Annotated in this window: 57 protein-coding genes; 33 read left to right on the top strand and 24 right to left on the bottom strand. The window is 72.0% G+C overall.

The window, feature by feature from the left end; genetic code table 11:
• Window positions 1–64 precede the first annotated feature (64 nt).
• The gene (locus C8K30_RS17630) at window positions 65–1,057 is read left to right on the top strand and encodes an AraC family transcriptional regulator (protein WP_108494195.1); all 993 of its coding nucleotides are present in this window, start codon (window positions 65–67) and stop codon (window positions 1,055–1,057) included.
• On the opposite strand, the gene C8K30_RS17625 is transcribed toward C8K30_RS17630, so the two are convergent.
• Window positions 1,035–2,240 (bottom strand): erythromycin esterase family protein, encoded by a 1,206-nt coding sequence (locus C8K30_RS17625; RefSeq protein ID WP_108494194.1) that lies wholly within the window; start codon window positions 2,238–2,240, stop codon window positions 1,035–1,037. The genes C8K30_RS17630 and C8K30_RS17625 overlap by 23 nt on opposite strands.
• Window positions 2,241–2,298: 58 nt before the next feature.
• Here C8K30_RS17625 and C8K30_RS17620 point away from each other — a divergent pair, with 58 nt between their 5' ends.
• The gene (locus tag C8K30_RS17620) at window positions 2,299–3,057 is read left to right on the top strand and encodes a TioE family transcriptional regulator (RefSeq protein WP_108494193.1); all 759 of its coding nucleotides are present in this window, start codon (window positions 2,299–2,301) and stop codon (window positions 3,055–3,057) included.
• A gap of 10 nt (window positions 3,058–3,067) precedes the next feature.
• On the opposite strand, the gene C8K30_RS17615 is transcribed toward C8K30_RS17620, so the two are convergent.
• The 4 genes from C8K30_RS17615 to C8K30_RS17600 all read right to left on the bottom strand — a co-directional run bounded on the left by C8K30_RS17615 (window position 3,068) and on the right by C8K30_RS17600 (window position 7,829).
• Window positions 3,068–4,243 (bottom strand): RNA polymerase sigma factor, encoded by a 1,176-nt coding sequence (locus tag C8K30_RS17615; protein ID WP_108494192.1) that lies wholly within the window; start codon window positions 4,241–4,243, stop codon window positions 3,068–3,070.
• A 59-nt stretch (window positions 4,244–4,302) separates the two neighbouring features.
• Window positions 4,303–4,719 (bottom strand): YciI family protein, encoded by a 417-nt coding sequence (locus C8K30_RS17610; RefSeq protein WP_108494191.1) that lies wholly within the window; start codon window positions 4,717–4,719, stop codon window positions 4,303–4,305.
• Between the two features lie 159 nt (window positions 4,720–4,878).
• On the bottom strand, window positions 4,879–6,459 hold the full coding sequence (locus tag C8K30_RS17605; protein ID WP_108494190.1) for a tyrosine-type recombinase/integrase: 1,581 nt from the start codon (window positions 6,457–6,459) through the stop codon (window positions 4,879–4,881).
• Window positions 6,460–6,575: 116 nt separating this feature from the next.
• Entirely contained in the window at window positions 6,576–7,829 is a 1,254-nt protein-coding gene (locus C8K30_RS17600; RefSeq protein ID WP_108494189.1) for an MFS transporter, read from the bottom strand.
• A gap of 170 nt (window positions 7,830–7,999) precedes the next feature.
• Between C8K30_RS17600 and C8K30_RS17595 the strand changes: the two genes are divergently transcribed.
• Window positions 8,000–8,902: a winged helix-turn-helix transcriptional regulator gene (locus tag C8K30_RS17595; protein WP_108494349.1), complete on the top strand. Its 903-nt coding sequence runs from the start codon at window positions 8,000–8,002 to the stop codon at window positions 8,900–8,902.
• 34 nt (window positions 8,903–8,936) lie between these two features.
• Here C8K30_RS17595 and C8K30_RS17590 read toward each other — a convergent pair whose 3' ends face one another.
• Entirely contained in the window at window positions 8,937–9,632 is a 696-nt protein-coding gene (locus C8K30_RS17590) for a LysE family translocator (protein ID WP_108494348.1), read from the bottom strand.
• 109 nt (window positions 9,633–9,741) lie between these two features.
• Between C8K30_RS17590 and galE the strand changes: the two genes are divergently transcribed.
• Window positions 9,742–10,764, top strand: a complete 1,023-nt coding sequence (gene galE / locus C8K30_RS17585; protein WP_108494188.1) for a UDP-glucose 4-epimerase GalE — start codon at window positions 9,742–9,744, stop codon at window positions 10,762–10,764.
• Window positions 10,765–10,766: 2 nt separating this feature from the next.
• Here galE and C8K30_RS17580 read toward each other — a convergent pair whose 3' ends face one another.
• Window positions 10,767–12,110: a hypothetical protein gene (locus C8K30_RS17580; protein WP_108494187.1), complete on the bottom strand. Its 1,344-nt coding sequence runs from the start codon at window positions 12,108–12,110 to the stop codon at window positions 10,767–10,769.
• Window positions 12,111–12,318: 208 nt separating this feature from the next.
• Here C8K30_RS17580 and C8K30_RS17575 point away from each other — a divergent pair, with 208 nt between their 5' ends.
• Together C8K30_RS17575 and C8K30_RS17570 are read left to right on the top strand one after the other, a co-directional pair.
• Window positions 12,319–12,654 carry a hypothetical protein gene (locus C8K30_RS17575; RefSeq protein ID WP_108494186.1) on the top strand — a complete coding sequence of 112 codons (336 nt, stop codon included), beginning with the start codon at window positions 12,319–12,321 and terminating at the stop codon, window positions 12,652–12,654.
• A gap of 79 nt (window positions 12,655–12,733) precedes the next feature.
• The gene (locus tag C8K30_RS17570; protein ID WP_108494185.1) at window positions 12,734–13,690 is read left to right on the top strand and encodes a ribonuclease Z; all 957 of its coding nucleotides are present in this window, start codon (window positions 12,734–12,736) and stop codon (window positions 13,688–13,690) included.
• Window positions 13,691–13,793: 103 nt separating this feature from the next.
• On the opposite strand, the gene C8K30_RS30370 is transcribed toward C8K30_RS17570, so the two are convergent.
• Window positions 13,794–13,991, bottom strand: a complete 198-nt coding sequence (locus tag C8K30_RS30370) for a hypothetical protein (RefSeq protein WP_146197515.1) — start codon at window positions 13,989–13,991, stop codon at window positions 13,794–13,796.
• On the opposite strand from C8K30_RS30370, the gene C8K30_RS17565 reads away from it, so the two are divergent.
• Together C8K30_RS17565 and C8K30_RS17560 are read left to right on the top strand one after the other, a co-directional pair.
• A complete protein-coding gene (locus C8K30_RS17565; RefSeq protein ID WP_146197514.1) occupies window positions 13,992–15,053 on the top strand; it encodes a MerR family transcriptional regulator in 1,062 nt (353 codons plus the stop codon).
• 103 nt (window positions 15,054–15,156) lie between these two features.
• The gene (locus C8K30_RS17560) at window positions 15,157–15,909 is read left to right on the top strand and encodes a tyrosine-protein phosphatase (RefSeq protein ID WP_158281040.1); all 753 of its coding nucleotides are present in this window, start codon (window positions 15,157–15,159) and stop codon (window positions 15,907–15,909) included.
• Window positions 15,910–15,946: 37 nt separating this feature from the next.
• Here C8K30_RS17560 and C8K30_RS17555 read toward each other — a convergent pair whose 3' ends face one another.
• On the bottom strand, window positions 15,947–16,441 hold the full coding sequence (locus tag C8K30_RS17555; protein ID WP_108494182.1) for a GNAT family N-acetyltransferase: 495 nt from the start codon (window positions 16,439–16,441) through the stop codon (window positions 15,947–15,949).
• 152 nt (window positions 16,442–16,593) lie between these two features.
• On the opposite strand from C8K30_RS17555, the gene C8K30_RS17550 reads away from it, so the two are divergent.
• The 3 genes from C8K30_RS17550 (at window position 16,594) to C8K30_RS17545 (ending at window position 19,377) form a co-directional block, all read left to right on the top strand.
• Window positions 16,594–17,970 (top strand): NAD-dependent malic enzyme, encoded by a 1,377-nt coding sequence (locus tag C8K30_RS17550; protein WP_108494181.1) that lies wholly within the window; start codon window positions 16,594–16,596, stop codon window positions 17,968–17,970.
• A gap of 124 nt (window positions 17,971–18,094) precedes the next feature.
• The gene (locus C8K30_RS30365; RefSeq protein ID WP_146197513.1) at window positions 18,095–18,352 is read left to right on the top strand and encodes a hypothetical protein; all 258 of its coding nucleotides are present in this window, start codon (window positions 18,095–18,097) and stop codon (window positions 18,350–18,352) included.
• On the top strand, window positions 18,349–19,377 hold the full coding sequence (locus C8K30_RS17545) for a LacI family DNA-binding transcriptional regulator (protein ID WP_233257242.1): 1,029 nt from the start codon (window positions 18,349–18,351) through the stop codon (window positions 19,375–19,377). The genes C8K30_RS30365 and C8K30_RS17545 overlap by 4 nt, the downstream gene beginning before the upstream one ends.
• Before the next feature lie 34 nt (window positions 19,378–19,411).
• Here the strand turns inward: C8K30_RS17545 and C8K30_RS17540 are convergent, their stop codons facing one another.
• The gene (locus C8K30_RS17540) at window positions 19,412–19,606 is read right to left on the bottom strand and encodes a hypothetical protein (protein WP_108494179.1); all 195 of its coding nucleotides are present in this window, start codon (window positions 19,604–19,606) and stop codon (window positions 19,412–19,414) included.
• Window positions 19,607–19,716: 110 nt separating this feature from the next.
• Here C8K30_RS17540 and C8K30_RS17535 point away from each other — a divergent pair, with 110 nt between their 5' ends.
• Window positions 19,717–20,739 carry an LLM class flavin-dependent oxidoreductase gene (locus tag C8K30_RS17535; protein ID WP_108494178.1) on the top strand — a complete coding sequence of 341 codons (1,023 nt, stop codon included), beginning with the start codon at window positions 19,717–19,719 and terminating at the stop codon, window positions 20,737–20,739.
• Between the two features lie 96 nt (window positions 20,740–20,835).
• Entirely contained in the window at window positions 20,836–21,435 is a 600-nt protein-coding gene (locus tag C8K30_RS17530; RefSeq protein ID WP_108494177.1) for a carboxymuconolactone decarboxylase family protein, read from the top strand.
• Here the strand turns inward: C8K30_RS17530 and C8K30_RS17525 are convergent.
• Window positions 21,403–22,086, bottom strand: coding sequence for an AAA family ATPase (locus C8K30_RS17525; protein ID WP_146197512.1), 684 nt, complete (start codon window positions 22,084–22,086; stop codon window positions 21,403–21,405). The genes C8K30_RS17530 and C8K30_RS17525 overlap by 33 nt on opposite strands.
• Before the next feature lie 296 nt (window positions 22,087–22,382).
• Between C8K30_RS17525 and C8K30_RS17520 the strand changes: the two genes are divergently transcribed.
• Both C8K30_RS17520 and C8K30_RS17515 read left to right on the top strand, forming a co-directional pair.
• The gene (locus C8K30_RS17520) at window positions 22,383–22,847 is read left to right on the top strand and encodes a helix-turn-helix transcriptional regulator (protein ID WP_108494175.1); all 465 of its coding nucleotides are present in this window, start codon (window positions 22,383–22,385) and stop codon (window positions 22,845–22,847) included.
• A 5-nt stretch (window positions 22,848–22,852) separates the two neighbouring features.
• Complete coding sequence (locus C8K30_RS17515; RefSeq protein ID WP_108494347.1) at window positions 22,853–23,272, top strand: VOC family protein; 420 nt, start codon at window positions 22,853–22,855, stop codon at window positions 23,270–23,272.
• A gap of 51 nt (window positions 23,273–23,323) precedes the next feature.
• Here the strand turns inward: C8K30_RS17515 and C8K30_RS17510 are convergent, their stop codons facing one another.
• Window positions 23,324–24,241: a PhzF family phenazine biosynthesis protein gene (locus C8K30_RS17510; RefSeq protein ID WP_108494174.1), complete on the bottom strand. Its 918-nt coding sequence runs from the start codon at window positions 24,239–24,241 to the stop codon at window positions 23,324–23,326.
• 80 nt (window positions 24,242–24,321) lie between these two features.
• On the opposite strand from C8K30_RS17510, the gene C8K30_RS17505 reads away from it, so the two are divergent.
• Window positions 24,322–26,718 (top strand): excinuclease ABC subunit UvrA, encoded by a 2,397-nt coding sequence (locus tag C8K30_RS17505; protein ID WP_108494346.1) that lies wholly within the window; start codon window positions 24,322–24,324, stop codon window positions 26,716–26,718.
• Between the two features lie 11 nt (window positions 26,719–26,729).
• Here the strand turns inward: C8K30_RS17505 and C8K30_RS17500 are convergent, their stop codons facing one another.
• Window positions 26,730–27,419: a response regulator transcription factor gene (locus C8K30_RS17500; RefSeq protein WP_108494173.1), complete on the bottom strand. Its 690-nt coding sequence runs from the start codon at window positions 27,417–27,419 to the stop codon at window positions 26,730–26,732.
• A gap of 107 nt (window positions 27,420–27,526) precedes the next feature.
• Between C8K30_RS17500 and C8K30_RS17495 the strand changes: the two genes are divergently transcribed.
• Both C8K30_RS17495 and C8K30_RS17490 read left to right on the top strand, forming a co-directional pair.
• Window positions 27,527–28,828, top strand: coding sequence for a sensor histidine kinase (locus tag C8K30_RS17495; RefSeq protein ID WP_108494172.1), 1,302 nt, complete (start codon window positions 27,527–27,529; stop codon window positions 28,826–28,828).
• Window positions 28,829–28,889: 61 nt separating this feature from the next.
• Entirely contained in the window at window positions 28,890–29,975 is a 1,086-nt protein-coding gene (locus C8K30_RS17490; RefSeq protein WP_108494171.1) for an acyl-CoA desaturase, read from the top strand.
• A 96-nt stretch (window positions 29,976–30,071) separates the two neighbouring features.
• On the opposite strand, the gene C8K30_RS17485 is transcribed toward C8K30_RS17490, so the two are convergent.
• Window positions 30,072–31,028 (bottom strand): oxidoreductase, encoded by a 957-nt coding sequence (locus C8K30_RS17485; protein ID WP_108494170.1) that lies wholly within the window; start codon window positions 31,026–31,028, stop codon window positions 30,072–30,074.
• Between the two features lie 96 nt (window positions 31,029–31,124).
• Between C8K30_RS17485 and C8K30_RS17480 the strand changes: the two genes are divergently transcribed.
• From C8K30_RS17480 to C8K30_RS17470, 3 genes are all read left to right on the top strand, one after another.
• Entirely contained in the window at window positions 31,125–31,784 is a 660-nt protein-coding gene (locus C8K30_RS17480; protein WP_108494345.1) for a response regulator transcription factor, read from the top strand.
• 78 nt (window positions 31,785–31,862) lie between these two features.
• Entirely contained in the window at window positions 31,863–32,246 is a 384-nt protein-coding gene (locus tag C8K30_RS17475; protein ID WP_108494169.1) for an MmcQ/YjbR family DNA-binding protein, read from the top strand.
• Between the two features lie 13 nt (window positions 32,247–32,259).
• Window positions 32,260–32,637, top strand: a complete 378-nt coding sequence (locus C8K30_RS17470) for a nuclear transport factor 2 family protein (protein ID WP_108494168.1) — start codon at window positions 32,260–32,262, stop codon at window positions 32,635–32,637.
• 36 nt (window positions 32,638–32,673) lie between these two features.
• On the opposite strand, the gene C8K30_RS17465 is transcribed toward C8K30_RS17470, so the two are convergent.
• Complete coding sequence (locus C8K30_RS17465) at window positions 32,674–33,618, bottom strand: NAD(P)-dependent oxidoreductase (RefSeq protein WP_158281039.1); 945 nt, start codon at window positions 33,616–33,618, stop codon at window positions 32,674–32,676.
• A gap of 771 nt (window positions 33,619–34,389) precedes the next feature.
• On the opposite strand from C8K30_RS17465, the gene C8K30_RS17460 reads away from it, so the two are divergent.
• Entirely contained in the window at window positions 34,390–34,983 is a 594-nt protein-coding gene (locus C8K30_RS17460; protein ID WP_108494166.1) for a TOPRIM nucleotidyl transferase/hydrolase domain-containing protein, read from the top strand.
• 94 nt (window positions 34,984–35,077) lie between these two features.
• On the opposite strand, the gene C8K30_RS17455 is transcribed toward C8K30_RS17460, so the two are convergent.
• Window positions 35,078–36,142, bottom strand: coding sequence for an alcohol dehydrogenase catalytic domain-containing protein (locus C8K30_RS17455; RefSeq protein ID WP_108494165.1), 1,065 nt, complete (start codon window positions 36,140–36,142; stop codon window positions 35,078–35,080).
• A gap of 136 nt (window positions 36,143–36,278) precedes the next feature.
• Here C8K30_RS17455 and C8K30_RS17450 point away from each other — a divergent pair, with 136 nt between their 5' ends.
• The 6 genes from C8K30_RS17450 (at window position 36,279) to C8K30_RS17425 (ending at window position 42,856) form a co-directional block, all read left to right on the top strand.
• Window positions 36,279–37,268 carry an ABC transporter ATP-binding protein gene (locus C8K30_RS17450; protein WP_108494164.1) on the top strand — a complete coding sequence of 330 codons (990 nt, stop codon included), beginning with the start codon at window positions 36,279–36,281 and terminating at the stop codon, window positions 37,266–37,268.
• Window positions 37,265–38,110: an ABC transporter permease gene (locus C8K30_RS17445; RefSeq protein ID WP_108494163.1), complete on the top strand. Its 846-nt coding sequence runs from the start codon at window positions 37,265–37,267 to the stop codon at window positions 38,108–38,110. Before C8K30_RS17450 ends, C8K30_RS17445 begins: the two co-directional genes overlap by 4 nt.
• Window positions 38,111–38,249: 139 nt before the next feature.
• Window positions 38,250–39,281: a tyrosine-type recombinase/integrase gene (locus C8K30_RS17440; RefSeq protein WP_108494344.1), complete on the top strand. Its 1,032-nt coding sequence runs from the start codon at window positions 38,250–38,252 to the stop codon at window positions 39,279–39,281.
• 109 nt (window positions 39,282–39,390) lie between these two features.
• Window positions 39,391–40,350 (top strand): ATP-grasp domain-containing protein, encoded by a 960-nt coding sequence (locus tag C8K30_RS17435; RefSeq protein ID WP_108494343.1) that lies wholly within the window; start codon window positions 39,391–39,393, stop codon window positions 40,348–40,350.
• Window positions 40,347–41,621, top strand: a complete 1,275-nt coding sequence (locus tag C8K30_RS17430) for a glycosyltransferase family 2 protein (protein WP_233257241.1) — start codon at window positions 40,347–40,349, stop codon at window positions 41,619–41,621. The genes C8K30_RS17435 and C8K30_RS17430 overlap by 4 nt, the downstream gene beginning before the upstream one ends.
• Window positions 41,618–42,856: a hypothetical protein gene (locus C8K30_RS17425; RefSeq protein WP_108494162.1), complete on the top strand. Its 1,239-nt coding sequence runs from the start codon at window positions 41,618–41,620 to the stop codon at window positions 42,854–42,856. The genes C8K30_RS17430 and C8K30_RS17425 overlap by 4 nt, the downstream gene beginning before the upstream one ends.
• Here C8K30_RS17425 and C8K30_RS17420 read toward each other — a convergent pair.
• Both C8K30_RS17420 and C8K30_RS17415 read right to left on the bottom strand, forming a co-directional pair.
• Window positions 42,789–43,589, bottom strand: coding sequence for a sensor histidine kinase KdpD (locus C8K30_RS17420; protein WP_108494161.1), 801 nt, complete (start codon window positions 43,587–43,589; stop codon window positions 42,789–42,791). The two genes, C8K30_RS17425 and C8K30_RS17420, sit on opposite strands and share 68 nt — an antisense overlap.
• Entirely contained in the window at window positions 43,586–44,668 is a 1,083-nt protein-coding gene (locus C8K30_RS17415; protein ID WP_108494160.1) for a PIG-L family deacetylase, read from the bottom strand. Before C8K30_RS17415 ends, C8K30_RS17420 begins: the two co-directional genes overlap by 4 nt.
• A 190-nt stretch (window positions 44,669–44,858) precedes the next feature.
• On the opposite strand from C8K30_RS17415, the gene C8K30_RS17410 reads away from it, so the two are divergent.
• The 5 genes from C8K30_RS17410 to C8K30_RS17390 all read left to right on the top strand — a co-directional run bounded on the left by C8K30_RS17410 (window position 44,859) and on the right by C8K30_RS17390 (window position 50,624).
• Window positions 44,859–45,236 (top strand): response regulator, encoded by a 378-nt coding sequence (locus C8K30_RS17410; protein WP_108494159.1) that lies wholly within the window; start codon window positions 44,859–44,861, stop codon window positions 45,234–45,236.
• Window positions 45,233–48,175, top strand: coding sequence for a response regulator (locus tag C8K30_RS17405; RefSeq protein ID WP_146197511.1), 2,943 nt, complete (start codon window positions 45,233–45,235; stop codon window positions 48,173–48,175). Before C8K30_RS17410 ends, C8K30_RS17405 begins: the two co-directional genes overlap by 4 nt.
• Window positions 48,172–48,678, top strand: coding sequence for a pyruvoyl-dependent arginine decarboxylase (locus tag C8K30_RS17400; protein ID WP_108494157.1), 507 nt, complete (start codon window positions 48,172–48,174; stop codon window positions 48,676–48,678). The genes C8K30_RS17405 and C8K30_RS17400 overlap by 4 nt, the downstream gene beginning before the upstream one ends.
• On the top strand, window positions 48,668–49,210 hold the full coding sequence (locus C8K30_RS17395; protein ID WP_108494156.1) for a hypothetical protein: 543 nt from the start codon (window positions 48,668–48,670) through the stop codon (window positions 49,208–49,210). Before C8K30_RS17400 ends, C8K30_RS17395 begins: the two co-directional genes overlap by 11 nt.
• A 184-nt stretch (window positions 49,211–49,394) precedes the next feature.
• Window positions 49,395–50,624: a phosphatidylserine/phosphatidylglycerophosphate/cardiolipin synthase family protein gene (locus tag C8K30_RS17390; protein WP_108494341.1), complete on the top strand. Its 1,230-nt coding sequence runs from the start codon at window positions 49,395–49,397 to the stop codon at window positions 50,622–50,624.
• Between the two features lie 34 nt (window positions 50,625–50,658).
• Here C8K30_RS17390 and C8K30_RS17385 read toward each other — a convergent pair whose 3' ends face one another.
• From C8K30_RS17385 to C8K30_RS17360, 6 genes are all read right to left on the bottom strand, one after another.
• Window positions 50,659–51,336, bottom strand: coding sequence for an MBL fold metallo-hydrolase (locus tag C8K30_RS17385; RefSeq protein ID WP_108494155.1), 678 nt, complete (start codon window positions 51,334–51,336; stop codon window positions 50,659–50,661).
• Window positions 51,337–51,468: 132 nt separating this feature from the next.
• On the bottom strand, window positions 51,469–52,059 hold the full coding sequence (locus tag C8K30_RS17380; RefSeq protein ID WP_108494154.1) for a MerR family transcriptional regulator: 591 nt from the start codon (window positions 52,057–52,059) through the stop codon (window positions 51,469–51,471).
• Window positions 52,060–52,159: 100 nt separating this feature from the next.
• The gene (locus tag C8K30_RS17375; protein WP_108494153.1) at window positions 52,160–52,666 is read right to left on the bottom strand and encodes a bifunctional nuclease family protein; all 507 of its coding nucleotides are present in this window, start codon (window positions 52,664–52,666) and stop codon (window positions 52,160–52,162) included.
• A 182-nt stretch (window positions 52,667–52,848) separates the two neighbouring features.
• On the bottom strand, window positions 52,849–53,646 hold the full coding sequence (locus C8K30_RS17370) for a MerR family transcriptional regulator (RefSeq protein ID WP_233257240.1): 798 nt from the start codon (window positions 53,644–53,646) through the stop codon (window positions 52,849–52,851).
• Window positions 53,643–54,116, bottom strand: a complete 474-nt coding sequence (locus tag C8K30_RS17365) for an FHA domain-containing protein (protein ID WP_108494151.1) — start codon at window positions 54,114–54,116, stop codon at window positions 53,643–53,645. The genes C8K30_RS17370 and C8K30_RS17365 overlap by 4 nt, the downstream gene beginning before the upstream one ends.
• Before the next feature lie 222 nt (window positions 54,117–54,338).
• Window positions 54,339–55,331 (bottom strand): DUF881 domain-containing protein, encoded by a 993-nt coding sequence (locus C8K30_RS17360; protein ID WP_233257269.1) that lies wholly within the window; start codon window positions 55,329–55,331, stop codon window positions 54,339–54,341.
• Window positions 55,332–55,401: the final 70 nt, after the last annotated feature.

The following is a 55,401-nucleotide window of genomic DNA, read 5'->3' as shown; positions in this document are numbered from 1 at the left end:
GCCGCTCGGACGAATCCATGGTTGAAGAGCCAGATCGCATGTGCCATCGTCTAACCTCGGTGCCGTGGACGCGTTCAGTGACCTGATCCGTGGGGTGCGAGCCCACGGCTCGTTGTTCGGCAGCTCGACCCTGTCCCCGCCCTGGGCACTGCACTTCGTGGACGGCGCGCCGCTGACCCTGTGCACCGTCCTGGGCGGCGACGGGTGGATCGTGCCGGAGCACGGGCCGCCCGAGCAGCTGCGCGCCGGCGAGACGATAGTGGTGCGCGGCCCGTCGACGTTCACCTTCGTCGACGAGGTCGGCACCTCGGCCGAGCCGATCGAGTGCGGTGAGGACTGCGCCTCGCCCGAGCAGGGCGGGACCCGGCACCGGCTCGGCTGGCACGACCCCGGCGATAGCCATGGTGAGAACGTCGGCGATGGCGCCGGGAGAGGTTCCGGCGCCACCACCCTGATCGTCGGCGCCTACCCGGTACGCGGTGAGATCAGCCAGCGTCTGCTGGACGCTCTGCCTGTCGTGCTCCGCGTGGGTGTCGGCGGTACGGGCGACGCCGTGCTGGAGCACCTCGCCGCCGAGGTCGCCGTCGACACCCCCGGCCAGCAGGTGGTGCTCGACCGGCTGCTGGACTGGATGCTGGTCTGCACGCTGCGCGAGTGGTTCGACCGGCCCGGCGGCGAGCCCCCGCCCTGGTGGGCCGCCCAGCGGGACCCGGTGGTCGGCGACGCGCTGCGCCTGCTGCACGCCGAGCCGGCGGCGCCCTGGACCGTCGCGGCGCTGGCCGACCGGACCGGGGTCTCGCGCTCCACGCTGGCGAAGCGGTTCGCCGACCACGTCGGCGAACCGCCGCTGACCTACCTGACCCGCTGGCGCATGACGCTGGCGGCCGACCTGCTTTCCGAGCGCGGTACGGCGACCGTCGCCGAGATCGGGCGGGCCGTCGGCTACTCCGACGCATTCGCCTTCAGCGTGGCGTTCAAGCGGACCCGGGGCGTGAGCCCGAGCGCCTGGGCCAAGCGCGAGGTCGGCCCGGTCCCTACGGCTGCGGGACGTCCTTGACGAACACGATCCCGTCGGTCCCCGCCAGGTGCGCCGGGTCCAGCGGGGAGTAGCCGAACCAGGACGACACCCGGGCCGCGGGCGGCGGGTCACCCAGGGCCGCGGCCAGGCCAGGAGCGTCGACGACGCAGCGGTCCTCGGGGAGCGCGTACAGGAGCCCCTCGATGGTGTCCGACGGCGGGGCGTCCACGCCCTGGTGCTGGATGGTGCCGACAGCCGTGGCCAGGAACGCGTACTTCTCACCCAGTTGAGCACTCACGAGCACCCCGGCGCCCCACCACTCCAGCAGCGGGTGGTCCCACATGCTCATGGTGCTCTTGCCCCGCTGCAGATGGCCGTTCTGGGCGTTCACCAGGGCCGGGCCCCGCTCGGCCAGCGCGAGCAGGTTGGCGGCCATCATCGAGTCCCGCACGCTGAGCAGCCACGTCATGCGGCCCGGCGAGGGCTCGGCCATCCAGAAGTGGTACCGCAGCAGGCCGGTGGCGGTGCGTCCGTGCAGGCGTGCCCGCTCGCAGTCGTCCCGTGAGGTCGCCGCGATCAGGTGCGGCGTCTGCGCGTCGAGCAGGGTCACCAGGTCGTCCGCGAGCAGCCGCAGCTCCCTGGCCTCGGCCGACTGCCCCACTGACTGGGACGGATCCATCATCGCGGCGGGATTCGTCCACTGGTCGTCGGCACCGAGCAGGCGGTCGAGCGCATCCGCGGTGCAGGGGTGCAGGGCCGCGTCCACGTGTGCCGAGAGATAGCCGTGGAGCGCGGTGAGCACCTGTCGCGGGCTCGCGGCCGCGCTGATCTCCAGCGGGCCGTCGAAACCGGCGAAGTGGAGCTGGTCGGCCGCGGGCCGGCCCTCGTTGTACGCGCGCATCCAGCGCACCAGCTCGCGGTTGGCCGGGAAGGCGCCCCACTCGTGGCTGAAGCCGAGCTCCATGACCTCGTCGAGCGTGCCCTCGCCCGTGGTCACGTACTCGTCCACGAGCAGGCCCATCAGGCAGTCGCTCTCCAGCGCGATCGTTCGGTACCCCTCCTGCTCGACGAGCTGCCGGAAGAGCCCGTTGCGCAGGGTGAGCAGAGTGTCCGAGCCGTGGGTGGGCTCGCCCAGGGCGAGCAGCCGCGGCCGGGTCGGAAGCAGGCTCATGACCGCGGCGGAGTCGACGGGATGAATGGTGTCCTTGATATCTGTCGCCATTCCTTCAACGGTATCGTTGAAGCCTCGATTGAGACTTTTCGCTGACACGGGCGGGCCGATGGGGCAGAACCTTCAAAACGATGTTCGGCTCAGGCCCGTCGACCTGGCGCGCGAGCACGGTCTGTCCACGCAGGCGATCAGGAACTACGAGGAGGCCGGGATCCTCCCGGAATCCGCTCGCACGCCCTACGGCTACCGCACCTATACCCCGCTGCATGCCAGCGCGCTGCGCGCATTCCTCGCCCTCGTGCCCGGTCACGGCCACCAGACGGCGACGTTGATCATGCGCGCGGTGAACGACGGCGCCGACGCCGACGTCTTCCGCCTGATCGACGAGAGCCACGCCCAGCTCCTCGACGACCGCCGGACGCTCCAGGCCGTGGAGAGCGCCCTCCGTGACCTGGAGCCCACCGCTCCCGAGCCCGCATCCGGGCCCGGCACGGCTTCCGAGCCGGCCGCGGTGTCCGGACCAGGCGACACGTTCATCGGGCCGCTGGCACGGAAGCTCGGGATCCGGCCCGCGACGCTGCGCAAGTGGGAGCACGCGGGGCTCGTGCGTCCCCGCCGGGACCCGCAGACCGGGTACCGGGTCTACGACGAGGCCGACGTGCGGGACGCCAAGCTGGCCCACCAGCTCAGACGGGGCGGCTACCTGCTGGAGCAGATCGCACCGCTGATCGCCCAGGTGCGGTCGGCCGGCGGCCTGGGGCCGCTGGAGGCCGCACTGGACGACTGGCACGGCCGGCTGGCCGCCCGGGGGAGCGCGCTGCTGACCGGCGCCGCCGCGCTGGAGGCGTACCTCCGCCGGCGCGCGTGAGACATCGGCTTCACGCCGACGCCAGCCGCAGCCGAGCCGCCTGCTTGATGAGGTGGGTACGTTCCGCCGCGCTGGTGGCTCGGTCCGCGGCGGCCGTGTAGCGGTGGATCGCCTCGTCGACGTCGTCGGCGCGTTCGTGCAGGTGGGCCGCGACGGCGTCCCACCGCGCGAGTCCGGGGTCGACGTCGCCCAGGGCGGCCAGTCCCGCGCGGGGCCCGTCGACCTGGCCGACGGCGACCGCCCGGTTGAGCGCGACGACGGGGCTGTCGGTGAGCCGCGTCAGCTCGTCGTACCACTCCAGGATCTGGGGCCAGTCGGTCTCGTCGGCAGTGGGGGCGTCGTCGTGCAGGGCGGCGATGGCGGCCTGGGCCTGGTACTCCCCGAGCCGGTCCCGGGTGAGGGCGCGCTGCAGGACTGTCACACCCTCGGTGATCATCGACGTGTCCCACAGCGACCGGTCCTGCTGGTCCAGCGGCACCAGCTCGCCCGACGCCGTGTACCGGGCGGCCCGGCGGGCGTGGTGCAGCAGCATCAGTGCCAGCAAGCCGGGAAGCTCGGGGTCCGCGGTGTCAAGGGCGTCCGTGGAAGTCGCGGCGACGAGCTGGCGGGTCAGGCGGATCGCCTCGTCGGCGAGCGAGATCTCGCCGGTGAACCCCTCGTTGAAGATCAGGTACAGCACGTGGAGCACGGCCCGGACGTCGCCGGGCGTGTCGAACCGTTCGCCGGTGATCGTGCGCTTGGCGCGGGAGATCCGCTGGGCCATCGTCGCCTCGGGAACCAGGAAGGCCCGGGCGATCTGGGCAGTGGTGAGCCCGCCGACGGCGCGCAGCGTCAGGGCGATGGCCGACGCCGGGCTCAGTGCCGGATGGCAGCAGCGGCTCAGCAGGAGCAGCGTGTCGTCCGACTGCTCGGTGGGGCCCTGTGCTGGTTCGTCGTGGACACGTTCCTCCCGCCGCCGTCGGGCCGCCTCGGAACGCTGGGCGTCGATCAGCTTGCGGCCGGCGACGCGCAGGAGCCACGCCTTCGGATCGTCGGGCGGGCTGTCGGGCCAGTGGCGCACGGCCTCGATCAAGGCCTCCTGCACGGCGTCCTCGGCCGTCGCGAAGTCTGCTCCGCGACGGACGAGGACACCCAGGACCTGGGGCGCGAGGGTCCGCATCAGGTCATTCACCTGGTCCGTGTGCATGCGTGGCCCTCGCTCGCTCGCTCGGTCTGGTCGCTCGATCGTGACTCAGCGGGTCGTGGTCACTCGGCGGTGGCCGGCGGGTCGGCCAGGAACGGCCGCACCTCGAGCCACTCGTAGATCGGGCGCCCACCCTGGCCTGGCGCCGCGGACAGCTCGGCCGCCGCCTCGTAGGCCCGCTCCTGGGACTCGACGTCGATGATCATCCAGCCCGCGATGAGGTCCTTGGTCTCCGCGAACGGTCCGTCGGTCACCGGGGGCCGGCCCTCGCCGTCGTACCGGACGAACGTGCCCTCCGGCGAGAGCGCGTCACCACTGACGTACTCACCGCTCTCGGTCAGCTTGTCGGCGAACCGGCGCATGTAGTCGATGTGCTCAGTGATCTCCTCGGGCGTCCACTGGTCCATCATCGCCTCGGTGCCGGGGACGGGCTTGGGGCCGCTGTGCCGGTAGTGCTTGAGCAGCAGGTACTTCGCCATGATTTTCTCCCTGGTTCGAGAGCCCCGCACGAGGCCCTGAGTCATGGACGCCGTTCGCGCCCTCGACCCTAGGACGGAGCCGCTTCGCTCGTCTCGACATCAGGATCGCCGATTCGCAGAAAAACTTCGTGGAAGTCTGCGCGGCGCACCGGGGGCCGTTCAGCCCACGGTGCGGGCCCGCGCTGCCCCGATCGCGGTGACGTTCGCAGTGCCGCTCGCGGGGCCGTTTTGTGCGGCATCCGCAGTGCGGTCCGGGACAGGTCCCGGCACGACGGCGGACGCGTGGAACGCCGCGCTCATCGTGTCGCCCAGCGCGTCGAGATCGTCCTCGAACAGACCCGCGTAGGTGGACAGGGTGAGCACCGGCGACTCGTGCCCGAGCATGCGCTGCACCGCCTTGACCGTCGCCCCGCCGGAGATGGCGAGCGACGCGGCGGTGTGGCGCAGGTCGTGCAGGGTGAGCGTGTCGAAGTCCTGGGCGCCCGGCCCGATGGTGGTCCCCGACAGGGTGGCCAGCAGCCGCGTGCGGCTCACCTTCTCGCCACGAGTCATGGCTTCGGCCCCGGCAGTCCCGGCGGGGCGAGTCCCGGCAGCGGGAGTCCCGGTAGTGCCAGTCTCGGTAGTCCCAGTCCCAGTCCCAGTCGCCCGCCCGCCCCGGCGTGCCCGGTCGACGTCGGCCACCAGGGTCCAGGTCTCCGGCCCGCAGACGCCCGTGGGCTCGAGCCCGCCGTCGGACTGGAGACGACGGACCGCGGCGACCACCCCGTCGTCGTACAGGCCGGAGGCCCGCAGGCCCAGGGCCTCGCGCAGCGTGCGGACCGCGCGCCCGGCCGCCAGGACGGCGGGCCGGAACGCGGACCGGTCGAAGCTCTCCCGGCGCAGCGGACCGCCGCGCGCCCCGGTGAACAGCAGGTCGGCGGGCGCCCGGCCGGCGGCCTGCGCCGCGACCGCCCCGGTGAGGGTCGACGGCAGGGGGACCTCGCGGCGGGCGTGGGTCTTGGTGTCGCCGAGCAGGAGGGTCCCGTCGTCGAGGCGCGTGTACGCCTTGGTGACGTGCACACGGCGGCGCAGCGGGTCGACGTCGGCCACCGTGAGCGCGCTGACCTCGCCCCAGCGCAGACCGGTCAAGGCGGTGAGCAGGATCAGCGTGCGCGTCTGCGAGGACGTGGCCGCGTCCGCCACGCGGCGCAGCTGTTCGTGGGAGAGGTAGCGGTGCGGCTTGGTCTTCGGCGCGCGCGGCAGCGCGGGCACCTTGCCCGACGGCGTCCGCGCCGGGTTGCTGCGCAGGCGGCGTGCGTCGACGGCGGCGTCGAGCAGGGCGACCAGGAGGCGTGCCGCGTCGCGCCGCCGGGCGGGCGAGGCGGTCTCGCCGGTGGTGGGGGAGGTCATGGTGGCGGCCCAGCGGGCGACGTCCTCGTGGGTGACCTGCCGCAGCGGCCGGTCGCCGAAGGCGGGAGCAACGAGGGAACGAAAGCGCTCACGCTCACCCTCGATGGTCCGGGGAGCGCGATCGACACGCGACTCCTGCCAGATCGCGAACCACTCGGCGACGGTGACCCTGCTGGAGGCCGGGTCGACCCACTCGGCGTGCTTGCCGGCCTCCTCCTGACGCCGGGCCTCCGCGAGCGCCTCGCGCTTGGCGGTGAAGCGGCGGGTGCTGCGCAGGCGGCCGTCGACCCGGTACCGGCCGATGTAGCCGGTGCGGCCGTCGGAGTCGGTGCGCTGCTCGGTGTACGCCACGGGGGCAGCGTAGTCGGGGCGTTCGGCCTGGTCGTGGTCGTGCGGGGCGTGTCGACGACGGCGCCCCGGCACGGGTCGCGCACGACTGGTCGCGCACGACCTCACGGTGCGGCGGGTCACGGTGCGACGGGCTGCGGGACGCTCTCGTGGTCCTCCAGGTTCCGCAGGCGCCGTACGGGGCTCGCCGCGAGGATCGCAGGCCCGAGGAGCATGACGAAGGCCGACCCGAACAGCACCGCGCGGGTCCCGGCGGTCTCGGCGACCGCGCCGGCGATCAGGCCGCCCAGGGGGATGCAGCCCCAGGACACGAAGCGCACGGTGCCCATGACGCGGGACAGGAGCTCGGGCGGGCTCGCGACCTGCCGGTAGGTGCGCGTGACGACGCTGCCGGGGACCACGCTGGCCGCGAAGAGGAGGTTGCCGGCGGCGAAGCAGATCCAGCCCCAGTGGCCGATGCCCGCGGGGATCAGCAGTGCCCCCGCGAATCCGACGAGCCCGTCGAACAGCACGACGCGCGCCGAGCCGAACCGCCGTACGAGCCAGGGTGTGGCCGCCGCGGCGAGCAGCGCCCCGACGCCCTCGGTCGCCAGCAGCAGCCCGACGACGGCGGCCGGCGCGTCGAGCTCACGGACCAGGTAGATCGCGAACAGGGCGTGCTGGGCGCCGCAGACCGTGTTGACCACGCACGCCCACCAGGTGCACGGCGCCAGGACGGGGTGGGTGGTCACGAACCGCCAGCCCTCGGCGATCCGGCGGCGCAGCGGGGTGGGGTCGTCGTCGCCCGGCTGGCGCCGTTCGGGCAGGGCGCGCAGCAGCACGGCGGAGGCGACGTAGGACACCGCGTCGAACAGCAGCGCGGGTGCGGCGCCGACGAGCTGGACGACCAGCCCGCCCAGCGAGGGTCCGCCGAGCTCGGTCACCGCGTGCGTCCCGGACATGAGCGAGTTGCGGCTCGTGAGCTGGTCGCGCGGCACCACGGAGCTGATGAACGTGGTGCTGGCGCTGAAGAAGAGCACCTCCGCGAAGTTGAGCGTGAGCGCCACGACGAACAGCTGGGCCAGGGTCAGGTGACCGGCCCACCAGGCCAGCGGCACCGACACGATGGCGGCGGCCCGGACGAGGTCGGTGACGATCTGGGTGGCGCGCAGCGGCCAGCGCTGCACGATCGCGCCGGCGGGCAGCCCGATGACGATCCAGGCCAGGTAGGACGCCGCGGCGAGCAGCCCCGTCTCGAACGGTCCGGCGTCGAGCACGAGCACGGCGGTCAGGGGCAGGGCGATCTTCGTGACCGCCGAACCCATGTTGCTGGTCGTCGTGGCCGCCCAGAAGGTCCAGAAGGAGCGTGCGGCGGTCGGGGCCGTCGTCGTCATGGTGTGCCTCCACGGTGAGCCGATGGGTTGAACCGATGAACCAGGAGTGAGTTCCATTGTGGAACTCACTGGCGGTACAGTGGCAGAAGGACGGCGGCGGGCGCAACGCGGCCCGGATGGCGGGGCCGGGTGACGGCACCCGGATGAGGACGTGCGAGAGGATGGCGCGCATGCGCAAGGAGGACCTGGCCGACGCCGACTGCGGGATCGCGCAGTCGCTCGGCGTCGTGGGTGACTGGCAGAGCCTGCTGATCGTGCGCGAGGCCGCGGCCGGCGTCTCACGCTTCGACGCGCTCGCCCACGAGCTCGGGTTCAGCAGACGAGCCCTGACCGAGCGGCTCGGCCGGCTCGTGGACGACGGCGTCCTGGAGCGGGTCCCGTACTCGACGCACCCGCCCCGGTTCGACTACCGGCTCACCCGCCGCGGCGAGGGGCTCGTGCCCGTGCTCGTCGCGCTGCAGGAGTGGGGGACGCGCTACGTGATGGGCGACGGCGCCGTCTCGGGCGCCGTCGGCGACGCCGAGGCGCGGCGCGTGCACGCGCTCGTGGGGACGCGGGTGCCGGACGTGACGCTCACGGCCCACGACGGCACCGCCGTCGGCCTCGTGGACCCCGACCGCTGGACCGTGCTGTTCCTCTTCCCGGGCGCCTACGCCCCCGGCACGGACGGGTACCCCACCGGCTGGAGCGACATCCCCGGCACCCGCGGCTGCACGCTCGAGTGCGTCACGTACGCCGGGCGCACCGCGGCGCTCGCCGACGCCGGCGCCCGGGTGCTCGGCGTGTCCACCCAGCGCCCCGACCAGCTCGCGGCCTTCGCCGCGCACGCCGAGCTGCCCTATGCGCTGGCCTCGGACCAGGACGGCCTGGCGGCGTCGGCCCTGCGCCTGCCGGTGTTCCGGGCCGCCGGGACGGACCGGCTCAAGCGGACCACGCTCCTGATCGCGCCCGACGGCACCGTCCGCCGGGTCCAGGCACCGGTGACCGACCCGGCGGGTTCCGTGGACGACATGCTCGACGCCGTGCGCGCCGAGGCCGGCCGCGCGGAGACCGGGCAGCCCGCGCGCGGCTAGGTCCGTGCCGCTCGGCCCGGTCCGTGCGGAACCGTCAGATCGCCCGGGCCTGCCCCGTCAGCGCGTTCCAGCCGATGCGCCCGCCGAGCGCCAGCAGCACGACGCCGGTCACCCGGTCGGTCACCCGCGCGATCGCGCGCCCGGACAGCCACCGCTTCGCCAGGCCCGCGGCGTTGATCAGCAGCGCGAGCCAGGCCAGCCCGAGCACGTCGTGCTCGACCGCCAGCAGCAGGCCCATCAGGAGGTGCGGCACGCCGTCGGGCAGGAACTGGGGGATCGTGGCCAGGTAGAAGACGCCGACCTTGGGGTTCAGCAGGTTAGTCGTAGCGCCGAGCGCGAAGGAGCGCCAGGCCGAGCGCTCGACGACCGGTGCGGCGCCCGGGAGAGCATCCGGGAGCGCGCCCCCGGCGCCGTCGGGCAGAGCGTCGTACCGCCCGGCGCGGAAGCTGGACCACAGCATCCGGCCGCCGAGCCACGCGAGGTAGGCCGCGCCCGCCAGGGTGAGCGCCCGGTAAGCCGTCTCGGAGGCGGCAAGCACCGCCGTCGCGCCGACGGCGGCCGCGACTCCCCAGGCCAGGACGCCCGCGTTGATGCCGAGCGCCGTGGCGTAGGCGTGCCTGCGGCCGCTGACGACGGCGGTCCGCAGCACCAGCGCGCTGTCCAGGCCCGGCATGACCGTCAGGGGGATCGCGACCAGCGCGAACAGGAGCATCGCCTCAAGGACCGTCACGCGCGCGAACGTACCAGTGTGCCCGTCCTGCACGTCTGGCCATTGCCTGTTCCGCCCGTGCCTGTCTCACCGATGCCGGCACACGCGACCGAGCCGGTAGTTTGGAGTCATGCGCGTTCTCGTCTCCGGTGGGGCCGGCTACATCGGCTCACACACCGTCCTTGCCCTGGTAGCTGCCGGTCACGACGTCATAGTCGTCGACGACTTCTCCAACTCGAAGCCCTCGGTGCACGGTCGCCTGGAGGCGCTCGCGGGCCGTGCGATCCCGTTCCACGCGTTCAACCTGACCGACGCCGACAAGACCGAGCGGCTGTTCGCGCACGAGCGGATCGACGCCGTGATCCACTTCGCCGGGTTCAAGGCGGTGGGGGAGTCGGTGGTCAAGCCGCTGGAGTACTACCGCAACAACCTGGATTCCACGTTCGCCCTGGCCACCTCGATGATGAAGTACGGGGTGACCAAGCTGGTGTTCTCGTCGTCGGCCACGGTGTACGGGGAGAAGGCTCCCGTGCCGTACACGGAGGACTACGAGTACCTGTCCTCGTCGTCGCCGTACGGGCAGACCAAGGTGATGATCGAGCGGGTCCTGTCGGACATCGCGCAGATCTCCGAGGGCTGGAAGGTCGCGCTGCTGCGCTACTTCAACCCGGTCGGGGCGCACGAGAGCGGCGACATCGGCGAGGACCCGCAGGGCATCCCGAACAACCTGATGCCGTTCATCGCGCAGGTCGCCGTAGGGCGCCGCGACAAGCTCACCGTGTTCGGGAACGACTACCCGACCGCCGACGGCACCGCCGAGCGCGACTACCTGCACGTGACCGACCTCGCCGCCGGGCACGTCGCGGCGCTCGAGCACCTGGACGCCATGTCCGAGCCGGCGCGTGCGTTCAACCTCGGCACCGGTACCGGGACCTCGGTGCTGGAGCTGCTCAAGGCCTTCGAGCGGGCGGTCGGCCGCGAGCTGCCGTACGAGATCGGCCCGCGGCGGGCCGGGGACCTGCCCGCGTTCTGGGCCGACCCGACGCGCGCCAACACCGAGCTCGGCTGGCGCGCGACCAAGACGATCGACGACATGTGCGCCGACACCTGGCGTTGGCAGTCCCAGAACCCGAAGGGCTTCCCGGAGGGCTGACCTCAGATCACCGGGTTGCCGATGGGCGGCGTCTCCAGCCGGTCGAAGTCGAGCTGGGGCACGTCGTCCTCGGCATCCGGGCCACGCGCGGGCCGGGTGGCTGGCCGCGGGTCCGGCATCAGGATGGGCCGTAGCTCCGGCCCGGTGGCGCCCCTGGAGTCGTGCCGGGGAGCGGCCTCGGGCGCCGGTTCCTCGCGCACAGTCAGGCGCATCGTCCGGTCCACCGGCTCGGCGTGCGCCTCCTCGAAGGCCCGCACGATCGACCAGGGCAGCCGGATGTAGCCCTCGACGTCGAACCCGTTGGCGATGGCCCAGGCGCGCATCTGCGCCGGGGTCGCCTTGCGGCGGCCGTCGGTCGGCTTCTTGCTCCCCGAGTCGTCGACCAGCTTGGGGAACTCGACCGGCGTCGCCTCGACGATCGGCTCGATCACGGCGTCCCGCGGGCAGCCGAGGGTGTCCGCCACGCGCCACAGCTCCTGGCGTGCTTCCAGGTGGTAGCGGTCGGCCTCGATCGCCTGGTGCACGAGCGCGTCGAGGAACTGACCGCGGATGGTGGCCGCGGCCTCGGGGGTGAGCCGGTAGAGCGGCTCGACCTCGGCCAGCCCGGCGGCCGTCTCGGGCGTCAGCCGGCCGTCGTGGAGCGTCTCCGCGATGAGGGTCAGGTAGCCGTGGGTGCGCACGTCCGCGACGGCGGACACCGCGTCGGCCAGCGGCTGCCCGGCGAGTGTCGTCAGGATCCCGGGGCCGCGGCGGCCGGGCCACGGGCGCGGGGCGTCGGGTGTCCGGCTCGGCCCCGCGGGCCACGGGTAGACCCACGCGCGGAGTGTGACCTGCAGGAGCTCCGGCAGGTCGGGGACCCCGTTCGCGCTTTCCACGAACCGGGCCAGCAGGCCGGCCACGGCACGTGCCTCGCCCAGGGGGCTGGAGCTCAGCTGGCCGCCCTCGAACGGCACACCGGCGGCGGTGCAGCAGTCCGACAGGCGGCGGTGCACCAGGCCGGGCAGGTAGTGGTAGCTCGCGTCGCTGATCGTCAGCTGGGCGAGCGTGGGCAGCTCCCAGCCCAGGTGGGACAGCTCCGCCCGCAGCACTTCGATGCCGAGTCGGCCGTTGTGCGTGACGATCGCCATCTGCGACAGCCGCTCACGGAGGGTGGAGGCGACGTCCGCCAGCGCGATCCATGCGCCGTCGGGATGCAGGACCGCCGACCACTCGTCGACGACGCCCCCTCGCTCGTCGATGCGTACGACGGCTATCTCCCGTAGGCGCGCACCAGCCAGCTGGATTCCGGTGACCCGGGTCGACACTGCTGCGTACGCGGGCTTGCCCACGCGTTCGTCCCTCGCCATGCGCGTCCTTTCTCGACAGCCGTGCCGCCGGTGGCGCTACGACGCGCCACAGCGTGCCATCGGCGCGAGAGTCCTGAAAGTGGAGATCGTACGAATATGTCGGTTTCTGTGAAAATCACTACCAAAGATAGCGGACCGCCCCCCGATTATTAACACTTGTGCAGGGTGTTTGGCCACTGTCTGGGGTAGGTCAAAAGAGGAGGTCACGGTGCTGTCGAAGCTCTCGATCATGGACTGGCGCGCCATCGCGGCGCTTGCGTTCGCTCTTCCGTACGTCGCGCTGGTCCTCTCCGGGGAACGGTTCGGGTGGCTTCAACCGTCGGCATCCGACGCTCTGACCAGCCCAATCACCATTGTGACACTCGGCTGCCTGCTTGCGGGAGCCGGCCTCGCGCTTGCCCCCGTGCTGCAGGGCGGGACCTACCCGATCCTGAACATCCTCGTCGGTGGAGCCATGCTGATCGGCTTCGCCTGGGCCGTGCTCGTGCTCGCTCAGGCCAAGTACGGGTGCGACCCGCTGAACGTCTTGCCCGGCTGCGGGTGATCTTTAGAAAGTTAGGACCCTGACGGTATCGCTGGTGATTTCCCGTGCCGTCACGGCGCGGTCGCGACACAATGCGAGCGTGTTCCAGCGCCCCGCCAACCATCGCGTCTCGAGCCGCGAGCTCGTCGCGCTCGGCACCGCCAGCCAGGTGCCCACGAGGACCCGCAACCACAACGGCTACGTGCTGTTCTGGGACGACGAGGTCATCCTGTTCGACCCGGGCGAGGGGTCCCAGCGCCAGATGCTGTACGCGGGGATCTCCGCGACGGCCCTGACCCGGATCGCGATCACGCACCTGCACGGTGACCACAGCCTGGGCCTGGCCGGCGTCGTGCAGCGCATCAGCCTCGACGCCGTGCCGCAGACGGTTCCGGTGACGTTCCCGGCGTCGGGCCGCCGATGGATCGAGGCGCTCTGTGACGCCACCGCGTACTACCACCAGGAGCGCCTCGCGCTGCAGGGGCTGTCCCGCGACGGCGTCGTGCCACGCGTGCCCGGCGAGCTGCACGGCACGACGACGCTGCGGGCCGCCCGGCTGGACCACTCGCTGGAGGCCTACGGGTACCGGCTCGACGAGCCGGACGGTCGCCGCATGGACCCGGACCGGCTGGCCGCCGCAGGCGTCTCCGGGCCCGACGTCGGCCGGCTCGCCCGGGAGGGAACGCTCCGGACCCGGTACGGGACGGTGCGGCTCGAGGACGTCAGCGAGCCACGCCCTGGGCAGTCGTTCGCGTTCGTGATGGACACCAGGATGTGTGACGCCGTGTGGAGCCTCGCCGACGGCGTCGACCTGCTCGTCATCGAGTCCACGTTCCTGGACCGCGACCGCGACCTCGCGCGGGACCACGGGCACCTGACCGCACTGCAGGCGGCGACCGTGGCCGCGCGGTGCGGAGTGCGCAGCCTCGTGCTGACCCACTTCTCGCAGCGGTACACCGACCCGACGGAGTTCGAGAAGGAGGCCCGCACCGTGTTCGACGGCGAGCTCACGGTGGCGGCCGACCTGGACCGGGTGCCGGTGCCGCGGCGAAGGTGAGGTCCCGGGATGCGCGGAACGGTGCCACTGATGGTGTGAGTGGTCTAGGCTGGTACACGAAAGCCGGGGCAGGTCTCCCGGTTAAAGTTCGGCCGCGGCCCTTTCAGTTTTCACTGAGGGGGCCGTCAGGCATTTCTGGGGCAGGTTCGGGCATCTCCGCGATGACCGTCGACACCACCTGGTGGGACACCAACCACTGCTCGGCCGCCGGTTCGATCTCCCGCAGCCCTTGACCTTGCCCCAGGGGGAAGCGCCAACCTCCTGCACACCGGCGACAGTCGCCGGAGACGAGGATGGTCACGTGGAGCACCTGAGCATCGGTGAGTTCGCCCGAGCGTCCGGCCTGACGCCGAAGGCGTTGCGCCTGTACGACGATCTCGGGCTGCTTCGCCCCGACCGGGTGGACCCGTTCACCGGGTATCGCTGGTACGTGTCCGCCCAGCTCGACCGGGCACGCCTGGTGGCACAGTTGCGCCTCATCGGCATGCCTCTGGCGCGCATCCGCGAGGTCGCGTCGGCGCCGTCGGGCATGGCGGCTGACGCCGTGCAGGCGTACTGGCGCCAGGTCGAGGCCGACACGGCCTCACGCCGCGCGATCGTGTCCGAGCTCCTCGTCCGGCTCCGTACGAAGGAGAGCACCATGGAACGCACCGGAACCACCCTGGCCGCGAGCGCCGCCGCGCGCATGGGCATCGGCGGGAGGTCGTCGATGAACGACGCCTGTCTCGTCCGGCCGGGGCTGATCGCCGTCGCTGACGGCTTCGGGGACGACCAGGTTGCATCGATCGCGCTGCACACGTTCGCCCAGGGCGTGTCCGGCGCAGGGGTGTCTGACGCAGGGCTGGCGGTCGCCGTCGAACAGGCTGCGGAGGCTGCCCGCGTGCGGGCCGAGCGGGCCGACCATGCCGGCACGACCCTGACGGCCGTCCTGCTCGACGGCGACCAGGGGCGGGTCGTGCACATCGGTGACACGCGGGCGTGGCTCGTGCGGGACGGCGGGGCCGAACCCCTCACCCGGGACCACACGGTGGCCGCGGCGCTGGTCGAGGAGGGGCGGCTCACCGAGGACGAGGCCCGGTCGCACCCTGACCGTGCGCTGCTCAACCGGGCGTTCGGTGGTGCGCCGGAGTGGGCCGAGCCTGACGTGTTCGTGGTCGACCTGCTTCCGGGGGACCGGCTCGTCCTGACTGCCGACGGCGTCCACGCCGTCCTCGAGCCCGAGCACCTTGCCCGGCTCCTGACCCATCCGGGCGAGCCGGACGACGTCACGCAGCAGGTGGCTGACGCTGTCGAGGCGGCCGGTGCGCCCGACAACTACCTGGTCGTGGTGGCGGACCTCGACGCGGCCGCGTCGGCGGCCTGACGGGTCAACGCCGTCCAAACGCCGTCCAAACGCACCGGCTCTCGGCGTCCAGGGGCAGTTCTCCCCGTTGACCTGCTCCTGGACCCGAACCACGATGCCGCCCATGAGCAACGTGGTGAACCTCCAGACCTGGGACGGAGCCGTCAACCTCCGCGATCTCGGTGGTCTCCCGCTCGACGACGGCGAAAGCACTGCGCCCGGGCGCGTCTGGCGCTCCGGGGCGCCCGAGCCGATCACTCCCACCGGCTGGGCGGAGGCGCTCGACGACGGGCTCACCGCCGTCGTCGACCTGCGCAACCCCGCCGAGATCAAGCAGGCCCGCGACCTCATGCCCGACGCCGCACGCCCTCGCGAGCTCGTCACCCGCAACACCCCTACCGAGGATCCGGGCGACCCCCACTTCCTGGAGACCTGCGGGCCCTGGCTCGACCATCCGCGTTCCTACGCGCCCAACACCGCGATGTACCCGCACCTGTTCGCCGGGGTCTTCCGGGCGATCGCCGACGCTCCCGGCCCCGTGCTGGTGCACTGTGCCGCCGGCCGGGACCGCACGGGAATGATCACCGCGATGCTGCTGTCCCTGACCGGTGTCGAGCACCAGGCGATCGCCGACGACTACGAGCGTGCCTTTCGCGGGACCACGCACCGGGGCGGCGGCGTCTCCTACGACGTCGAGCGGGGCGCCTGGGTCCAGCACCGGGGCGAGACCTGGACGGCCCAGCAGCTGGAGGAGCGCGTCGGCGAGCGCCGCGCGGCCCTCCTGGCGTGGCTCGTGGACCTGGACCCGGCCGCCTACCTCCGGTACGTCGGGCTCGACGAGCCGCGCATCAAGGGCCTGCGGGCGCTCCTTCGGTAGCTGAGCGCCGGAGCTGGCGTCCGGCCTACCGCTCGGCCTACCGCTCGGCGGGCCGCGGTTCCGGTAGCTCCAGGGTCATGAACACGCTGTGCGGGTCCGCCGTGTAGTCCCCGAACGGACCGCACACGACGAACCCGTGCTGTGCGTACAGGCGGCGCGCCGGCACGAAGTAGTCCTGCGCCCCCGTCTCCAGGCTCACCCGCGAGTACGCGCGCCGCCTGGCCTCGGCCAGGACCGTCTCCAGAACGGCCGACGCCACGCCCCGGCCGCGGGCGTCGGCGGCGGTGCGCATGGACTTGATCTCGCCCTGGCGTGTCTCGGCCGGCAGGGGAAGCTCGCTCAGCGCGCCGCACCCGAGCAGCGTGCCGTCGTCGTCGCGCGCGGTCCAGAAGGTGATGGACGGCGCGAGCAGCGCCGAGTGGTCGAGTGCGTGCACGCTCTCGGGCGGGGACGTGGCGAACATGTCGGTCAGGTGCTCGTCGAGGAGCCGGCGGACGTCGTCACGAGAGGGGGAGTCGGGGGCGATGTTCACGGCACCATCCTCTGCGGGCGGGAGGGCCGCACCGTCCGCATCGCGGGCCCATGTGGCGCACGTCACGCTGCAGGGGTAGGAATCTCCTCGTGCGCGGACCGCCGCGCGCTGCAGACCGGCCCGGTACGGACCGGAAACCGAGGAGAGCCACGATGTCGTTGCCCAGCCCGAGCTACACCATCACCCTGCGCGTGGAGGTGGCCGCGTCGCAGCGCGCCACGAGCACGGTGGTAGCCGCGGTAGCCGACGCCGGAGCTGCGGTCATGGGGGTGGACATCGCGCACTCGACGTCGCACGGCCTGGTCGTGGACGTCACGTGCGACACGATCGATGCGGAGCACGGCGAGCGGGTCGTGGCGGCGGTGAACGCGCTCGAGGGTGCGGAGGTGCTCAAGTCGAGCGACTCGACGTTCCTGATGCACCTGGGCGGCAAGATCGAGGTCACGAACAAGGTGCCGCTCAAGACGCGCCGTGACCTGTCGCGTGCGTACACGCCGGGTGTGGCGCGGGTGTGCCTGGCCATCGCGGAGCACCCCGAGGACGCCCGCCGGCTGACGATCAAGCGCAACACCGTCGCCGTGGTCACGGACGGCACCGCGGTGCTCGGCCTGGGCGACATCGGCCCGGCAGCGGCGCTGCCGGTGATGGAGGGCAAGGCGGCGCTGTTCAAGGAGTTCGGCGGGGTCGACGCGTGGCCGGTGTGCCTCGACACCAAGGACACCGAGGAGATCATCCGCATCGTCAAGGCGATCGCACCCGTGTACGGGGGTGTGAACCTGGAGGACATCGCGGCGCCGCGCTGCTTCGAGATCGAGGCGCGGCTGCGCGAGGAGCTGGACATCCCCGTCTTCCACGACGACCAGCACGGCACGGCGATCGTGGTGCTGGCGGCGCTGGTCAACGCCCTCAAGGTGGTCGACAAGAAGCTCGAGGACGTGCGGATCGTCGTGTCCGGCGTCGGCGCGGCGGGCAACGCGATCATCCGGCTGCTCAAGGCGCAGGGCGCGCGGCACATCGTGGCGTTCGGGCGCGACGGCGCCCTGCACCCCGGGGTGGTCACCGACGACCCGCACCGGCGCTGGATCGTGGACAACACGAACGTGGACGGGTTCGCCGGCACGCTGCAGGAGGGTCTCAAGGGCGCCGACGTGTTCGTCGGGGTCTCGGCGGGCGGCATCCTGTCGGGCGCGGACGTGGCGCAGATGGCCGCCGACGCCGTCGTGTTCGCCCTGGCCAACCCGACGCCGGAGGTGGACCCGCTGGAGGCCGCCGAGACGGCGGCAGTGGTGGCCACCGGGCGCAGCGACTACCCGAACCAGATCAACAACGTGCTGGCCTTCCCCGGCCTGTTCCGGGGTCTGCTCGACACGGGCGCCACGGACATCACCACGGAGCTGCTGCGGGTGGCCGCCGTGGCGATCGCGGAGGTCGTCGGCCCGGACGAGCTGAACAGCGCCTACATCATCCCGGGCGTGTTCGACCACCGGGTCGCCGAGGCCGTCGCAGACGCGGTGCGCAAGCAGGCGTGAGGCCGCGGCCCCCGGCCGCACGCTTCCCACCAGGCGATTCGTCATCGCCTCGACAGGCCTCTTGACCGGTACAGAAAATAGTGGTTACTGTACCGGTCAAGAAGCCTATGGGGAGGTGGCTACGATGCACGAGTACTCCGGCGGGAACCTTGCGCTACGGCGCGCGATCGCCCAGATGAACAGCGCTCGCCCGCACGCTCCGGTCGTGGACGATCCACCCGGCCGGCGTCGGCCACGCCGCAGTGCGGCCCGCTCGCACCTCTGGTCGCGAGCGGCGCTCGCGGCGGCGCTGCGCGCGGTGGCGGCGCGGCTCGACCCGCCGTGCGCGACGCCGCAGACCGTGCCGCGCACAGCGGCGCGTGCCGGCGGAGGAGCGGCTTGAGCGATACTGGCCTGGATATGGCCAAGGTGACACTGCAGTCCGTCGCGGACGAGGTAGGCGTGAGCCGGATGACGGTCTCGAACGCCTTCTCGCGCCCCGACCAGCTGTCCAAGGACCTGCGGGAACGGATTCTCGCGACCGCGGAGAAGCTCGGGTACAGCGGGCCCGATCCGGCCGCCCGGGCACTGGCCCGGGGCCGCACGGGTTCCGTCGGGCTCCTGCTGAACGGCCCGCTCAGCGAGGCGTTCGAGGACGACGTGTCGGCGGAGTTCGTGGCCGCCGTCGCCGACGAGCTGACCCGCCGCGGGCTGGCGCTGACCGTCCTGACCCCGCCGCAGGGTGACGGGTTCCTGCCGGCGCGCGACGTCGCGGTCGACGGCGCCCTGGTCTACACCTGCGACCCGGCCTCGGCGGGGGTCGCGTGGCTGGAGCGGCGCAAGCTGCCCGTCGTCGCCGTCGACCAGGACCTGGGCCGGAGCGTCACGACCATCGGTGTCAACGACCGCGGCGGCGCCCGGGTCGGGGCGCAGCATCTGCTCGATCTCGGCCACCGCCGGATCGGGGTTCTCGCCCTGACCGAGCAGTTCGCCCTCGACCCGCCCAACCGGGACCGCCTGCTCGGGTGGCGGGAGACCCTCGCGGAGCATGGTGTGGAGCCGGTGGTCGCGCGGACGCCGCTCCTGCCGCGGTCGGCGGCCCTCGCCGCGGCCACGGAGCTGCTGGAGTCGTCCGACGTCACGGCGGTGCTGTGCTTCGACGACGTGTTCGCCCGTGCCGTGATCACGGCGGCGACGGCGTTGGGGCGGTCGGTGCCGGGGGACCTGTCGGTCGTCGGCTACGACGACAGCCGGGTTGCGACGGCAGGCGTTCCCGCGCTGACCACCGTGCGGCAGGACGTCACGACCAAGGGGCACCTGGCCGCGGGGGCTCTGGCAGATCTGCTGGCCGGCCGCGCGGCGTCGTCGCACACGCTGCCGACCGAGCTGGTCGTCAGGGACAGCACCGGGCCCGTGCCGGCGCCCTGACGGTCGAGCGGTACGGCCGAGCTGGCCGGACGAGTCAGCCCATGCTGCCGATCGTCGAGTTCACGATGCCGCTGACCACCGCGGCGGTGCCGAGGACGAGGACGAGCAGTGCGCCGGTGGAGGCCACCAGGGGGATCCACCAGCGGACGGGCTCGGGCTGTGCGGAGCCGTCGAAGGGGCGGTGGGGTCGAGGGTTGGTGCGGTCGAGGAAGGCGTCGTTGTTGCTCACACTGATAGAGACGCTCGGGATACCGGAAACGATGCCCACGCGCCGATAACGGTTCGGGAACGGTCCGACGTCGCGGGACGGGCACAGTCCCCGGGGGAGTTGAGGTCAGCGTGAAGAACATCGGGTTCCTGTCCTTCGGTCACTGGACGCCGCATCCGCAGTCGGGCACCCGCTCGGCGTCGGACGCGCTGCTGCAGTCGATCGACCTGGCCGTGGCCGCCGAGGAGCTGGGTGCCGACGGCGCCTACTTCCGCGTGCACCACTTCGCGCGGCAGCTCGCCTCGCCGTTCCCGCTGCTGGCGGCGATCGGGGCGCGCACGAGCCGCATCGAGATCGGCACGGGCGTGATCGACATGCGCTACGAGAACCCGCTGTACATGGCGGAGGACGCCGGTTCGGCGGACCTGATCTCCGGCGGGCGGCTGCAGCTCGGCATCAGCCGTGGATCACCCGAGCAGGTCATCGAGGGCTACCGGCACTTCGGGTACGAGCCGGCGCCGAAGGACGCCGGCGGTGCGGACCTGGCCCGGGAGCACACCGCCCGGTTCCTGGAGCTGCTCGACGGCGAGGGCTTCGCCGAGCCGAACCCGCGCCCCATGTTCCCCAACCCGCCGGGGTTGCTGCGCGTCGAGCCGCACTCCGACGGGCTGCGGCGGCGCATCTGGTGGGGCGCCGGCTCCCGTGCGACGGCCGAGTGGACGGCGGCCCAGGGCATGAACCTCATGTCGTCCACGCTGCTCACCGAGGACACCGGCGTGCCGTTCCACCGGCTGCAGGCCGAGCAGATCCAGCGGTTCCGCGACGCCTGGGCGGAGGCGGGACACGAGCACGAGCCGCGCGTGTCCGTCAGCCGCAGCATCTTCCCGATCACCGACCAGCGTGACCGGCAGTACTTCGGCATGGAGGTCTACAGCGAGGACCAGGTGGGCCACCTCGACACCGGGCCCGCCCGGTTCGGCAAGACGTACGCGGGCGAGCCCGACGCGCTGGTCGAGGACCTGCGCGAGGACGAGGCGGTCGCGGCGGCCGACACGCTGCTGCTGACGGTGCCCAACCAGCTCGGCGTGGACTACAACGCGCACGTCATCGAGAACATCATCAAGCACGTGGCGCCGGCGCTCGGCTGGCGGTGACCCGGTTGTTGCTCTGACGGGGACGCCGGTGGGCGGGCGATGATCTCACCCGCCCACCGGCTGTCGGGCCGACGACGGCGGTGGGACCCTGCGAACATGACCATCATCAGGACGCCCGAGCCTGCCGAGGCCACCGGTGCCTGGGCCGAGCAGTACGCCGGAGACCTCGAGGCCCTCGGCTACGTGCCGAGCCACACCCGGGTGATGGCCACCAACCCGGAGGCACAGCACGCGTTCGAAGCGTTGACGAAAGCCCTCGTGCCGAGCATCGGGCTGCGCATGTACGAGCTGGTGACGCTCGCCGCGGCCGGCGCGATCGGGTCGCAGGCGTGCCGCCTGGCGCACGGGCGCAAGTCCCGCACGGTGTTCGACGACGCCCAGCTCGAGCGGATCGCCCGGGACTTCCACACCGCTGACCTCACGGAGCTGGAGGTCGCGGCGATGGAGGTCGCCGAGCGCATCAGCCGCGACTCGTCGGCGATGACCCGGGAGGACACCCTGCGCCTGCGCGAGCTCGGGCTCACCGACCGGCAGATAGTCGACGTCGTGCTGGCGGCCGCGGCCCGGAACTACTTCAGCCGGGCCCTGCACGCGCTCGCCGTCCCTCCGGACGTACCACCCGACCTGCCGGACACCCTGCGGGAAGCCCTTGTGGGCGGGCCTCTAGGCGGCGCAGGGCGTGCCGGCGCTCCGTGATGCCTCGAGGCCCGTCTCGGGCCGGCTCGCCGCCAGGACTACCGATCGGCGCCTTGCCAGGTCACGGACCTGCTGGAACGCATCGCAACGAGGCATCAGGTACACGCTCGACCACGGGCCGCGCGGGTCGCCGTCGGACGCCGCGAGCATCGAGCGCTGCGACGTCCACCGTTCCCAGTGCCGCACGAACTCGTCCGGCTGCACGACGCGGCCCCGGTCCAGCTGCCCGTCGAGCGCCTCCGCCAGCGACACGTCGACCGCCACCAGCACGGGGTCCCAGCCCCGCAACCGCGCCAGCAGGCCCAGGGTCTCCCGACGGCGCTCGCGGGTGGCGGTGTCGTGCACCAGGAGCGGGGCGCCGGAGCGCGGGCCGCGCAGCACGTTCACCATGGTCGCGGCGGCGTGCAGGGTGTGCGCCGCCCAGCGGTAGGTGCCGTACGGCACCCAGGAGGGCAGGCGTGCGGCGATCCGGCGACGGTGCAGGTCGGGGTCGAGCACGACGGCGCGGGGGACGTCGTCGGCGACGCGGGCCAGGAGGGTGCTCTTGCCGGCTCCCGGCACGCCCCCCACGACGATCATCAGCGGGCCGGGAGCAGCGGCGGGGGAGTCGGGGACTGGGCGCAGGCGGGGGAGTAGGGCGGGTGTTGTCACGTGGTCCTCCAGACGTAGGGGGCCGGGTGAGCAGCATCGCGCGGGCCGATCCAGGATCGCCGGGAGCGCCCTGAGAGGGTGCTGGACCGGGTTCACGGACCGGGGTTCACGGGCCAGGGTGTCGGGTGCGCAGGCACACGCCAGGTGTCGGGGAAGCCCTGGGCCACGGACGTCGGACAGATGCTCATTACGCCTGGTAGAACGGTATAAACGCCCACTTTTGTTCCCGATCTGGCGATTCCGGCTACCTCGACTTCTTCAGCCGCCCAGCACGACCACGTGGCAATATCACACAGGTGACCGGCAAACCCGCAGACGCGGAGCACCTGCGCGACCTCGCCCTCCTGCGCCGCGTCCGCGACCGCATGGACCGCGAGTACGACCAGCCCCTGGACGTCGCGGCGCTCGCGGCCGGGGTCCACATGTCAGCCGGGCACCTGTCCCGCCAGTTCAAGGCGGCCTACGGGGAGTCCCCGTACAGCTACCTCATGACCCGGCGCATCGAGCGCGCCATGATGCTGCTGCGCCGCGGCGAGCTCAGCGTCACCGAGGTCTGCTTCGCCGTCGGCTGCTCGTCGCTGGGCACCTTCAGCACCCGCTTCACCGAGCTGGTCGGCGTACCGCCGAGCGTCTACCGCAGCGACCCGCTGCTCGCCGCCGAGTCGATCGACACCGCCGGCCTCCCGGCCTGCATCGCCAAGCAGGTGACCAGACCGGTCAGGAATCGAGAAGCGCGCACCCCCAACCGGGATCTAGCGTGACCGTCATGAGCACAGACACAGCGATCACCATCCAGCAGACCTTCCTCCCGCACACCGACCCGGAGGCCTCGCTCGCCTTCTACCGCGACGCCCTCGGCTTCGACGTCCTCCTGGACGTCGGCAAAGGCACCATGCGGTGGATCACCGTCGGGCCCGACGGCCAGTCCGGCACGTCCATCGTCCTGACGCCACCCGCCGCAGACCCAGGGGTCACCGACGTCGAACGCCAGACCATCGCCGAGATGATGGCCAAGGGCACCTACGCCGCCGTCATCCTGGGCACCAAGGACCTCGACGGCACCTTCGAACGCGTAGCAGCCAGCGGCGCCGAGGTCATGCAGGAACCCATCGACCAGCCCTACGGCTTCCGCGACTGCGCCTTCCGCGACCCCGCGGGCAACACCATCCGCATCAAGCAGCTCTGAGGCCCGACAGCGACCCCCCCTCGCCCGCGTGCCGCGCACCGGGGTGCCCCGCTAGAAGCGGTCCGCACCCAGGTGCAGCACACCCTCCGCCGAGACGACCCCACCGCCGGTCAGCTCCACACCGTCAGGCAGCGCACGCACCCGGATCAGGCTCCGCCGCCCCAACGCCGTACCCTGCTCGACCCGCACCACAGCCCCCGGGCCGACCACACCCTCCGCGACCAGACGCGCCGCCAGCGGCCCCGCCGCCGTGCCCGTCGCCGGATCCTCCGGGATCCCCATGATCGGGTTGAAGAACCGCGCATACGGATCCGCCCCGTCCTCCAGCGCATACACGTAGCACCCCTCCGCACCCACCGCCCGCAGCGCATCCGCCAGCGGCCTCGGCTCCGGCACCACCCGGTCGACCACCGCCCGCGACCGCACCTCCGTCAGCAGATGCCCCGCACCCGTCGAGATCACCAACGGCGAACTCTCGGCAAGGTCCGCCGCCCTGATCCCGAGCGCACCCGCCAGCCCGCCCCGACGACCAGCGGGCAGCACCCCACCCGCAACCGGCGCCAGCTGGGTCATCGTCACCGCGACCCCACCGAACCCCGAGACCCCGCCCAACCCGTACGCCACCCGGACCCGCATCAGGTCAGCACCGATCTCCTGGACGAACGCCTCCCGCCCCACCGGCAGCCGACCAGCACCCGCCAGCCAGATCCACGCACCCACGATGTTGTGCCCCGCCCCACCGACCTCCTCACCGATCGGCGTGAACGACCGGAACCGGACGTCCGCCCGCCCGTCCGACGGCCGCAGCACGAACGTCGTCTCCGACTGGTTGAACTCCCGCGCGATCGCCCGCATCGTCCCGACAGGCAGATCGTCGGCGTCAGGCACCAGAGCCACCGGATTACCGGCCAAAGGCCCCTCCGCAAAGACGTCCACCAGCACAAACGGCACCTTGCTCGCATCATTCACAGCGCAACTGTAAGGGCCCGGGAACAACCGATCAGATATCGAGAAGCGGCGCTCGCGGGTCCCCGCCTAGTGTGGCCGTCATGGACACCCACCCCGCCGACAGCCATGACCTGATCCGGGTCCAGGGCGCTCGCGAGAACAACCTCAAGGACATCAGCCTCGACATCCCGAAGCGTCGGCTGACCGTGTTCACGGGCGTCTCCGGGTCGGGCAAGAGCTCGCTGGTGTTCGCGACGGTCGCCGCCGAGTCGCAGCGGATGATCAACGAGACGTACAGCGCGTTCGTGCAGGGCTTCATGCCGTCCCTGGACCGGCCGGAGGTGGACCAGCTGGACGGGCTGACCACCGCGATCGTCGTCGACCAGGAGCGCCTCGGGTCCAACCCGCGGTCCACCCTCGGCACGGTCACGGACACCAACGCACTGCTGCGCATCCTGTTCAGCCGGCTCGGGCAGCCGCAGGTCGGGCCGCCGATCGCGTTCTCGTTCAACATCCCGGCGCGCAAGGCGAGCGGCGTGATGACGTCGTCCACCGGTGAGAAGACGATAGTGCGGGAGCTGGTCTACCACGGCGGCATGTGTCCGCGGTGCGAGGGGCGCGGGCAGGTCACCGACCTCGACCTGACGCAGTTCTTCGACGACTCGAAGTCGCTGAACGAGGGTGCGATCAAGATCCCGGGCTACACCGCCGACGGGTGGATGGTGGCGACCTACAGCGAGTCGGGCTTCCTGGACCCGGACAAGGCGATCCGCGACTACACCGAGACGGAGCTCGCGGACTTCCTGTACAAGGAGCCCACCAAGATCAAGGCCAAGGGCATCAACCTCACCTACGAGGGCCTGGTCCCCAAGATCCGCAAGTCGATGCTCAGCAAGGACGTCGAGTCCCTGCAGCCGCACATCCGGGCGTTCGTCGAGCAGGCGGTCACGTTCGTGACCTGCCCGGAGTGCGACGGCACTCGCCTGGCAGAGGCGGCGCGGTCGGCCAAGATCGACGGGATCAGCATCGCCGACGCGTGCGCTATGCAGATCAGCGACCTGGCCGTCTGGGTACGCAAGCTCGCCACCACCGACGACGGGGCGTCCGCCGGCCCGCTGCTGGCCGGCCTGCAGCACCAGCTCGACAAGTTCGCCGAGATCGGCCTGGGCTACCTCTCGCTCGATCGCCCATCGGGCACGCTGTCCGGGGGAGAGGCGCAGCGCACCAAGCTGATCCGGCACCTCGGCTCGGCGCTGACCGACGTCACGTACGTCTTCGACGAGCCCACCATCGGGCTGCACCCGCACGACATCCAGCGCATGAACCGCCTGCTGGTCGAGTTGCGGGACAAGGGCAACACCGTGCTCGTCGTCGAGCACAAGCCGGAGGCCATCGCCATCGCCGACCACGTGGTCGACCTCGGGCCCGGCGCGGGCTCCGCGGGCGGGACCATCCAGTTCGAGGGCACGGTCGACGAGCTCCGGGCCAGCGGCACCCTGACCGGCCGCCACCTCGGATACCGCTCGCGGCTCAAGGACTCGGTGCGTCCGGGGTCCGGGGCGCTGGAGATACGCGGGGCGAGCACGCACAACCTGCGCGACGTCGACGTCGACGTGCCGCTCGGTGTCCTGACCGTCATCACCGGGGTGGCCGGGTCGGGCAAGAGCTCCCTGATCCACGGGTCGCTCCCGGGCGGCGCCGGCGTCGTCACCGTCGACCAGGGCGCGATCAAGGGGTCGCGCCGGTCCAACCCCGCCACGTACACCGGCCTGCTGGACCCGATCCGCAAGGCGTTCGCCAAGGCCAACGGCGTCAAGCCCGCGCTGTTCAGCGCCAACTCGGAGGGCGCCTGCCCCACGTGCAAGGGGGCCGGCGTCATCTACACCGAGCTCGGCTTCATGGACACCGTTGCCACCACCTGCGAGGACTGCGGCGGCAAGAGGTTCGACGCCTCGGCCCTGGTCTACACGCTCGGCGGCGGCGAGAGCGGTGGCGGCAAGGACATCAGCGAGGTGCTCGCGATGCCGGTGGCCGAGGCCGTGGCGTTCTTCGCCAAGGACGGCCCCGCTCCGGTCCCGGCCGCGCACAAGATCCTCGAGCGGCTGTCCGACGTCGGACTCGGCTACCTCGGCATCGGCCAGCCGCTGACCACGCTGTCCGGGGGAGAGCGGCAGCGCCTCAAGCTGGCCGTCGAGATGGCCCGCGAGGGCGGGGTCTACGTGCTCGACGAGCCCACCACGGGCCTGCACCTGGCCGACGTCGAGAACCTGCTCGCGCTGCTCGACCGGCTCGTCGAATCGGGCAAATCAGTCATCGTTATCGAGCACCACCAGGCGGTCATGGCGCATGCGGACTGGCTCATCGACCTCGGTCCGGGCGCGGGGAACGACGGCGGCCGGGTCGTCTTCGAGGGCACGCCCGCCGATCTCGTGGCCCAGGCCCGGGCGGGGAAGGCGACGCTGACGGGGGAGCACCTGGCGCAGTACGTGGGGGACTAGGGGCTGACGTATCAGCTCCCGGCCCGCACCAGTCCCGACTCGTAGGCGCAGACCACCATCTGCGTCCGGTCACGCAGGTCGAGCTTGTTCAGGATGCGCGAGACGTGCGTCTTGACCGTCTGCTCGGCCAGGACCAGCTCGGTGGCGATCTCCGCGTTCGACTGCCCGGCGGCGACCAGCTTCATGACGTCGAGCTCGCGGTCGGTCAGCGCGGACAGCGTGGCGTTCGGCGACCCCGGCAGGGTCGGGCGCGCCGCGTAGTCGGCGATGAGCGCCCGCGTGACCTTCGGGGACAGGAGGGCCTCGCCTGCGGCCACCACGCGGACCGCGTGGGTGAGCTCCTCGGGAGGGGAGTCCTTCAGCAGGAACCCGCTCGCGCCGGCGCGCAGAGCCGAGAACACGTACTCGTCGGCGTCGAACGTGGTCAGCATGATCACCTTCGGCGGAGTGCCGGGCATACCGATGATCGTGCGGGTCGCGTCCAGCCCGTTGACCTTCGGCATCCGGATGTCCATCAGCACGACGTCGGGCTGCGTGCGCCGCACGACGTCGGAGATCCCCGCGCCGTCGTCGGCCGTGCCGACCACCGTGATCCCCTCGTGCGCGTCCAGGAGCGCCGCGAAGCCCGCACGGATCATCGACTGGTCGTCGACGATGAGCACCCGGATCGCGTGCTCGGCGGTGTCGGGGGCTGGCGGCATGAGAACAAACTAGCCGAAGGCACCAGCAGACGAAGCCCGGAAGTATGACGCCGGTTCCCTCTTCCGGGTGACGCGGCGGACCTACCTGACGGCATAACCTGCTAGTGATGGACTACCCACGTGATGCGCCGCACGTAGCCGGGCCGCTCGCGGCCGCACCCAGCCCCGGCACGCGGTTCTGGCGGCTGCGCTCCCTGACCCGGCTGGACCTCACCGCGGTCTCGATCGCCCGGCGCGAGGTCGTATGGATGTGGACGGTGGTCTCGATCGCCGCGGTGGCGCTCGTCGCCATCGGGTGGCCGCTGACCGCGTCCGGGTACGGCACCCACCCCGCAGCCGCCATGGCCTTCACGCTCGTGCACTGCGCCGCGCCCATCCTCGCCGTGCGATGGCCGTGGGCCGGGCTCGGCGCATCCGTCCCGGCAGCCCTGGCCCTGATGGTGGTGACAGCCGACGCGACACCCGTGTGGCCATGGCCGTGGCCGGTCACGGTGCTGCTCGCGCACTGCCTGACGGTCTTCGTCCTCGCCCTGCGGCACCCGTGGTACTGGGCTGCCTCGCTCTGGTCGGCGGGGGCGATGCTGACGGTCCTCGCCCCTGCGGCCATCGTCGACGACGCGGGCGAGGCCGCCGTCGCCAACGGCGTCGTGCTGGTCTCCCTGAGCGGCGGCATCGCCCTGGTCGGCGTGCTCGTCCGGCTGTGGATCCTGAGCATGATCCGCATGGAGCAGGCCGAACGGCTCAGCGCCGCCGAGGCCGGCCGCCGCCGCGAGCTCGAGGAACGCAACCGGATCGCCCGGGAGCTGCACGACGTCGTCGCACACAGCATGTCGGTCATCACCGTCCAGGCCTCCACCGCGCGCTACCGCCAGCCCGGCCTCGACGAGGCAGCACAGCAGGAGTTCGAGGAGATCGCGGCCTCCTCACGACGCGCCCTGGGGGAGATGCGCGGGCTGCTCGGCATCCTGCGCGGCCAGGACACCGCACCCACCGCGCCACTGCCTGGCCTGCCCGACGTCGCCGGGCTCATCGACTCCACCCGAGCCTCCGGCGTCGAGATCACCTACGCCGGCACCGACGCCGTGGTACCCGACGCCGTCGGGCTCACCGGCTTCCGCGTCGTCCAGGAGGCACTGAGCAACGCCCTGCGGCACGCCCCCGGGTCCTCGATCGCCGTCACCGTCGCGATCACCGACGACGGGCACGACCTACGGGTCCGCGTCACCAACTCGGCCCCCGCGCGCAGCGACGAGCCCACGCCAGGCGCGCAGCTCGGCCTGGCCGGCATCCGCGAACGCGCCGCCGCCTTCGGCGGGAAGGTCGCTGCCGGCCCGACGCCGGACGGCGGCTTCCAGCTCACCGCGACCCTGCCCGTCGTCGTCCTCGACGACGACCCACTACTCACGTAGGGGGTCAGGTTGGCTCCTGCGGGGGACGCGAAGGGGGCAAACCACTTTCTACCTTGACCCTATGACGACGACCGACGCACCGCCACGCCCGGCCCGCCAGTCCCGCCCGGCCCGCAACAAGCAGACGAACGACTACTTCGACCTCGCGGAACGCGCCACCGCCGCAGGCCTGATGGAGCGACGCGTCGGCTGGTACGCCGGCCGCACCGCCGCGATCGCGGCGGGCCTGGCGCTCGCTTTCTGGCTGCTGTTCACGCTGGGCGACACGTGGTGGCAGCTCGCCGTGGCCGTCCTGTTCGGCGTCGTGTTCACCCAGGGCGCGTTCCTGGGCCACGACGCCGGGCACCTCCAGATCTTCCGCTCCGGACGCCGCAACGAGTGGTTCGCACGGATCATCGCCAACCTCGTGGTCGGGCTCAGCCACGGCTGGTGGGCCCGCAAGCACAACAAGCACCACGCGAACCCCAACGTGATCGGCAAGGACGGCGACATCGACACCGGTCCGCTCGTGTTCGTGCCGGGCGAGGAGGTCGGGCGTACCGGGTTCATGGGCTGGGTCACCCGCCGCCAGGGCTGGCTGTTCTTCCCGATCCTTACGCTGTTCGGCCCGGTGCTTCACGCCAACGCCGTCCAGACCCTGGCCACGACACCCGCGATCAAGCACCGGGCCGCGGAGGGCTGGCTCCTGGGCATCCGGCTCGTCGGTTTCCCGACCCTCGTCGTGCTCACGCTCGGGCCCGCCCTCGGCGTCGCGTTCATGGCCGTGCAGCTCGCCGTGTTCGGTCTGTACATGGGTGCGACCTTCGCGCCGAACCACAAGGGGATGCCGCTGCTCCCCAAGGACCTCAAGATCGACTTCCTGCGCCGCCAGGTGCTCACGTCGCGCAACATCCGGGGCGGCTGGTTCGTCGACGTGGCCATGGGCGGCCTCAACTACCAGATCGAGCACCACGTCTTCCCGCGGATGCCCAGCGTCAACCTGCGGCACGCGCGCCCGCTCGTGCAGGCGTTCTGCGCCGAGCGTGACATCCCGTACACCGAGACCGGGCTGTTCGAGTCGTACGGGATCATCGTCAGCTATCTGAACCGTGTCGGGCTCGGCCACGCCGACCCGATGGACTGCCCGGTCGCCGCGCAGTACCGGTAGCGGGACGGGGCCTGGCGGCGGGGCCTACCTCGGCCGTCAGGTCCCGTCCGCCGCCCGCAGCGCCAGGCTCGCCAGGCCGGCCGCGTCCTCGTCGGGTTACCTGAGCGCCGACACGCCCGTTCCCGGGACGATCCCGTCGAGCGTCGCGAGCTGGTCCTCGCTCAGCCGGAGGGCGCCGGCGGCGACGTTCTCCTCCAGGTGCGCCGTGCTGCCGGTCCCGGGGATCGCGAGGACGTGCGGGCCCCGGTGCAGGGTCCAGGCCAGGCGGACCTGTGCCGGGGTGGCGCCCTGGGCCTCGGCGATCGCGGCGACCTCTGCCTGGCCGGTCTTGTCGGCACCGCCCGCCGGAGAGGCGCCCTCGACTGCCGCTCCGACGGAGAAGAACGGCACGAACGCGATGCCGTGCTCGCCGCACAGCGTGACCAGGGCGTCGTCCTCGCGGCTGGTCAGGCCGTACTGGTTCTGCACGCACACCACCGGCGCGATGCTCATCGCCTCGGTCAGCTGCTCGGGAAGGATGTTCGAGATCCCGAGGTGCCGGATCAGGCCGGCCTCACGAAGCTCCGCGAGGGCGCCGAAGTGCTCGGCCACCGACTCGGGCTCTCGTCCCTGGCCCGCCATGGTCGTGCCCCAGCGCAGGTTGACGACGTCGAGGTGGTCGCGGCCGAGCTGGCGGATGTTCTCCTCGACCTGGCCGCGGAGCTGGTCGGGGCGCGCCATCGGCTCGAACCCGCCGTCGCGCGAACGGCCCGGGCCGACCTTCGTGGTGATCACCAGGTCGTCGGGGTAGGGCTGGAGGGCCGTGCTGATCAGCTCGTTGGCCGAGCGGAGCGGGACGAAGTAGAAGGCTGCGGTGTCGATGTGGTTCACGCCGAGCTCGACGGCGCGCCGCAGGACGGCGATCGAGGCGTCCCGGCTGCGGGGCGCCTTGTCCCAGGGCATGCCCATGAGCCGCATCGCACCTAGGCCGATGCGGTTGATCGTGCGGTCGCCGAGCTGCCACGTTCCGGCGTCGGCGGCGTTCGGGGTGGTTGTGGTGGTGTCAGTGGTCATGCGGCCAGCCTTGCTCCACGGGGGCCCGATTCCACGACGATGGCAACTTGTTGCCGAGCCTGGCGCGGGGGAGTGGCGCCGGGGATGATCGAAGCCATGCAGACAGGCGAGGCCGTCACCATCGTGCGCGGCGAACAGGAGCTGATGGAACGGACGGCGCACCTGTTCACGTCCGCGACAGACGTCGCCTGCGCCGCCAACGACCTCTCCACCTGGGCGAGGACGCAAGCGTCGGGGGAGCTCGCCGAGATGATCCGGACGCGTCACCCGAGTGACATACGGATCCGCAAGGTCTACCGGTCCGCGCTGCTGCTGGACCCGGTGGCGGCGCAGAGGCTGGCGCGGGACCGGGACCGGCACGGTGCGCAGATCCGCATCACGAGCGAGGAGATCAACGAGACGATCATCCTCGACCGCCGGCTGGTGATCCTGGCCGGCGACGTCAGCGCCGGCCGGCGCAGCTACAGCGTGATCACCCAGCGCGAGGCGGTGCAGGGCGTCACCTCCCTGTTCGACGCGGCCTGGCGGTCGGCCATCGACCTCGCCGTCTACGACACGCGGATCGCCGAGATCCGGCAGCTCGCGCCCCAGGTGCTGGACCTGCTCAGCCAGGGGGTCAAGGACGAGGCGGCGGCCCGGACGCTGGGCCTCGGTGTGCGCACCTACCGGCGCCGGGTGGCCGAGCTGATGGACGCCCTGGGCGCCGGGTCGCGGTTCCAGGCCGGCGTGCGGGCGCGAGAGCTCGGCCTCGTCTGACGCCCTGGTACTCGCCCGGCTCGGCGCCGGCGGATCGGGTCAGCGGACGATGTCAGTGGCTGGTGCGAGACTCCTGGCGTGAGCGAACGTGCAACCGTCCCGACCGATATCGTCCTGCGGCTCGCCGCACTGTTCGAGCGTCTTCCGGAGTGCTCCGAGAAGGACGCCTGGACCGGCGTGGCCTGGCAGGTCCGGCAGGCCACGGTGGCACACGTGTTCGGGGGAGAGGACGGCCTGATCCGGATCACCTTCCGCGCCGAGCCCGACGAGGTGGAGGCGTTCCAGCACCTCGGCCCGCGGTACTTCAAGGCGAGCTGGGGCACCAACGTGGTCGGACTGGTGCTGGACGAGGGCACGGACTGGGAGGAGCTGGCAGAGCTGCTCACTGACTCCTTCTGCATCCAGGCGCCGCAGAGTCTCGCGGACCAGGTGAGCCGGCCGGGCGTGCCGGACGCGGGCTGAGTAGGGTCGAGACATGACGAACCGCGCGACGGTCGAGACCTGGGTCCGCGACTACGAACGGCTCTGGCGGACGGCGGGAACGGACGGCCTCTCCGACCTGTTCAGCGCCGACGCGTCCTACCTGACGTCACCGTGGGCGTCGCCGATCGTGGGGCTGCCCGCGGTGACGGAGTTCTGGGAGGCCGGACGTGACGGGCCGGACGAGTCGTTCACGATGACCAGCGAGGTGCTCGCCGTGGACGGTCCGACGGCGGTCGTGCGCGTGAGCGTGGACTATGCCGCACCGGGCGGCCGCTGGCGCGACCTGTGGGTCCTCACGTTCGACGACGACGGGCGCTGTGCCGCCTTCGAGGAGTGGCCGTTCGCGCCGAAGCAGCCGGACGGCCACTGACCGCGCCCAGCAACCGACGGCTGGGCAACCGACGGCTCAGTAGCCGCGATCCCGCTCGACGGCCGATGCCGGACGAACGCCGTCGCGGACCTGCATGAGCGCCGCGTCCAGGCTCGTGACGACGTCGGACGGCAGCGTCAGCCCCGAGACGTGCGGCGTGATCGTGACGTCCGGGCGGCGCCACAGGGGCGATGCCGGGTCGAGCGGTTCTGGTTCGGCGACGTCGAGGGTCGCGTGCCGTACCCGGCCGGCGTCGAGCGCCCCGACCAGCGTGTCCGTGCCGATCGCCGACCCTCGTCCGATGTTGAGCAGGTGCACGCGGTCGAACGTCTGGAGCAGCTGTGGGCTGATCAGGCCGGTCGTCTGCGGGGTGTGGGGGAGCGCGAGCACGAGGACGTCGACACCCGCCCCGGCGAGCGCGGGAGCGTGTGCCTCGGCGAAGGGCAGCACGGCGTCGAACGCGTCGTCGGGACGGCCGGTCCTGCTGAGGCCCGTGACCCGATGCCCGACGGCGGCCAGTGACCGGGCGATCGACCTTCCGATGGCACCGGTGCCGACCACTACGGCTCTATCCCGGTCGGGCGGCATCGGCGGGTTCGACGGGTCCCAGGTGGCCGACGCCGAGTCGGCGAGGTAGCGGGCTGTCTGCCAGCGTTCGGCAAGGACCCAGGCGAGCACGTACTCGGCGATGCGCCAGGGCATCGTCCCGGTGGTGCGGGTCAGGAGCACGTCGTCCGGCAGGGCGGGCGCCAGGTGCTCGACACCCGCGAAGGGAGAGTGCACCCAGGCGGCGTCCGCCGCGTACTCGGGCTTCGTCGTGATCGCGAGCGTCGCGCCGCGATCCAGGATCTCCAGGCCGTGGGTGTGCGCCCACGTGAGGAGCGCTTCACGCAGACCGTTGTCGACGTCGTCGCCTACAGACACGGTCGGACGGGTGCGCAGGGTCTCGGCCAGAGTGGGTGCTGAGGGTTCGGGTGCCATCACGCCCATTGTGCCGGGGAGACGGTCCGGGTCAGTTATGTCAGCGGACTGGGCTCGCGGCCTGATGTTCCAGGCTTGCGAGCGTTCCGTGGGCTCGCCGATCAAAGAGCCTCCCCGGACCGGCGTCGACCGCGGTCGACGGCGGCGAGCTCGATCTTCGGGGCTGCGTACCGTCCCGGCGGCCGTCATCTCCAGCGGCCGTCATCGGCGTACGGACGGGCTTCTGCGGCAGATCGGGTTACATCCGATAATGCACATTATGTCATTACGGCGGTGGAAGAGGCCCTGAGGCCCGCCCCCGGGTGGTGCCCTCCGCCGCACGGCACAGCCGGACTCTTCGCGTCCACGTCACGCGGTCGCCGGACTCTACGTGGCGCTGAGTTCGGTCACTTGCCCCCTCGCCCTGAGTGGCTTCGGTCGGCTGCCTTGAGATCGGTCGCTTATTGGACCGATCTCAAGGCAGCCGACCGAAGCCACGAGCCGGAGCCATGCGTTCGACCGAACTCGCGGGCTTCGCGGGACGAGTCGGGCTTCGCAGCACGTGCCCCGCAGCCCGGGCCGAGCAATACGGGCCGAGCAATACGGCGGCCCTGGGGCGCGTGCGACCGGTTCTCGTTCCACGCCCCTACCCCGATCGCGTCGCCCCAACTCATCTAAAGCATTGTGTATAGCGCAACACAACTGTCTTTCAACACGAACCAAGATCAACACGGTAGCAGCCCGAAAATCCTGCGGCCCCTCCCAGCGCCCGAGGCATACGATCCGGAGACCATGAATCTCGCCGGAATTCTCGCCGCCTCCACGAGCACCGCGGTGCTCGTGGAGGGCGAGAGCGACCGGGCGGCTGTCGAGACGCTCGCCGCCCGCCTGGGCCTCCCCCTCGCCGACCTCGGTGTGCAGGTCGTCGCGATGGGCGGGATCACCAACATCGGCCACCACCTCGTCGCCCTGGTCGACCAGCTGCCCGGTGACCGGAGCATCCGGCTCGGCGGCCTGTACGACGCCGCGGAGGAAAGGTTTGTCATCAAGGGCCTCGACCGGGTCGGTGTGCGCCGGTTCGACGCGACCACTCCCCTGACCGACCTCGGCTTCTTCCGGTGCGACCGGGACCTCGAGGACGAGCTGATCCGGGCGATCGGCATCGACGGGTTCCTCGCCCTGATCGACGCCGAGGGCGAGCTGCGCAGCTTCGAGCGGCTGCAGGGCCAGCCGGCCCAGCGCGAACGCACCACCACCCAGCAGCTGCACCGGTTCATCGGCTCCAAGGGCGGCCGCAAGGAACGCTACGGACGCCGCCTGGCCGAGGTGCTTCCCCTGGACCGGGTGCCGGCTCCCCTGGACGCGCTCCTGCGCTGGGCCGCCTGACCTCTGACGTGTCAGATGTACAGAACAACACGGGGGGGGTAGCCCGTGAGTCTGACAGGCCCGTGTCTTCGCCGCGTCCAACAGGCCTACGTCTTCATGGCCTGCGCGGGTCAAGCACCACCATCCCGGCGCGCGGCGCGGAGTCCATCGTGGGCACCAGCCGGGCGGCCTCCGCCATGCCGACGACCCGGTCCAGGAGGTCCTGGGGCCGCAGCGCACCGGAGGCGACGAGGTCCAGCATCTCGGGGTAGTCGGCCGCCGCCATGCCGTGGCTCCCGAGCACGTCGAGCTCCCAGGCGATCACACGGCCCATCGGCACGCGCGGGCCGCCGTCGACGGGCGGGAACAGGCCGACCTGCACGTGCCGTCCGCGGCGGCGCAGGCTCAGGATCGCGTCGGCGCACGTCCGCTCGCTGCCGACGGCGTCCACCGCGACGTGCGCGCCGCCGTCGGTCACCTGGTGGACGACGGCGGGGACGTCGAGGCCGTCCGCGAGCGCGGGACCGTCCGCGAGCACGGTGTGCTCGGCGCCGGCGCGGCGGGCGGCGTCCAGGGCGCCCTCGGACCGGTCGATCGCGACGACGTGCGCCCCGCGGGCGACCGCGACCATGATGGCGCTGAGCCCGACGCCGCCCGCGCCGACGACCACGACCCACTCCCCCGCCCGGACCTGCGCCCGCCCGGCCACGGCGCGGTAGGCGGTGGCGAAGCGGCAGCCGAGGCTGGCCGCCGTCTCGAACGAGACGTGGTCGGGAATCGCGACGAGGTTGGCGTCGGCGGCGTAGAGGGTGACGAGCTCCGCGTAGGAGCCCCAGTGCGTGAAGCCGGGCTGCGTCTGGTCGGGGCAGACCTGCGCCTGGCCGCTGCGGCACCACTTGCAGGCGCCGCAGCCGCTGACGAACGGCACGGTGACCCGGTCCCCGACGTGCCAGTTCGTGACGCCGGCGCCCACCTCGGCGATCGTGCCCGCGAGCTCATGGCCCGGGACGTGCGGCAGGTCGGTGATGTCGGCGTCGTGCCCGGACCAGGCGTGCCAGTCGCTCAGGCACAGGCCGGTCGCGTGCACCCGCACGACCACCCCGCCGTCGGGCGCCTTCGGGTCGGGGACCTCGCGGACGTCGGTGGGGCCCTGGAACTGGTCGAAGAGAATGGCGCGCACGAGCGGATTCAACCACGCGGCACCGCGAGGCGGGGCGCGCGGGCTGTCTGAACGGTCGGGTGTACGCAAACCTGCGTACCCGGGTTGTCGCTTGCTGACGGACGCCGGGCCTACCTCCTGGGGCGACTGTGGGGTCATGGACGAGACAGGTGTGAACGACACGAGCGAGCTCGTGGTGCGGACCGATGCGCTGACCAAGCGGTACGGCGACCGGGTTGCCGTGGACCGGGTCAGCATGACGGTGCGGCGCGGCGAGGTGTACGGCTTCCTGGGCCACAACGGCGCGGGCAAGACGACGACGCTGCGCATGGTGCTGGGGCTGGTCCGCCCCACTGCGGGGCGGGCGACGGTGCTGGGCCGGCCGGCGGGGCGGGCGGACGTGACGGGGCGGGTGGGTGCCCTGGTCGAGGGGCCTGGTTTCTACCCGTACCTGTCGGGCCGGGACAACCTGCGCTCCCTGGCCCGGTACCGGCACCTGCCGCGCGCGGAGGTGGAGCGGGTCCTGGACCTGGTCGACCTGACCGGGCGCGGCGACGACGCCTACAAGGGCTACTCCCTGGGCATGAAGCAGCGCCTCGGTGTCGCGGCGGCGCTGCTCGGTGACCCGGAGCTGGTGATCCTGGACGAGCCGACCAACGGCCTGGACCCGACGGGCATGGCGGACATGCGCGAGCTGGTCGTGTCCCTGGCCCGCGACGGCCGCACAGTGGTCCTGTCCAGCCATCTGCTGACGGAGGTGCAGGAGATCTGCGACCGGGTCGGGATCATCGACCATGGCCGGCTGCTGCGGGAGGCGGCCGTCGCGGACCTGCGCGGCGGCATCACGGTGCGCGTGCGCGCCACCCCGCGGGACACGGCGCTCGCGGTCGCGTCCCGGCTGGCCGGCCCGGACGGCGTCCGCCCCCTGCCCGACGGCGCCCTCGGGGTGGACCTGCCCGCCTCCGCGGCGCCCGACCTGACCCGTGCGCTGGTGGCCGCAGGGGCAGACGTGCACGAGGTGGCCCCCAGCGAGCGGACCCTCGAGGAGGTCTTCTTCGAGATGACCGCGAGCGCCGCCGACCCGAGCACCAGAGCCACCACGAACACGGCCGCGGCCGCCACGCGCACGAAGGAGCCCGTCTCATGACCGCCGTCCTCGACAGCACCCGCGCGGAGCTGCTCCGGCTGTGCAGGTGGCCGGCGGTGTGGATCACCGTCGGCGCCTGGGTGGCCCTCGCCCTGACGTTCGGGTACGTCTTCGACTACGTCTCCTACGTCACCGGGACGGAGAGCTTTGCCGCGGAGGGTGCCGCGCGCGAGGCACTTCTGGTCGGGCTCCTGCCGCAGGGTGTTCCCGACGTCCTGGTCCAGGGCATGCCGATGTTCGGCGGGGCGCTCGCGATGGTGCTGGGCGCCCTGGTCGCGGGCAACGGGTTCGGCTGGGGTACCTGGAAGACCTCGTTCACGCAGGGCCCGTCCCGGATCGCGGTGGTCGGCGGTTCCTTGACCGCGTTGAGCGTGTTCGTGGTCCTCATCGTCGGGGTGACTCTCGCCCTGTTCGTCGCCGTGTCCAGCGGCATCGCCCTGACCGAGGGCGAGGCCATCAGCTGGCCGACGGCGGGCGATCTCGCCCGGGCGGTCGGCGGCGGGCTGCTCGTGCTGGGGATGTGGGCCCTGCTCGGTTACGCCGTCGGGATCATCGCTCGCGGCCCGGCGCTCGCGGTGGGGCTGGGGTTGGTCTGGGCCCTGGTGGTGGAGAACCTGCTGCGTGGTGTCGGTTCCCTGCTGGACGTCGTCGAGCAGGTGACCCATTTCCTGCCGGGGACGGCTGCCGGCTCCCTGGTCGGGTCGCTCACCGGGGCCGGTTCGGGCACGCCCGGTGTGCTCGACGTCATCCCTGGCGACCAGGCCCTGCTGACGGTCGCCGCCTACATCGTGGGTCTGACGGCGGTGGTCCTGACGGTGATGCGCCGCCGCGACCTGGCCTGAGCCCGTCGGGGCGGTTCGGACGTGCGGGCCGCTGATGGTGACCGGTACGTCCGACCCGGCCGGGTCGTGGTTCCGTTGCAGGTCAGCGGCATATTCCGGCAAATCGGGAGTGTCAGTGGTCCCGCCTAGGGTGACGCTCATGGTCGCCCCTCCGCGCCTCGAGCGCATCACCGTCGCCGAAGCCTCCCGCCGTTATCTCGCGGCGGTCGAGGTCGAGACCATCCGTGGGGTCCTGTCTCCCGCCACGGCGCGTAGCTACACGCGTGACGTGACGGAGTTCGGGCGTCTGACCGGCCGCGACCGGATCCTCGACGACGTGACGGGGCCCGACGTCGACAGCGTCCTGGTGCGCTACCAGTCCGCGCCCGACGCCCGGTACACCGACCCGGACCGCAAGCCCGGCCCCGGGCGCAGCACCGCCACCGTCAACCGGTTCCGGCAGTCCGTCACCCGGTTCTTCGCGTACGCCGCCCGCGAGTGCTGGGTGCAGGCCGACCCCATGCAGTGGGCCGCGCCGCCCGCCAAGGTGCGCGGCACCCTGCGCACCGCCCGCACGGCCCTCTCGGCGGGTGCGGCCCGGAGTCTGCTGGCCACCCCGCCGTCGGACACACCTGCCAGGACCGACCAGGACCTTGCCCTGCGAGACCGGCTCGTGGTCGCGCTCCTGCTGGTCCTCGGCCCGCGCGTCTCGGAGCTGGCCCGTACCGACGTCGACGACGTAGCCCGCGAGCCCGAGCGCACCACCTGGCGCATCCGCGGCAAGGGCGGCAACACCCGCACCGTGACCCTCTCCCCGCCCCTGGCCCGCGCCCTGGACGACTACCTCACCCACCTGCGCCCCGCCCTGGCGGCCAAACGCCCCCGGGACGACGACGCCCAGCGCGCCCTCCTGCTGTCCTGGCGCGGCCGCCGCGTCGACACCCAGGCCATCCGCGCCCTGCTGACCCGCGCCGTGGCCCGCATGCCCGCCCCCTACCAGCGTGAGGCCACCCCGCACGCCCTACGGCACACCACCGCGACCCTCCTGGTGGCCGACGGCTGGGACGTCAAGGTCGTCGCCGAGCTCCTCGGCCACGCCTCGATCGCGACCACCGGCGTCTACCTCGACCGCATCGAGGGCGAGCTCGCCGCCGCCATCCGCTCCCACCCGCTCGCGGCCGCCATCGAATGAGAGCGGCCCCGCCCCACCGCACCCGGGCAAGCTCCGAATGCGTTCCAACGCCCGGAGAGCGAGACTCTGCATAGACCCGACCGAGGAGCCCGCCGATGTGGACCATCCGATGACCTCCCTTCTCGTGACGGGTGCAGGCGGCCCCGCCGGCCGCACGCTCGGTGCGCAGCTCGCGGCCCGCGCCGCCGCGGGCGCCGACCTGACCTGGGTGGGTGTCGACATCGCTCCCGTGACGAACCCGCACTTCCCGGACACCGACCACGCGCCCCGCGCCGACGCCTGGGACTACGCCACCGGCATGCGGGACCTGATCGACAAGCACGCCCCCGACCTCGTGATCCCCACCGTCCAGGACGAGCTGCCCCAGGTCGCCGTCCTCGCACAGGCGCTCGACCGGGCCGCGCCCGGCGCTCGCGGCCCGACGGAACGCGCCACCGGCACGCCCAGCACCGACGGCGTCATAGTGACCTCGGCCCCCGGCCCCGCCGCGATCGCCGCCGACAAGCTGCTCACCATGCTGGCGCTCGACCGCGCCGGGGTGCTGATCCCCCGCTACGCCCTGCCCACGGACTTCCCGGGCGTGCACGAGGCACTCGCCTGGGCCCGCGGACCGATAGTGGTCAAGCCCCGCGTCTCACGCGGCGGGCGCGGGGTGCGACTGATCGAGACGCCCGCGGACCTGCCCGGCCCAGCGGCCTGGACCGGGCTCGACGCCTCCTGGATCATCCAGTCGTTCGCCGGCGGCACCGAGTACTGCCCGCAGGTGCACCACATGCCCTCCGGCGAGACCACCGTGGTGGTCCTGGAGAAGACCGCGCTCAAGCAGGGCCGGGTGGGCAACGCCTCCGCCGTCGTACGCCTGCCCGACGGCGCCGCACCCGACGTCGAGGAGCTCGCCCGCCGGACCGTCGAGGCGCTCGGCCTGATCGGCCCCGTCGACATGGACGTCCGCCGCGACACCACCGGCACGCCGGTCGTGCTGGAGGTCAACGGCCGGTTCGGCGCCAACTGCGCGCACGCCCCGGAGCTGCTCGACGCGGTGCTCGCCGCAGGACGACCACCCCGATGATGCCGGTCCTGACGGCGGTCGCAGTCGTCTTCGGCGCGACGATGCTCGTCGTCGGCATCGTGCGGCTGCTCATGGTCCCGTTCGCCATCGTGTTCGAGGCCCGCCACCGGCCTCCGCCACCAGGCAGCCCCCCGCACGCCGGGACCATCTTCGACCACCCGGGCTCCGCGCCACCCTCGATCTCGGTCATCGTGCCCGCCTACAACGAGGGCGTCGTCGTGCAGAACTGCGTGCGCTCCATCGCCCGCAGCCGCTACCCAGACTTCGAGGTGGTGTGCGTCGACGACGGCTCCTCCGACGACACCTACGCCCAGCTCCAGGCGCTCGCCGCCGAGCTGCCCGGGGTGCAGGCGTACACGCAGGCCAACCGAGGCAAGGGCGCCGCGCTCAACTGCGGCATCGACCACGCCCTGGGCGACATCCTCGTCCTGGTCGACGCCGACGGCATGTTCGGGCCGGACACCCTCACCGAGATGGTCCGCGCCTTCACCGACGAGCGCATCGGCGCGGTGTGCGGGGACGACCGGACCGTGAACCTCGACCGTGTGCAGACCCGTTTCCTCGCCCTGATCAACCACGTCGGCACCGGACTGATGCGCCGCGCGCTGAGCGCCATGCACTGCCTGCCGATCGTCTCCGGGAACACCGGCGCGTTCCGCCGCGACGTGCTGGAACGCACCGGCCCGCTCAACGAGGACACCGTGGGCGAGGACCTCGAGCTCACCTGGCGGGTCTACCGGGCCGGTTACCGCGCCGCCTTCGCGCCCCGCGCGCTGGTCCACGCCGAGTCGCCGTCCACCCTGCCGGACCTGTGGAAGCAGCGCGTGCGCTGGGCACGCGGCCTGCTGCAGACCGTGCGCCTGCACTACGACCTGACCGGCAACCCACGCTACGGACCGTTCGGCCCCTACCTGGCCTTCAACCTCTTCTCCCAGGTGCTGGGGCCCGTGATCCAGGTCGCCGCGCTCGTGGTGTTCGTGGCGCTGGCGCTCCTGGGCGACCCGAGCGCCGTGCCGGCCACGTTCTGGCAGGTGCTGCTCTTCCTCAGCCTGCCGCTCACGGTCGCCCTGCTCGTGCTCGCCGTCTTCCTGGACCGCGCACCCGGCGACCTGAGACACGCCTGGACCCTGCCGCTGTGGCCGTTCTTCTCGACGGTGATGAGCCTGGTCATGCTGCGCGCGATCTGGCTGGAGCTGCGCGGCGCCGAGAACCGGTGGAACAAGATGGACCGGAGCGGCACGATCTCCGTCGACACCGGGCAGGACTCATGAACGAGCGCCGCGGGTCGCGCGCCGCGGCGACCGTCACCGCGGTGGCCCTCGCCGTCGTGCTCGCCACCACCCACACGGCCTGCTCGGCGGAACCCACCGCACCCTCGGTGAACCGCCCGCTGGTGCAGGCGCCCGCCCAGCAGTCGATCAGCCTCGGCATCGAGGACGTGGCGGATCGCGAGCAGGACTGGGACGCCGTACGCCGGCGGCTCGAGGACGCGCACGTCAACTCGGTGTCCCTCGCGGTGGGCCGGGCCGAGTGGGTCGCGTTCGACTGGTCCGCCCACCCCGAGGCCGTCGCGGACCCGGGCCGGGACCACATCGCCCACGCGATAGCGGAGACGGCACGCACGCCCGACGGCGAGCCCCGCCTCGTCGACCTCATGATCGACGCCCTGATCCCCCGCTGGATCGAGAATGACCCGTCGGTCGCCGGCGTGGACGCGGACGGATCCTTCGCGCAGTACGCGCCGTCGGCCAGCGCCATCCACGACGGTCCCGTCGGCGACCGCTTCATCGAGCTCATGGAAGAGCTCGCCCGCCGCTACGAGCCCGACCAGATCACGTTCACGGAGCTCAAGTTCAACGACGAGACCTACGGCGCCGACGACGCCGCCCTGTACCGGCAGATGACTGGCGAGGAGGACTGGCCCCGGCGAGCCGACGGGACCATCGACGAGGAAGCGCCCGAGATCGGCGCCTGGCGGTCCGAGGTGATCGCCGACTTCCTGGAGCGCGCGGCCGGCGTGCTCGACGACGTGGCCGCCGAGACCGGCAAGCGGCCCAATCTCGCGGTGGACGTCCTGATCAACTGGGACGACCCCGCCGAAGGGCGGCCCGACGCCGGCCTCGGCTACTCCCAGCTGGCCCGGCACGCCGACCGGCTGGTGTTCTGGGCCTACCTCGGCCTCGTGGAGCGCACGCCCGCCGACCTCGAGGCGGTCACCGCGACACTGCTCCACTCCGGCATCCCCACCGACACGTTCACCATGTCGGTAGGGCTCTGGGACGAGGGCCCCTCGGCGGACGAGACCACCTCCGGCAGCAGCCAGGCCGCGATCCCACCGCAGGACATGGCCGACGCCGTACGGGCCACCCGCGCGCAGGGCGTGACCGCCATCAACGTCACCCCGTACACCCTGATGACGGACGAGCACTGGGCCGCGCTCAACGAGGTGTGGACCCAGCTCCCGCCGACAAGTCTGCAGACGAGCCCGCCGGCACAGTCACCGTGACCCTGGTTCCCTCACCGAGGGTGCTTTCGACGCCCAGGGTGCCGCCGTGCGCGTCCACGATGGCCTGCGCGAGCGGCAGGCCGAACCCGATCTCCCGGACCTGCCACCCAGCGAAGCCGCGAGCGCGGTAGGGGCGCTTTGCGAGCCGGCCCAGCGCGTCGGGCCCCAAGCCCGCCCCGGTGTCGACGACCTCGATCACCGCCTCCCGCGTCGTCTCGTCGACCGGACCGACCCCCACCGTGACCGCACCGCCGCGCGGCGTGAGCCTGATCGCGTTGTCCAGCAGGCTGGTGACCACCTGGGCCAGGAGCTCCGGGTCACCCGACACCGCTACCTTCTCGGGCGCCGCCACCGTGAGCGACAGCCCGGCGGCCCGCGCCGTCGGCCCCAGCTCGTCACCGCAGGTGCGTGCCACCCGGGCCAGGTCCGCCTCCCTGCGGGTGATGGTCAGCTCCCCCGCCGCGAGATGTGCGCCCAGCACCAGCTCGTTGATCAGGCGCAGCAGGCGCCGCCCGTTGCGCTCGATGACGGCCACGTACCCCTGCTGCTCGGCGGTCAGGGAGTCCGCACCCAGGAGCTGGGCGTACCCGAGCACCGAGGTCAGGGGCGAGCGCAGGTCATGTCCGACCATGCCGATGAGCCCGTCCGGCGGCGACCCGGTCGTCTCGGCGGGCCCGCTGTTCGTGCGGGCCCGCAGGCGCCGGGCCGCCGGGTGCGGTCTCGGCGGGCTCACACGTACCCGGGCTCGCCACGCACACCGTGCGCGGACATACGGTCCGCGGCCGGCAGCATCAGCATCGTGGACCGCACCGTCTCCAGCGGCTCCGCGTACCGGCTCTGCGCGTACCGTGACCAGTACCGTGCGGTCGCCCGCACGATGTCCTCCTCCATGTAGGGCCGGTGCGCCTGCGAGACGAACGCCTGCAGCATCCGCAGCTTGGTCTCCAGGTGGTCGGTGATGTCCACGAACCGGTCCGGCCGGTAGTCGATGGTCGACGACGGGCTCTGGAAGCACGCCAGGTCCCCCACCTCGCGGGATGCGACCTGGACCGCCTGATGCACCGCCCGATGGTCCTGGTGCCGGTCGTGGTTGCTGTGCGTGTACACCCGGTCCGGCCGGACCTCCCGGATCACCTCCTCCACCGCGGTGATGGGGCCCCGCGCCGGGTCCAGGTGCGTGTCCTCGAAGCCCAGGTGGATCAGCCGTGCGCCCACCATCTCCGCTGCCGCCTTGGACTCCAGGTAGCGCGCCTCGGCATAACCCCCGACCGAGCCGCCCGACATCGTCAGGATCACCAGCCGGTCCCCGGTGCTCGCGTGCGCGGCCAGGGCACCACCGACCCCGAGCTCGACGTCGTCCGGGTGGGCGCCCACCGCCAGCACGGTCTTCGTGCTGTTCGCGTCGCGCCATGCCCGGCCCCGGCGCGCGAGCGTGGTGGCACGCTCGACGAGCAGCTCCACGTCGACGGGCTTGACCAGGAAGTCGTCCACGTCGCCGCGCAAGGCGTCCAGCGCGTAGTCGACGCGCTTGTGCGCCGTCAGGATGATGATTGGGACGCCCATGGCCAGCTGGTGGACCTCCGGCAGGATCTGCAGGCCGGAACGCCCGGGCAGCTCGACGTCGATGACCACGAGGTCGAAGCTCTCGGCCTGCAGGGCCGCCAGCGCGCTCTCCGCATCGCCGGCCATCACGGTGCGCATCCCAAGATGCTTCTCGAGCACAGTCCGGGTGAATGCCCCCGCGTCAACGTCGTCCTCCACGATCAGCGCGGACCAGGCGCCGGGCGAAATGTCGTCTGTGTCGTCTGTCATCGGTCCCCCTCACTCACGGAGCAGCCTCGCCCCTGGTCACCCCGCCTCCCCCGACGGTATGCACGAACGCGGCGAGCCGCCTGTCGTCGGGCGTGGCACGATGAATTCGTCAGTGCTCTCGTGCCGACCGCGAGGAGGTAGGACAGCAGATGCTGGAACTACTCGACACGCCAGCTGCGCAGGTAGCTCGATGAGCCACCGCATACTCGTCGTCGACGACGAGGAGGCGATCCGGGAGGTCGTACGGATCGGCCTGGAGATGACCACCGAGTGGGCAGTCGACGTCGCCGCCAGCGGAGCCGAGGCGGTCGCCCTGTGCACCGCCGATCCGCCGGACGCGGTCCTGCTGGACGTCATGATGCCCGCGATGGACGGGCCCACCACGTTCGCCCGGCTCCAGGAGGACCCCAGCACACGCAGCGTCCCGGTGATCCTGCTGACCGCCAAGGTCCAGCCCGCCGAGCGGCGCCGCTACGACGACCTCGCCGTCGCAGGAGTCCTCGCCAAGCCGTTCGACCCGATCACCCTGCCTGCCCAGATCGCCGGCCTCCTCGGATGGCGCGGGTGACCGCCGCCCCGGGCGAGGTCGGCGAGGGCGCCCTCCGCACACACAGCTCCCGACAGGGAGGCGCCACCGCGCGATCCTGGCAGAGCTTCGTGCGCTGGTCCTGGGCCGCCGGACTCTCCATCCTCGTGCTCGTCCTGCTGCTCGCCAGCCCCCTGCCCCAGGAGACCCGCGAGCTGATCTCCACCGCGGCGCTCGCCGCCGCGGGTGTCATCGCGGCGGTGAGCTGCGGCTGGCGCGCGGCGCAGTCGACGGGCCGGCGCCGGAAGGCGTGGGGGCTCCTCTCCCTGGGCGGGGTCGTCGGGCTGGCCGGCAACGTCTACTCGGGGCTCATCGGCGACCCGGAGACCGGGGACGCCGTCTACATCGCCGCTCTCCTGCTCGGCGTGGTCGGCCTCTCGCTCTTCCCGGCCGTCCGCCTGCGCGGCCGGGAGCTGGTGCGCATCCTGCTGGACAGCGTGGTCGTCGGCGGCTCCGTCCTGTACATCGCGCTCTTCGCCGTCGTCCTGGACACGAATACCTGGGAGGCGCAGCCGGCGCTCACCGCCTACGCGCTGCCGGTGGTCGACGCCCTGCTCGCCACCCTCGCGGTCCTGGTCCTGACCCGGTCGAGCGCCGCCGAGCGGGTGCCGCTCGTGCTGGTGGGCGGCGGGTTCGTCCTGTACGCCGTGTCCGACGTCGCTTTCGCGCTGCTGTCCTCGGCGGACGGCTTCGCGTTCGGCAGCCCCGTCGACGCGGGCTGGGTCGGCGGCTACCTTGCCATCGCGCTCGCCGCGCGCCACCCGGCGGCGTCCGGCAGCCCGGTCACCAGCAGGTCCGAGGACGGGACGCCCGTGCTCGGCACGGTCGTGACGTTCTGCCTGTTCCTCACGGCGGCGCTGGTGCGCGTCATCCAGTCGAGCGAGGGGCTCCCGGTGGTGGCGAACGTGCTGTGGGTCGCCGTGCTCGTCGCAGTCGTCGTGCGCCAGATCCTGGTCGTCATGGACAACGACTCGCTGCGCCGAGGGCTCGAGCGGCGGGTGCTGGAACGCACTGCGCAGCTGCGCTCGCTCGCGAGCGAGCGCGAGCGGACGCTGGAGTCCGTGGCCGACGGGATCTACGGGGTGGACCCCGAGGGGCGGGTGACCTTCCTCAACGCGGCAGCGGCGCACACGCTGGGTGCGTCCGCCGCGGACCTCGTGGGGCGCGAGGCGCACGCCACCTTCCACGCGCCCGGCGAGGACGGCACGCCGCACCCGGTGGAGCACTGCTACATCACCGAGGCCCTGCGCGACGGCGTCACGGCCACAGGCGAGCAGGACGTCTACCGGTTCGACGGGATGGAGGTGCCCGTCGAGGTCACGGCGAGCCCGCTGCGCGACGACGGAGTCATCCGCGGTGCGGTCGTCGCCTTCCGCGACGTCACGGAGCGGCGCGAGATGGAGCGCATCAAGGACGAGTTCGTGTCTGTCGTGAGCCACGAGCTGCGCACCCCGCTGACGGCGATCCGTGGTGCGCTCGGGCTCATCGACAGCAACGCTCTCGACAACGCGCCCGAGCAGGCGGCGCGCATGGTCCACATCGCGCTGACGAGCAGCGAGCGGCTCGGCCGGCTCGTGGACGACATCCTCGACACCGAGCGCCTGAACGCGAGCACCACTCGGTTCGAGCTGGAGGAGCACCGGGTCGACGCGCTCGTGTCAGCGGCGGTGGAGCAGGTCTCGGTCCTGGCGAACAAGGTCGGGGTCGCCCTGCGACCCGTCCGCTCCACGGAGGTGGTCCGTGCGGACGGCGAGCGCATCGTGCAGACGCTGACCAACCTGCTGGGCAACGCCGTGCGGTTCTCCCCGCGCGGCAGCACCGTCCGCGTGACGGCTGCGCCCGCCGGCGAGTTCGTCGAGCTGCGCGTGGACGACGAGGGCCGCGGCATCCCGCCGGACAAGCTCGAGTCGGTCTTCCGCCGGTTCGAACAGGTCGACGCCTCCGACACGCGCGAGCGAGGCGGCTCCGGGCTCGGCCTGGCCATCGCGCGCAGCATCGTCGAGCGGCACGGCGGGCGGATGTGGGCGGTCAGCGAGGGCGAGGGCCGGGGGTCGAGCTTCCGGTTCACGCTGCGCCGCGCCACCCCGCACCTGATCCCCGTCGTGGCGGGGTCGCCGGTGAACCCCTCCACCGCGACGCGGGTGGTCGTCGTGGACGACGACCCGTACGTCGTCGAGGTGCTGCGCACGGTGCTGGAGGAGCGCGGATACGGCGTCGTCGGCGTCACGGAGGGGGGCGCGGCGCTCGAGGTCATCCAGGAGGCCCAGCCCGCCGCGATAGTGCTCGACCTCGCGATGCCGGGCACCAGCGGGGCGGAGGTGCTCAGCCGGCTGCGGCAGTCCGCCGCGACCGCCGACGTGCCGGTCGTCGTCGTGTCGGGGACGCGCCCGGCCGACGCGCAGGAGACGGCCGCGCTGGCCGACGGCTGGCTCGTCAAGCCCGTCGACCCCGAGCGCCTCATCGAGACCGTCCAGGACGTCATCCGCCGGCGGCCGCACCACAACCGGGTCCTGGTCGTCGAGGACGACGACGACCTGCGGACGGTGGTGGCGACGGTCCTGGAGAACGGCGGGCTCGTCGTCACGCAGGCGCGCTCGGTGCACGAGGCACGGGCAGCTCTCGCAGACGGCGCCGAGCCGGACGTCGTCGTCCTCGACCTCAAGCTCCCGGGCGCCGACGGGCAGGAGCTCGTGGCCGACCTGCGCCGCGACGGCCGCCTGCAGCAGGTCCCCCTCGTCGTGTTCTCAGGCGCGGAGGTCAGCACTGAGGAGCGCGACGACCTTCGCCTGGGCCGGACCGTCTTCCTCACCAAGGGCCGCACGGCGCCGGACGCCGTCCTCCACTCCGTGCTCGACCTCCTGGACGCCGTCGCCGGTCGCACCGACGAACCCGAACCACTCCCCCCTGAGAGGAAGTCGTGACCCCTACCCTGACGATCCGCGTGAGTGCCGGCACCGGCACCGGCCGGACCACGCTCGCCGCGTTCGACGCCGCCCTCGCCGCCGCGGGCGTGAGCGACTTCAACCTCGTCCGCCTGAGCTCCATAGTCCCTCCCGGCAGCCAGGTCCTGGAGGTGGACGGTCAGGAACAGCTGCACGGCGACCACGGGGACGCCCTGTACTGCGTGTACGCGCGGGCGCACGCGGTCCTCCCGGGGCACGAGGCCTGGGCGGGGATCGCCTGGTCGCGACGGGAGGACGGCAGCGGTGCGGGCCTCTTCGTCGAGCACGAAGGCCCGTCGCGCGAGCAGGTCTCCACCGACCTCATGCACAGTCTCGAGGACCTCTCGGCCACACGCGGCGGCTCCTACCACTCCCAGGGCCGGCGGGTCATCGGCATCACCTGCCGGACGCTGCCCGTGTGCGCAGTGGTCGTCGCGACCTACCGGCGCGCGGGCTGGGAGGCGTTCGACGGTGGGCGCTGACATCTCCTTCGAGACGACCGTGGCGGGCGAGGTCGCCCAGCGCTTCTGGGAGCTGTACCTCGAGGCGTTCGAACCGTTGCGCACGCGCGCCGCCGCCCGGCACGTCCTGCTGCGCGAGGAGTTCGACCAGGAGTTGGCCGACCATCGGGTGACCAAGCTCCTCGCCCGTGACGAGCAAGGTCAGGCGGTGGGGCTGACCACGCTCGCGACCGACCTCGCGGCGGTTCCGTGGGTGAGCCCGGAATACTATGCCGCCCGCTACCCCGAGCACGCCGCGCGCGGCGCGGTCTGGTACATCGGGTTCACGCTCACGCACCCGAGCCGGCGCTCCACGCGCACCTTCATGGACATGATCGACGCCCTCGTCGCCCACCTCGCCGAGAACCGCGTCGTGTGCGCCTACGACGTCTCCCGGTTCAACGACGACTCCCTGCGGTTCGCCGACCACCTGCGCAGCCACCTCGAACGCACCCAGGACGTCACCGTCGAGACCGTGGACCAGCAGACCTACTACGCGACGACGTTCCACTGACATGCGGCGGCCTTCCGGTCCGGCGGGGTCCGGCGCGCTCGGGTCTGCCCCGGCACCGCCCGGCGCGGCCCGTGCGCCGCTATTCCGCGAACCCGGACGTGAGACCGGGTACCGTGAACCCGTGGCACCTCGCAAGATCCCAGGCAGCTTCCCGAAGCTCACGCTCGACATCCCGTCCGACTTCATGCAGCGTGCCCGCACGATCGCGACCCGCGCGGCGGTCATCGCGGCCGCGGTGCCGGTCGCGGCAGCGGTCGCGCTCACCGTGACCGACAAGATCCGACGGCGCATCCACCCGCTCACGTCGAAGTTCCCCACGGAGAAGCCGCTCACCGAGCACATCGACGAGACCGCCACCACTGTCTACACCTACGGCGCCGACCTCTACGAGGCGATGCTCGACGCCATCCACGGGGCGCGCAAGACCGTGATGCTGGAGTCCTACATCTGGAAGAACGACCAGGTGGGCCAGGACTTCAAGCAGGCACTGATCGACGCGGCCGCCCGCGGCGTCGACGTCTACGTGATCGTGGACGGTTTCGCCAACCTCGTGGTCCCCTACTCGTTCTTCCGGTTCCCGCCCAGCGTGCACGTGCTGCGCTTCCCCGTGCTGCGCCCGGGCGTCGCCTACCTCAACGTCCGCACCTCGGGCCGTGACCACCGCAAGATCCTCGTGGTCGACGACGAGACCGGTTTCGTCGGCGGCTACAACATCGGCTCCCTGTACGCCACGCAGTGGCGCGACACCCACGTCCGCCTCGAAGGACCGTCCGTGTGGGAGCTGCGCAACGCGTTCGTCGACTTCTGGAACCGCCACCGCAAGCCGCGCCACCCCATCCTGCCCGACGTCGGCTCCGGGACCTGGCTGCCCCACCTCAAGGCCGCGCGCAACGCACCCTCCGAGCTCGTGTTCCCCATCCGCGGGATCTACCTCGACGCGATCGACCGCGCCACGAGCCACGTCTACATCACCCAGGCGTACTTCATCCCCGACCACGACATCCACGCCGCGCTGCTCGCCGCAGCCGCACGCGGCGTCGACGTCCGGGTCCTGGTGCCCCACCGCTCCAACCATGTGGTCGCCGACTGGCTCGCCCGCGGCCACTACGCCTCCCTGCTGCGCGGCGGCGTGCGGATCTTCCTGTACCAGGGCGCCATGGTGCACGCCAAGACCGCCACCATCGACCGCCGCTGGACCACCATCGGCACCGCCAACATCGACCGGCTCAGCCTCACGGGCAACTACGAGGTCAACCTCGAGATCGTCGACCCGGGACTGGCCGGCCGCATGGAGGACGTGTTCGCCATGGACCTGTCCAACGCCCAGGAGCTCACGCTCGCCCAGTGGGAAGAACGCGGCGCGGTCGCCAAGATCGGCGAATACCTCCTGATCCCGCTCCGCCCGCTGCTGTAGCCGCCCGCGGCACACCTCGCTCGCCTCTGGAACCTCAGACCACCAGCGAGTCCCCCACCGGCAGCCGCGTGTACGTGTAGTGGCCGCCGAGCCGCGCCGTGTCCAGCCAGCGGGCGGTCAGCGTGTGCCCGGGCTCGGACAGGAACACGTCGTGGATGGGCACGACCACGCTTGCCGAGACCGACCGTGCGAAGTCGATGGCCTCGCGCATCTTCATCCACGGCGCCGACACGGGCACGAGCAGCACGTCGAGGCCGTCCTCGGGCAGCTCCGCCGGTGCGTCATAGGAGTCGCCCGGGTGGTACACGCTGGCCCCTTCGATCTCGACCAGGTACGTCACGTTCACCGCGCGCTGGATCTCCGGGTGGATCACGGCGTGGTCGCCGCCGCCCACGGTGACGCGTGCGTCCTCGATGTCGAGCACCTGGCCGGGCTTTGCCTCGTGCACCTGATCGGCCGGGGCGCCGTCGTCCAGCAGGGCGTGTGCGGCGGGGGCGGAGGCCCACACCTGGGCGTCGAGGTTCGACCTGAGGAACTCGACGACGACGGGCACGTCGACGTGGTCGAAGTGGTCGTGCGTGATCAGCACGGCCGTGGCCCCCGCGAGGGCGGAGGCGGTGTCGCTGAAGGTGCCGGGGTCGATGACGAGCGAGCCTCCGGCGTCGGAGAGGCTGAGGGAGACGCACGCGTGACCGTGGAAGGTGAGCTCCATGCCCGCAGGTTACGCCTGCCGGCCGGGGAACAGCAGACCGCCTGGTCGGGGGTGCGGAGCAACCCCGTGCCAGACGGCTGAGTCAGAACGACGGAATGAGGACGACAGAGCTGTACGAAGTCAGACAAGGAGTCAGACGGCGGACTTGGCGGCCCTCCGCTGGGCGAGCTCGTCACCCTCGACGGCGGGGACGTCGCCGGCCTCGCCCTGGTCGAGGGTCTCGGTCGGCATCTGGGCGAGGGTGCCCTCGATCTCGCGCCACACTCGCCCGACGGCGATGCCGAAGACGCCCTGACCGCCGGCGACGAGATCGACGACCTCGTCCGGTGAGGTGCACTCGTACACGCTCGCGCCGTCGGACATGAGGGTGATCTGCGCCAGGTCGTCCACGCCGCGTTCGCGCAGGGCCGTGACCGCGGTGCGGATCTGCTGCAGGGAGACGCCCGTGTCGAGGAGTCGCTTGACGACCTTGAGCACGAGGATGTCCCGGAAGCTGTACAACCGGTGCGTGCCGGATCCGGTGGCGGGTTTGATGCTCGGCTCCACGAGGCCGGTGCGGGCCCAGTAGTCGAGCTGCCGGTAGGTGATGCCGGCGATGTGGCACGCCGTCGTACCGCGGTAGCCCGTCGTGGCGTCTTGCTCCGTCAGGTCCTCACCGAAGAGGAGACCCTGCGCGCCGTGCGGGACCGCAGCGCGTGTGGCTCTCTCACCGCTGGTGTTCACTGTGCCTCCTGGGGTGTCGTGGCCACGCTATGGCGCGTCGAAGGTGATTTCAAAGATGCGCGCCGTGAAACGTCTCGGCGTGTCGCGGTTCAGCCGACTTTCACCCGGTCCGGCCACCACCTTGGCTGCCTCCGCCCGGGGGTCCGAGGAAGTCTTCGGGCGTGACGTGGTCGAGGAAGTCGCGGAATCGTTCGACCTCGGCCTGCTGGTCGACGTCGACGATCTCGACGCCGGCGAGGGCCACGATCTCCGCGGAGCACAGGACGGGGCTGCCGGTGCGTACGGCCAGCGCTATCGCGTCCGAGGCTCGCGAGTCGAGGTGCACTCCGTTGCTCAGGACGAGCTCGGCGAAGTAGATCCCGCCCTCCAGCGCGACGATCTCCACCCGTTCGAGCGTGACGCCGACGGCGCCCAGCACGTCGCGCAGCAGGTCGTGCGTCATGGGGCGCGGTGTGGCGAGGCCGGCCTGTGCCATGGCGATGGCGCTGGCTTCGCGGGCCCCGATCACTATCGGGATGGCCAGGTCGGCGGCACTGTCCAGCAGCAGCACGACGATCTCCTGATCGCGTTGCTGCTGTCGAACGCCGAGGATCTCAACGGGGACCATCGGCACGTCGTCCGGCCTCACGCTTTCACCGTACGGCGTCGGGCCGCCCCCCGTCGCGCGCTCGGGTCAATTTCCTGGTCACGGGCCGGTAGGCCGACGGCAAACCAAGGGTGGGATTCACCCTGCCCGGAACGTCCGGCTCGGGCTGGGGCGCGAGCCGGTCCGGGTGGGCTCCGTCGGGTTCAGCTGAGGTCGTCGATGCCCTGGCGTACCCAGGCGGCGTGCAGGCGGGTGAACAGCTCGCCCATCTCGCTCGCCATGCTCGCGGCCCGGCCGCGTGCCGCGCTGGCCTGCTGGCTGCGCAGCGGTGCCACTACCTGGTCGACGAGCGTGACCTGCCGGTCGGCGGCGGTCCGGAAGGAACGCAGGTGGCGCGGCTCGATGCCGAACTCGGCCAGGGCGCCCGCGATGCGGGCGACCTCGACGGCACCGGAGCCGAAGGTGGTGCCCGATGCCGGCAGGAGGCCGGCCTGGGCCAGGCTCTGCACGAACTCCTCGGTGACGCCTGCGGCCTGGGCCACGGACGAGGCGGTCCAGCGGCGTCGGGCGGGCGACCCGCCGCCGGCGAGGCGGGGTGCGGGGTGCTCGGCCGAGTCGGGGTCGGTGTCCATCGCGGCGAGGCGTTCCTTGATCACCTTCAGCGGCATGTAGCTGTCGCGCTGCTCGGTGAGGACGAACCGCAGGCGCTCGACGTCGGCCTGGCTGTACTGGCGGTAGCCCGACGGGGTGCGCACGGGCTCGATCAGGCCCTGCTCCTCGAGGAAGCGGAGCTTGGAGTGCGAGACCGAGGGGAACTCCTGGCCCAGGGCGCGCAGGACGTCGCTGATCCGCATCGTGGCCTGGCGGGAGATGCCCTGGGGCCAGGGCGCGTCGACGTCGCCCTGGTGGTCCTGGCCCTGTTCGAGGGCCGGTTCATGGACAGAGCCGGGGTCGGTGCCGCGGCGGACCCCACGATGGTCGCGTGCGGCGCCGGTCGTCACGGGGCGGGCGTCCCCGCGCCCCACTGCGCCGGCGACTGCGGGCTGGCGTGGAAGGTCAGGCGGAACTTCCCGATCTGCACCTCGTCGCCGGTGACCAGCGTGGCGCCGTCGATCCGGCCGCGGTTGACGTAGGTGCCGTTCAGGGAGCCGATGTCGCGCACGACGAACGAGTCGCCCTCGCGCACGAACTCGGCGTGCTTGCGGGACACGGTGACGTCGTCCAGGAAGATGTCGGCCTGCTCGCTGCGGCCGGCGACCGAACGGCCGGTGTCCAGGAGGAAGCGGGCGCCGAATCCCGGGCCGCGCTGCACGATGAGCAGCGCGGAGTGCCGCGGGAGGGCGGCGACCGCGGCGGCTTCCTCCGGGCTGAGCGCCGTGCGGGGCGTCTGCTCGTCGGAGGTCGGGAACGCGATGCGACCCAGGTTGGCCGTGGTATCGGGCCCGACCGGATGGGCGCTGGGGTCCGTCATCAGGTCTCCTCGGGTGCGGTGGTGATGTGCTGGGTTACTACGCTGGGACAACGGCCGGGACCTCGTCCGGGTTCCACTCAACCTACCTCGATCGGGATGGACGCGGGAACCAAAGTTGGGAACCAACCCGGATAAAACTACCCACGTCAGAGCGGTTCCGCATGCCGGTTCGGCAGGTCGGCCAATTGTGCCTGTCCGAGCAGGTCATGAACGTGGCGGGGGTCACTCTTCGTCGGTGGGTTCGGCGTACTCCGGCTCGCCCGGGATGCGCACGGCGTCGACGGTGACCTCGTCGGAGGGGGTGGTGGTCGCCTCGCCGCCTTCCTCGCGGATCCGTGGCAGCGCGCCGCCGGGAATCTCGAGCGCGCGGTCGATCGTCTCGGGGTCTCCGATCGCCGTCCACTCGTACGGGGAGGCGATCGCTGCGCCGTCCAGCACGACGCCGCCGCCCGAGTCCACGAAGTAGCTGGTCGTGACCAGCCGCACCCCGTTGACCTGGATCGCCTCGGCGCCTGCGTTGCGCAGCTCCTCGAGCAGGTTGAACAGCATCTGCGCCTCGAGCGGCTTGCCGCCGTCGGCCACGTGGATCTGCACGCCCGGGCCCTGCGCGGGGAGGCGACCCGACAGGATGCCCTCCTGCGCTGCGCGCTGCTGCGCCAGGTCCCGCGCCGCCTGGTCGCGGCCGTCCTCCGACTGCAGGTCGTCCCGGATCTCCTCCAGGTCCGCGACCTCGGCGTCCAGCTGCTCGGCGCGCTGCGTCACCTCGTCCAGGAGCCGGACCAGCTCGTCCTGACGCAGGCTGCTGAGCTGGTCCCCGGTCGACTGCCCGACCTGGACCGCCAGCGCGAACCCGAGCGCGAGGCACAGCAGGCCCGACAGCAGCTCCGAGCGCGTGCCGTGGGGCCGCAGCAGCTGCGCGACCCGCCTCCAGCCCGATGCCGGTGTGGCCGGCGGCGGCTCCGTGTCGGCGTCGGCCTCTTCGGTGTCGGCCTCTTCGGTGTGGGCGTCCGCCGGCTCAGGCTTCTGCGGTGCGGCCGCCCCGGTCTCGACCGGGGGCTCGGACTTCTTGTCGGCCGCGTGCTCGGCCGCGTGCTCGGCCTGGTTCTCGAGCTGGTTCTCGGCCTGGTTCTCGAGCTGGTTCTCGAGCTGGTTCTCGAGCTGGTTCTCGAGCTGGTTCTCAGCCCCGTCCTCAGCGTGGTCCTTGACGCTGCCCATGCTCACGCCCTGAAGCTGTCTGAGGGGCGCTGACCAGCGGTTTCGCCGACTCGCGACCGCTTGCGGGGGA

Source organism: Promicromonospora sp. AC04 (assembly GCF_003058225.1).
Classification (GTDB): domain Bacteria; phylum Actinomycetota; class Actinomycetes; order Actinomycetales; family Cellulomonadaceae; genus Promicromonospora.
This window is presented reverse-complemented; position numbering and strand designations above follow the sequence as displayed.

What these genes read in the sequence shown, in the direction of transcription:
- C8K30_RS17625 (WP_108494194.1), bottom strand. Translation starts at nt 2,240, where the DNA reads ATGGCGACAGATATCAAGGACACCATTCATCCCGTCGACTCCGCCGCG.
- C8K30_RS17620 (WP_108494193.1), top strand. Translation starts at nt 2,299, where the DNA reads ATGGGGCAGAACCTTCAAAACGATGTTCGGCTCAGGCCCGTCGACCTG.
- C8K30_RS17615 (WP_108494192.1), bottom strand. Translation starts at nt 4,243, where the DNA reads ATGCACACGGACCAGGTGAATGACCTGATGCGGACCCTCGCGCCCCAG.
- C8K30_RS17610 (WP_108494191.1), bottom strand. Translation starts at nt 4,719, where the DNA reads ATGGCGAAGTACCTGCTGCTCAAGCACTACCGGCACAGCGGCCCCAAG.
- C8K30_RS17600 (WP_108494189.1), bottom strand. Translation starts at nt 7,829, where the DNA reads ATGACGACGACGGCCCCGACCGCCGCACGCTCCTTCTGGACCTTCTGG.
- C8K30_RS17595 (WP_108494349.1), top strand. Translation starts at nt 8,000, where the DNA reads ATGCGCAAGGAGGACCTGGCCGACGCCGACTGCGGGATCGCGCAGTCG.
- galE (WP_108494188.1), top strand. Translation starts at nt 9,742, where the DNA reads ATGCGCGTTCTCGTCTCCGGTGGGGCCGGCTACATCGGCTCACACACC.
- C8K30_RS17580 (WP_108494187.1), bottom strand. Translation starts at nt 12,110, where the DNA reads ATGGCGAGGGACGAACGCGTGGGCAAGCCCGCGTACGCAGCAGTGTCG.
- C8K30_RS17560 (WP_158281040.1), top strand. Translation starts at nt 15,157, where the DNA reads ATGAGCAACGTGGTGAACCTCCAGACCTGGGACGGAGCCGTCAACCTC.
- C8K30_RS17550 (WP_108494181.1), top strand. Translation starts at nt 16,594, where the DNA reads ATGTCGTTGCCCAGCCCGAGCTACACCATCACCCTGCGCGTGGAGGTG.
- C8K30_RS30365 (WP_146197513.1), top strand. Translation starts at nt 18,095, where the DNA reads ATGCACGAGTACTCCGGCGGGAACCTTGCGCTACGGCGCGCGATCGCC.
- C8K30_RS17530 (WP_108494177.1), top strand. Translation starts at nt 20,836, where the DNA reads ATGACCATCATCAGGACGCCCGAGCCTGCCGAGGCCACCGGTGCCTGG.
- C8K30_RS17515 (WP_108494347.1), top strand. Translation starts at nt 22,853, where the DNA reads ATGAGCACAGACACAGCGATCACCATCCAGCAGACCTTCCTCCCGCAC.
- C8K30_RS17505 (WP_108494346.1), top strand. Translation starts at nt 24,322, where the DNA reads ATGGACACCCACCCCGCCGACAGCCATGACCTGATCCGGGTCCAGGGC.
- C8K30_RS17500 (WP_108494173.1), bottom strand. Translation starts at nt 27,419, where the DNA reads ATGCCGCCAGCCCCCGACACCGCCGAGCACGCGATCCGGGTGCTCATC.
- C8K30_RS17495 (WP_108494172.1), top strand. Translation starts at nt 27,527, where the DNA reads ATGGACTACCCACGTGATGCGCCGCACGTAGCCGGGCCGCTCGCGGCC.
- C8K30_RS17490 (WP_108494171.1), top strand. Translation starts at nt 28,890, where the DNA reads ATGACGACGACCGACGCACCGCCACGCCCGGCCCGCCAGTCCCGCCCG.
- C8K30_RS17485 (WP_108494170.1), bottom strand. Translation starts at nt 31,028, where the DNA reads ATGACCACTGACACCACCACAACCACCCCGAACGCCGCCGACGCCGGA.
- C8K30_RS17480 (WP_108494345.1), top strand. Translation starts at nt 31,125, where the DNA reads ATGCAGACAGGCGAGGCCGTCACCATCGTGCGCGGCGAACAGGAGCTG.
- C8K30_RS17470 (WP_108494168.1), top strand. Translation starts at nt 32,260, where the DNA reads ATGACGAACCGCGCGACGGTCGAGACCTGGGTCCGCGACTACGAACGG.
- C8K30_RS17465 (WP_158281039.1), bottom strand. Translation starts at nt 33,618, where the DNA reads ATGGCACCCGAACCCTCAGCACCCACTCTGGCCGAGACCCTGCGCACC.
- C8K30_RS17460 (WP_108494166.1), top strand. Translation starts at nt 34,390, where the DNA reads ATGAATCTCGCCGGAATTCTCGCCGCCTCCACGAGCACCGCGGTGCTC.
- C8K30_RS17450 (WP_108494164.1), top strand. Translation starts at nt 36,279, where the DNA reads ATGGACGAGACAGGTGTGAACGACACGAGCGAGCTCGTGGTGCGGACC.
- C8K30_RS17445 (WP_108494163.1), top strand. Translation starts at nt 37,265, where the DNA reads ATGACCGCCGTCCTCGACAGCACCCGCGCGGAGCTGCTCCGGCTGTGC.
- C8K30_RS17440 (WP_108494344.1), top strand. Translation starts at nt 38,250, where the DNA reads ATGGTCGCCCCTCCGCGCCTCGAGCGCATCACCGTCGCCGAAGCCTCC.
- C8K30_RS17435 (WP_108494343.1), top strand. Translation starts at nt 39,391, where the DNA reads ATGACCTCCCTTCTCGTGACGGGTGCAGGCGGCCCCGCCGGCCGCACG.
- C8K30_RS17430 (WP_233257241.1), top strand. Translation starts at nt 40,347, where the DNA reads ATGATGCCGGTCCTGACGGCGGTCGCAGTCGTCTTCGGCGCGACGATG.
- C8K30_RS17425 (WP_108494162.1), top strand. Translation starts at nt 41,618, where the DNA reads ATGAACGAGCGCCGCGGGTCGCGCGCCGCGGCGACCGTCACCGCGGTG.
- C8K30_RS17415 (WP_108494160.1), bottom strand. Translation starts at nt 44,668, where the DNA reads ATGACAGACGACACAGACGACATTTCGCCCGGCGCCTGGTCCGCGCTG.
- C8K30_RS17410 (WP_108494159.1), top strand. Translation starts at nt 44,859, where the DNA reads ATGAGCCACCGCATACTCGTCGTCGACGACGAGGAGGCGATCCGGGAG.
- C8K30_RS17390 (WP_108494341.1), top strand. Translation starts at nt 49,395, where the DNA reads ATGCAGCGTGCCCGCACGATCGCGACCCGCGCGGCGGTCATCGCGGCC.
- C8K30_RS17385 (WP_108494155.1), bottom strand. Translation starts at nt 51,336, where the DNA reads ATGGAGCTCACCTTCCACGGTCACGCGTGCGTCTCCCTCAGCCTCTCC.
- C8K30_RS17375 (WP_108494153.1), bottom strand. Translation starts at nt 52,666, where the DNA reads ATGGTCCCCGTTGAGATCCTCGGCGTTCGACAGCAGCAACGCGATCAG.
- C8K30_RS17365 (WP_108494151.1), bottom strand. Translation starts at nt 54,116, where the DNA reads ATGACGGACCCCAGCGCCCATCCGGTCGGGCCCGATACCACGGCCAAC.
- C8K30_RS17360 (WP_233257269.1), bottom strand. Translation starts at nt 55,331, where the DNA reads ATGGGCAGCGTCAAGGACCACGCTGAGGACGGGGCTGAGAACCAGCTC.